57 protein-coding genes and 1 riboswitch (2 of these 58 running past the window's edge) are annotated in these 57,671 nt (G+C 30.6%); of the genes, 17 read left to right on the top strand and 40 right to left on the bottom strand.

The genetic code is table 11. The features are described from left to right. The 5 genes from feoB to B5S50_RS18420 all read right to left on the bottom strand — a co-directional run. Window positions 1-1,287: the 5' portion of a ferrous iron transport protein B gene (gene feoB / locus B5S50_RS18440; RefSeq protein WP_217302486.1), read on the bottom strand. Its footprint begins 759 nt before the window's first position; the window shows 1,287 of its 2,046 coding nt (coding positions 1-1,287); it begins with the start codon at window positions 1,285-1,287; its stop codon lies beyond the left edge, outside the window. A gap of 21 nt (window positions 1,288-1,308) precedes the next feature. Beyond that, the gene (locus B5S50_RS18435; RefSeq protein ID WP_013238062.1) at window positions 1,309-1,542 is read right to left on the bottom strand and encodes a FeoA domain-containing protein; all 234 of its coding nucleotides are present in this window, start codon (window positions 1,540-1,542) and stop codon (window positions 1,309-1,311) included. A 24-nt stretch (window positions 1,543-1,566) separates the two neighbouring features. Beyond that, window positions 1,567-1,803, bottom strand: coding sequence for a ferrous iron transport protein A (locus tag B5S50_RS18430; RefSeq protein WP_065077303.1), 237 nt, complete (start codon window positions 1,801-1,803; stop codon window positions 1,567-1,569). A 201-nt stretch (window positions 1,804-2,004) separates the two neighbouring features. After that, window positions 2,005-2,352 (bottom strand): PqqD family protein, encoded by a 348-nt coding sequence (locus tag B5S50_RS18425; RefSeq protein ID WP_065077302.1) that lies wholly within the window; start codon window positions 2,350-2,352, stop codon window positions 2,005-2,007. Continuing rightward, entirely contained in the window at window positions 2,342-4,261 is a 1,920-nt protein-coding gene (locus tag B5S50_RS18420) for an OPT family oligopeptide transporter (RefSeq protein ID WP_065077301.1), read from the bottom strand. The genes B5S50_RS18425 and B5S50_RS18420 overlap by 11 nt, the downstream gene beginning before the upstream one ends. Window positions 4,262-4,535: 274 nt before the next feature. Between B5S50_RS18420 and B5S50_RS18415 the strand changes: the two genes are divergently transcribed. The 4 genes from B5S50_RS18415 (at window position 4,536) to B5S50_RS18400 (ending at window position 7,417) form a co-directional block, all read left to right on the top strand. Then, complete coding sequence (locus tag B5S50_RS18415) at window positions 4,536-5,102, top strand: DUF6143 family protein (RefSeq protein WP_217302485.1); 567 nt, start codon at window positions 4,536-4,538, stop codon at window positions 5,100-5,102. Between the two features lie 21 nt (window positions 5,103-5,123). After that, on the top strand, window positions 5,124-5,693 hold the full coding sequence (locus B5S50_RS18410) for a DUF6143 family protein (RefSeq protein ID WP_065077299.1): 570 nt from the start codon (window positions 5,124-5,126) through the stop codon (window positions 5,691-5,693). A 189-nt stretch (window positions 5,694-5,882) separates the two neighbouring features. After that, window positions 5,883-6,584, top strand: a complete 702-nt coding sequence (locus B5S50_RS18405; RefSeq protein WP_065077298.1) for a FadR/GntR family transcriptional regulator — start codon at window positions 5,883-5,885, stop codon at window positions 6,582-6,584. 53 nt (window positions 6,585-6,637) lie between these two features. After that, complete coding sequence (locus B5S50_RS18400; RefSeq protein ID WP_065077297.1) at window positions 6,638-7,417, top strand: AraC family transcriptional regulator; 780 nt, start codon at window positions 6,638-6,640, stop codon at window positions 7,415-7,417. Here B5S50_RS18400 and B5S50_RS18395 read toward each other — a convergent pair. From B5S50_RS18395 to B5S50_RS18380, 4 genes are all read right to left on the bottom strand, one after another. Continuing rightward, window positions 7,414-7,794, bottom strand: a complete 381-nt coding sequence (locus B5S50_RS18395) for a hypothetical protein (RefSeq protein WP_065077296.1) — start codon at window positions 7,792-7,794, stop codon at window positions 7,414-7,416. The genes B5S50_RS18400 and B5S50_RS18395 overlap by 4 nt on opposite strands. A gap of 439 nt (window positions 7,795-8,233) precedes the next feature. Beyond that, window positions 8,234-9,619 (bottom strand): FAD-binding oxidoreductase, encoded by a 1,386-nt coding sequence (locus tag B5S50_RS18390; RefSeq protein WP_065077369.1) that lies wholly within the window; start codon window positions 9,617-9,619, stop codon window positions 8,234-8,236. 13 nt (window positions 9,620-9,632) lie between these two features. Next, window positions 9,633-10,610: an electron transfer flavoprotein subunit alpha/FixB family protein gene (locus B5S50_RS18385; RefSeq protein ID WP_065077370.1), complete on the bottom strand. Its 978-nt coding sequence runs from the start codon at window positions 10,608-10,610 to the stop codon at window positions 9,633-9,635. 12 nt (window positions 10,611-10,622) lie between these two features. Continuing rightward, a complete protein-coding gene (locus B5S50_RS18380; RefSeq protein WP_065077371.1) occupies window positions 10,623-11,420 on the bottom strand; it encodes an electron transfer flavoprotein subunit beta/FixA family protein in 798 nt (265 codons plus the stop codon). 335 nt (window positions 11,421-11,755) lie between these two features. On the opposite strand from B5S50_RS18380, the gene B5S50_RS18375 reads away from it, so the two are divergent. Then, window positions 11,756-13,165: a sodium:solute symporter gene (locus B5S50_RS18375; protein ID WP_065077372.1), complete on the top strand. Its 1,410-nt coding sequence runs from the start codon at window positions 11,756-11,758 to the stop codon at window positions 13,163-13,165. A gap of 100 nt (window positions 13,166-13,265) precedes the next feature. Here the strand turns inward: B5S50_RS18375 and B5S50_RS18370 are convergent, their stop codons facing one another. Continuing rightward, window positions 13,266-14,657 (bottom strand): methyl-accepting chemotaxis protein, encoded by a 1,392-nt coding sequence (locus tag B5S50_RS18370; RefSeq protein WP_065077373.1) that lies wholly within the window; start codon window positions 14,655-14,657, stop codon window positions 13,266-13,268. Window positions 14,658-14,936: 279 nt separating this feature from the next. On the opposite strand from B5S50_RS18370, the gene B5S50_RS18365 reads away from it, so the two are divergent. Beyond that, on the top strand, window positions 14,937-15,332 hold the full coding sequence (locus tag B5S50_RS18365; RefSeq protein ID WP_065077374.1) for a pyridoxamine 5'-phosphate oxidase family protein: 396 nt from the start codon (window positions 14,937-14,939) through the stop codon (window positions 15,330-15,332). Between the two features lie 44 nt (window positions 15,333-15,376). On the opposite strand, the gene B5S50_RS18360 is transcribed toward B5S50_RS18365, so the two are convergent. Next, window positions 15,377-16,111, bottom strand: coding sequence for a hypothetical protein (locus B5S50_RS18360; RefSeq protein ID WP_065077375.1), 735 nt, complete (start codon window positions 16,109-16,111; stop codon window positions 15,377-15,379). Window positions 16,112-16,175: 64 nt separating this feature from the next. Next, entirely contained in the window at window positions 16,176-17,981 is a 1,806-nt protein-coding gene (locus B5S50_RS18355) for a methyl-accepting chemotaxis protein (RefSeq protein WP_254306770.1), read from the bottom strand. A gap of 341 nt (window positions 17,982-18,322) precedes the next feature. Here B5S50_RS18355 and B5S50_RS18350 point away from each other — a divergent pair, with 341 nt between their 5' ends. Next, window positions 18,323-19,063: a LytTR family DNA-binding domain-containing protein gene (locus B5S50_RS18350; protein WP_217302484.1), complete on the top strand. Its 741-nt coding sequence runs from the start codon at window positions 18,323-18,325 to the stop codon at window positions 19,061-19,063. A 268-nt stretch (window positions 19,064-19,331) separates the two neighbouring features. On the opposite strand, the gene B5S50_RS18345 is transcribed toward B5S50_RS18350, so the two are convergent. From B5S50_RS18345 to B5S50_RS18335, 3 genes are read right to left on the bottom strand one after another with little or no spacing between them, the layout of a single operon-like run. After that, window positions 19,332-20,063, bottom strand: coding sequence for an ABC transporter permease (locus B5S50_RS18345; RefSeq protein WP_065077377.1), 732 nt, complete (start codon window positions 20,061-20,063; stop codon window positions 19,332-19,334). Window positions 20,064-20,075: 12 nt separating this feature from the next. Then, window positions 20,076-20,837, bottom strand: a complete 762-nt coding sequence (locus tag B5S50_RS18340; protein WP_065077378.1) for an ABC transporter permease — start codon at window positions 20,835-20,837, stop codon at window positions 20,076-20,078. Then, window positions 20,834-21,745 carry an ABC transporter ATP-binding protein gene (locus B5S50_RS18335; protein WP_065077379.1) on the bottom strand — a complete coding sequence of 304 codons (912 nt, stop codon included), beginning with the start codon at window positions 21,743-21,745 and terminating at the stop codon, window positions 20,834-20,836. Before B5S50_RS18335 ends, B5S50_RS18340 begins: the two co-directional genes overlap by 4 nt. Window positions 21,746-21,907: 162 nt before the next feature. Between B5S50_RS18335 and B5S50_RS18330 the strand changes: the two genes are divergently transcribed. Together B5S50_RS18330 and B5S50_RS18325 are read left to right on the top strand one after the other, a co-directional pair. After that, window positions 21,908-22,624, top strand: coding sequence for a response regulator transcription factor (locus B5S50_RS18330; protein ID WP_065077380.1), 717 nt, complete (start codon window positions 21,908-21,910; stop codon window positions 22,622-22,624). A gap of 57 nt (window positions 22,625-22,681) precedes the next feature. After that, a complete protein-coding gene (locus tag B5S50_RS18325) occupies window positions 22,682-24,094 on the top strand; it encodes a sensor histidine kinase KdpD (RefSeq protein ID WP_065077381.1) in 1,413 nt (470 codons plus the stop codon). A gap of 49 nt (window positions 24,095-24,143) precedes the next feature. Here the strand turns inward: B5S50_RS18325 and B5S50_RS18320 are convergent, their stop codons facing one another. The 7 genes from B5S50_RS18320 to B5S50_RS18290 all read right to left on the bottom strand — a co-directional run bounded on the left by B5S50_RS18320 (window position 24,144) and on the right by B5S50_RS18290 (window position 31,109). Then, on the bottom strand, window positions 24,144-26,177 hold the full coding sequence (locus B5S50_RS18320) for a methyl-accepting chemotaxis protein (RefSeq protein ID WP_217302483.1): 2,034 nt from the start codon (window positions 26,175-26,177) through the stop codon (window positions 24,144-24,146). Window positions 26,178-26,384: 207 nt separating this feature from the next. Further along, window positions 26,385-26,570, bottom strand: coding sequence for a hypothetical protein (locus B5S50_RS18315; protein WP_065077383.1), 186 nt, complete (start codon window positions 26,568-26,570; stop codon window positions 26,385-26,387). Window positions 26,571-26,727: 157 nt separating this feature from the next. Then, window positions 26,728-27,894, bottom strand: coding sequence for an AI-2E family transporter (locus B5S50_RS18310; RefSeq protein ID WP_065077384.1), 1,167 nt, complete (start codon window positions 27,892-27,894; stop codon window positions 26,728-26,730). Between the two features lie 110 nt (window positions 27,895-28,004). Beyond that, window positions 28,005-28,343 (bottom strand): arsenate reductase family protein, encoded by a 339-nt coding sequence (locus tag B5S50_RS18305; protein ID WP_065077385.1) that lies wholly within the window; start codon window positions 28,341-28,343, stop codon window positions 28,005-28,007. 276 nt (window positions 28,344-28,619) lie between these two features. Further along, a complete protein-coding gene (locus tag B5S50_RS18300) occupies window positions 28,620-28,964 on the bottom strand; it encodes a phenylpyruvate tautomerase MIF-related protein (RefSeq protein ID WP_065077714.1) in 345 nt (114 codons plus the stop codon). A gap of 352 nt (window positions 28,965-29,316) precedes the next feature. Beyond that, entirely contained in the window at window positions 29,317-30,414 is a 1,098-nt protein-coding gene (locus B5S50_RS18295; protein WP_065077386.1) for a helix-turn-helix domain-containing protein, read from the bottom strand. 143 nt (window positions 30,415-30,557) lie between these two features. Further along, window positions 30,558-31,109: a glutathione peroxidase gene (locus B5S50_RS18290; RefSeq protein WP_065077387.1), complete on the bottom strand. Its 552-nt coding sequence runs from the start codon at window positions 31,107-31,109 to the stop codon at window positions 30,558-30,560. A gap of 162 nt (window positions 31,110-31,271) precedes the next feature. On the opposite strand from B5S50_RS18290, the gene B5S50_RS18285 reads away from it, so the two are divergent. Next, a complete protein-coding gene (locus B5S50_RS18285; RefSeq protein ID WP_065077388.1) occupies window positions 31,272-31,712 on the top strand; it encodes a MarR family winged helix-turn-helix transcriptional regulator in 441 nt (146 codons plus the stop codon). Between the two features lie 34 nt (window positions 31,713-31,746). Here the strand turns inward: B5S50_RS18285 and B5S50_RS18280 are convergent, their stop codons facing one another. The 3 genes from B5S50_RS18280 to B5S50_RS18270 are packed head-to-tail and all read right to left on the bottom strand — an operon-like array spanning window position 31,747 to window position 33,523. Further along, window positions 31,747-32,463: an alanyl-tRNA editing protein gene (locus tag B5S50_RS18280; RefSeq protein WP_217302482.1), complete on the bottom strand. Its 717-nt coding sequence runs from the start codon at window positions 32,461-32,463 to the stop codon at window positions 31,747-31,749. Window positions 32,464-32,501: 38 nt separating this feature from the next. Beyond that, a complete protein-coding gene (locus tag B5S50_RS18275) occupies window positions 32,502-32,816 on the bottom strand; it encodes an AzlD domain-containing protein (RefSeq protein ID WP_065077390.1) in 315 nt (104 codons plus the stop codon). After that, a complete protein-coding gene (locus B5S50_RS18270; RefSeq protein WP_217302481.1) occupies window positions 32,813-33,523 on the bottom strand; it encodes an AzlC family ABC transporter permease in 711 nt (236 codons plus the stop codon). Before B5S50_RS18270 ends, B5S50_RS18275 begins: the two co-directional genes overlap by 4 nt. A 125-nt stretch (window positions 33,524-33,648) precedes the next feature. Between B5S50_RS18270 and B5S50_RS18265 the strand changes: the two genes are divergently transcribed. After that, window positions 33,649-34,221, top strand: a complete 573-nt coding sequence (locus tag B5S50_RS18265; RefSeq protein WP_065077392.1) for a helix-turn-helix domain-containing protein — start codon at window positions 33,649-33,651, stop codon at window positions 34,219-34,221. A 41-nt stretch (window positions 34,222-34,262) separates the two neighbouring features. Here B5S50_RS18265 and amrS read toward each other — a convergent pair whose 3' ends face one another. Both amrS and amrA read right to left on the bottom strand, forming a co-directional pair. Further along, a complete protein-coding gene (gene amrS / locus B5S50_RS18260) occupies window positions 34,263-35,249 on the bottom strand; it encodes an AmmeMemoRadiSam system radical SAM enzyme (protein WP_217302480.1) in 987 nt (328 codons plus the stop codon). Window positions 35,250-35,278: 29 nt separating this feature from the next. Then, window positions 35,279-36,679: an AmmeMemoRadiSam system protein A gene (gene amrA, locus B5S50_RS18255; RefSeq protein WP_217302479.1), complete on the bottom strand. Its 1,401-nt coding sequence runs from the start codon at window positions 36,677-36,679 to the stop codon at window positions 35,279-35,281. A 504-nt stretch (window positions 36,680-37,183) separates the two neighbouring features. On the opposite strand from amrA, the gene B5S50_RS18250 reads away from it, so the two are divergent. Further along, window positions 37,184-37,357, top strand: a complete 174-nt coding sequence (locus B5S50_RS18250) for a hypothetical protein (protein ID WP_154104940.1) — start codon at window positions 37,184-37,186, stop codon at window positions 37,355-37,357. A gap of 191 nt (window positions 37,358-37,548) precedes the next feature. On the opposite strand, the gene def is transcribed toward B5S50_RS18250, so the two are convergent. From def to B5S50_RS18200, 10 genes are all read right to left on the bottom strand, one after another. After that, the gene (gene def / locus B5S50_RS18245; RefSeq protein WP_065077395.1) at window positions 37,549-38,001 is read right to left on the bottom strand and encodes a peptide deformylase; all 453 of its coding nucleotides are present in this window, start codon (window positions 37,999-38,001) and stop codon (window positions 37,549-37,551) included. A 225-nt stretch (window positions 38,002-38,226) separates the two neighbouring features. After that, the gene (locus B5S50_RS18240) at window positions 38,227-38,802 is read right to left on the bottom strand and encodes an AAA family ATPase (protein WP_217302478.1); all 576 of its coding nucleotides are present in this window, start codon (window positions 38,800-38,802) and stop codon (window positions 38,227-38,229) included. Further along, window positions 38,802-40,100 carry an MFS transporter gene (locus B5S50_RS18235; RefSeq protein ID WP_065077397.1) on the bottom strand — a complete coding sequence of 433 codons (1,299 nt, stop codon included), beginning with the start codon at window positions 40,098-40,100 and terminating at the stop codon, window positions 38,802-38,804. Before B5S50_RS18235 ends, B5S50_RS18240 begins: the two co-directional genes overlap by 1 nt. A 159-nt stretch (window positions 40,101-40,259) precedes the next feature. Continuing rightward, window positions 40,260-40,904, bottom strand: coding sequence for a bifunctional 2-keto-4-hydroxyglutarate aldolase/2-keto-3-deoxy-6-phosphogluconate aldolase (locus B5S50_RS18230; RefSeq protein ID WP_065077398.1), 645 nt, complete (start codon window positions 40,902-40,904; stop codon window positions 40,260-40,262). Window positions 40,905-41,211: 307 nt separating this feature from the next. Next, the gene (locus B5S50_RS18225) at window positions 41,212-42,003 is read right to left on the bottom strand and encodes an IclR family transcriptional regulator (RefSeq protein WP_217302477.1); all 792 of its coding nucleotides are present in this window, start codon (window positions 42,001-42,003) and stop codon (window positions 41,212-41,214) included. Between the two features lie 271 nt (window positions 42,004-42,274). Then, entirely contained in the window at window positions 42,275-43,735 is a 1,461-nt protein-coding gene (locus B5S50_RS18220; protein ID WP_065077400.1) for a DUF4179 domain-containing protein, read from the bottom strand. Next, window positions 43,732-44,295, bottom strand: a complete 564-nt coding sequence (locus B5S50_RS18215; RefSeq protein ID WP_065077401.1) for a sigma-70 family RNA polymerase sigma factor — start codon at window positions 44,293-44,295, stop codon at window positions 43,732-43,734. Before B5S50_RS18215 ends, B5S50_RS18220 begins: the two co-directional genes overlap by 4 nt. A 152-nt stretch (window positions 44,296-44,447) precedes the next feature. Next, the gene (locus tag B5S50_RS18210) at window positions 44,448-45,596 is read right to left on the bottom strand and encodes a S8 family serine peptidase (RefSeq protein WP_217302476.1); all 1,149 of its coding nucleotides are present in this window, start codon (window positions 45,594-45,596) and stop codon (window positions 44,448-44,450) included. Between the two features lie 461 nt (window positions 45,597-46,057). Next, on the bottom strand, window positions 46,058-47,545 hold the full coding sequence (locus tag B5S50_RS18205) for a M56 family metallopeptidase (RefSeq protein ID WP_065077403.1): 1,488 nt from the start codon (window positions 47,543-47,545) through the stop codon (window positions 46,058-46,060). Between the two features lie 6 nt (window positions 47,546-47,551). Beyond that, window positions 47,552-47,923 (bottom strand): BlaI/MecI/CopY family transcriptional regulator, encoded by a 372-nt coding sequence (locus tag B5S50_RS18200; RefSeq protein ID WP_065077404.1) that lies wholly within the window; start codon window positions 47,921-47,923, stop codon window positions 47,552-47,554. Window positions 47,924-48,193: 270 nt separating this feature from the next. On the opposite strand from B5S50_RS18200, the gene B5S50_RS18195 reads away from it, so the two are divergent. Then, a complete protein-coding gene (locus B5S50_RS18195; protein ID WP_217302475.1) occupies window positions 48,194-50,194 on the top strand; it encodes a methyl-accepting chemotaxis protein in 2,001 nt (666 codons plus the stop codon). A gap of 289 nt (window positions 50,195-50,483) precedes the next feature. Here B5S50_RS18195 and B5S50_RS18190 read toward each other — a convergent pair whose 3' ends face one another. After that, window positions 50,484-50,861 carry a response regulator gene (locus tag B5S50_RS18190; RefSeq protein WP_063555868.1) on the bottom strand — a complete coding sequence of 126 codons (378 nt, stop codon included), beginning with the start codon at window positions 50,859-50,861 and terminating at the stop codon, window positions 50,484-50,486. A gap of 254 nt (window positions 50,862-51,115) precedes the next feature. Continuing rightward, a riboswitch (TPP riboswitch) is annotated at window positions 51,116-51,215 on the top strand. A 91-nt stretch (window positions 51,216-51,306) separates the two neighbouring features. Here B5S50_RS18190 and B5S50_RS18185 point away from each other — a divergent pair. After that, window positions 51,307-51,909, top strand: coding sequence for a thiamine phosphate synthase (locus B5S50_RS18185; protein ID WP_065077406.1), 603 nt, complete (start codon window positions 51,307-51,309; stop codon window positions 51,907-51,909). Between the two features lie 144 nt (window positions 51,910-52,053). Then, on the top strand, window positions 52,054-53,535 hold the full coding sequence (locus tag B5S50_RS18180; protein WP_065077407.1) for a nicotinate phosphoribosyltransferase: 1,482 nt from the start codon (window positions 52,054-52,056) through the stop codon (window positions 53,533-53,535). Window positions 53,536-53,655: 120 nt separating this feature from the next. Here B5S50_RS18180 and B5S50_RS18175 read toward each other — a convergent pair whose 3' ends face one another. Beyond that, window positions 53,656-54,264, bottom strand: a complete 609-nt coding sequence (locus B5S50_RS18175) for a CoA pyrophosphatase (protein WP_065077408.1) — start codon at window positions 54,262-54,264, stop codon at window positions 53,656-53,658. Window positions 54,265-54,401: 137 nt separating this feature from the next. Here B5S50_RS18175 and B5S50_RS18170 point away from each other — a divergent pair, with 137 nt between their 5' ends. Next, window positions 54,402-55,643 (top strand): D-alanyl-D-alanine carboxypeptidase family protein, encoded by a 1,242-nt coding sequence (locus B5S50_RS18170; RefSeq protein ID WP_217302474.1) that lies wholly within the window; start codon window positions 54,402-54,404, stop codon window positions 55,641-55,643. A gap of 373 nt (window positions 55,644-56,016) precedes the next feature. On the opposite strand, the gene gap is transcribed toward B5S50_RS18170, so the two are convergent. Then, entirely contained in the window at window positions 56,017-57,072 is a 1,056-nt protein-coding gene (gene gap / locus B5S50_RS18165; RefSeq protein WP_065077410.1) for a type I glyceraldehyde-3-phosphate dehydrogenase, read from the bottom strand. A gap of 360 nt (window positions 57,073-57,432) precedes the next feature. Between gap and gltX the strand changes: the two genes are divergently transcribed. Next, on the top strand, window positions 57,433-57,671 hold the start of the coding sequence (gene gltX, locus B5S50_RS18160) for a glutamate--tRNA ligase (protein ID WP_217302473.1). Its footprint extends 1,204 nt past the window's final position; only the first 239 of its 1,443 coding nucleotides appear in the window; it begins with the start codon at window positions 57,433-57,435; the stop codon falls past the right edge of the window.

The raw sequence follows: 57,671 nt of genomic DNA, 5'->3' as shown, positions 1-57,671 counted from the left end.
TCTATCCTTCTTGTTTTCAAGAGTTCTTGCCGACATTATTCCTGCAACATTACAACCTGATCCAATTATAAGTGATACTGCTGTTTTACCGTGAAGCCCAACTGCATGCATGAGCCTGTCCATTACATAAGCAGCTCTTGCCATATATCCGCTGTCTTCCAGAAGGGATATCAAGAAAAACATTATCAAAATCATAGGCATAAATCCAAGTACTGAACCAACACCGCCAAAAATACCATCTCTAACAAAATCGCCCAAAAGTTCAGGTGCCCCTATATGTTGAAGTCCAAAATCCACGCTAGCTCCAAGCTTACCTATCCAGTCATTTACTAAATCCGCAAGTGGTCCATTACCAAGGCCTATTGAAATCTGATAAACCCCAAACATTATAAGTGCAAATATAGGTATTCCAAGCCATTTATTAGTAATTACTTTATCTATTTTATCCGAAACACTTTCTTTAACAACTGTATTTTTCTTTACACTATCTTTAACAACATTGCTTATCTTTTCATACCTTTTGTCAATTATAAAAGCATCTGGCTCATAGCCAATAGACTTAGTAATTTTTTCTATACTATTTTGAACCTGTTTCTTTACTGCATTTGTTTTTACTTTCTCACCCACATATTTATTTATATATTCATCATTTTCTATAAGCTTTAATGCTGTCCAAGAAGATGGATATTCAAGATCTGCAGCTGCTTCTGAAAAAGCAAGTTCTATTTTTCCTGTTTCTCTTTCTACTTCAGCACCATAATCAATTTTATATAAATTATGCTCTTTTAAATCTCCAAGCTTAACAGCTTCACTTACTAATTCATTTATTCCCTGACCTTTAGTTGCTACTGTTGGAACTGCTGATATTCCGATAGCACTGGATAATTTTTTCGCATCGATTTGTATATCTTTATTTTTAGCTTCATCCATCATATTAAGTGCTAAAACTACTTTAGCTCCAGTTTCAAGAATCTGCATTGTAAGATATAAATTTCTTTCAAGATTACAGGAATCTACTACATTAATAACCACATCCGGTTTTTCTTTAAGTATAAAATCACGAGCTACAACTTCATCCTCTGAATATGCCCCTAAACTATACGTTCCTGGCAAATCAACTACTGTTATATCTCTACCTTGAAATTTTAATTTTCCTTCCTTTTTTTCAACTGTAACACCAGGCCAGTTCCCTACATGCTGTTTTGAACCTGTAAGTTCATTAAACAAACTAGTTTTACCACAGTTAGGATTGCCCGCTAAAGCAATAACCAAATTTTTATTCATCATCAAGCCTCCAATATATTAACTTTAAACTTCTCTAACCATAACTTTTTGTGCCATTGAACGTCCAAGTACAAGTCTGGTTTCACCAAGTTTTACTACTAAATGTCCTATGTCATTATTCATTATTTTAATTATAGTTCCCTTACTAAGTCCCATCTCCATAAGCTTCTTGCACATAATTTCACTTCCAACTACATCTTTTATTTCGGCGCTTCTCCCCATTGAAACAGCATTCAACGGCATATTGCTTTCAATCATATGAATCACCTCCTAACAAATTTTTTATATTAGCTCTACTAAAATATCTTTTGCTTCATTTTTTCTTAAACTTAAGCTGTATCCTCTAACCTGAAGTTCTATTGGATCACCCATGGGTGCCTTTCCTGCTACAATAATTTCAGTTCCTCTTACAATACCCATGTCCATAATTTTTTTTCTTACTTTACTTTCAGGTAATATTTGAACTACCTTAACTCTTGATTTAATTTTAACTTCATTAAGTCCTATACTATTGGCCATAATATCACTCTCCTAAAAATAGTAAAATTTCATGTACAGTTTTTATTAATTGATATTGATAATCATAATCAACTATATTATATATATTAGTACTTACTTCTAAATATGTCAATAGCATATTTGCTTATATATTCTATTTGAAGTTGGTAAAAATTCATAAAAATAAAGATGGCAGCTATAACATAGTGCCATCTTTTATAATTAATTTATTTTTTCTATATAGTGACAATTAACATCTATATGATTTAAAAATAACAACAATCTTTCATAAAGTGGGTGAGCTTTATCACCATACTTTGCTTCTAGATTTTCTCCAATAGCTTTTACAGTTTTCTTTCCATCTATCTGTAAAAACACATAACTTGCATATTCATCCAAAGTAATTTTTTTATATTCTGGAATTCTAAATTTAATTTTTCTAAAAAACTTTTGAATCTTATGATCTTGTTTTTCGAGTATAGTCACAATGCCGTCTTCATCTACCTCATATTCTAAATTATCAGAGATTTTAAATATTATATTTAAGACCTCTTCGTTGTTATTTGGCATTTTTTTCCTTACTCTTCATTATAGGTATTATTGAAGCTATTATTAGAGCTGCTAATATTACATATCCCATTCCATTAGAAGCAGCAAATCCACTTGGTTCACCTATTTTTATAACATTAGTTACTTGAAGTATTATACCAACAAGTCCTATTATGGAACCACCAGCAACCAGTCCAGATGATAAACTTACACCATTAGAAACTCTAGCTTCTTTTTGCTTTTCAGTTTTAGAAGTTTTTTCTACAAATAGACGAACAAATGCACCTATTAATATTATGGCATTTGTAGATATTGGCAAATAGAATCCTATGGCAATTGTCATTACAGGAAGTTTTAATAAGAACAAAGTAAATCCCATAACAATACCAACAATTATCATAACCCAAGGTAAACTACCTGACATTATACCGCCAGTTAATGTTGACATTAGATTAGCTTGAGGTAATGCAAATGGCACGTTATCACCAGTCATAGCAAGCTGGCTTGAAAGTAACATTATAACGCCAGTAACTACTGCAGCACCAACTATACCAGCTATAGCAAAGTATTTTTGCATTTCATTTTTGTCACCGCCAACTATAAAAGTGACTTTTTGTGATTGACAGTAACCTCCAGCTGCAGATATAGCAGTAACTATAAACGTACCAAATAAAAGTAAAGACCTGTTATTTCCAGGGTTTTTCCATCCCATTGTAACAAATAATAATGTTACAATAACTATAGAAGCTATAGTCATACCGGATACGGGAAGATTTGAAGTTCCTATAGTACCAGTTAAACGACCAGCAACTATAACAAATAATAATGATAATACTAGTGATAAAATAGAAGCAGTTATTGCCATTAGTATATTACCACCAGATATCATGAAACCACCTATAAAGCCTATTATTATACCACCAAATAATATTAAGTTTTCAGCAGATGAACTTCCAGAACCTTTTGATGACTTGACACCAAGAGTTTCTTTTATGGAAGATACTATAGTTGGTATAAGTTTTATAGCACCTATAAAACCTCCAGAAAGCATCATGCCTGCTCCAATATATTTTACATAGCTGCCTGCTATATGCTTAACTTGCATGGCATTTAAAGCAACATGTGAATTATTCCATACAGTTGCACCGCCTTTTCCAAGAGAAACAAAATAACCTATTAAAGGTGTAACAGCAAAGTTAGATAATATAGAACCCGCAAACATAGTTAAGGAAACATCTATGCCAACTATAAATCCTATACCTAATAATAGTGGATTGGCTTCAACTTCAAATTTCCACTTGTAAAAGGACTCGTTTACATAGCTTATAACATTGTTAGCTACATTTAAAAATGAACTAGTAAAAACAGTTATAATACCGCCTATTCCAAAGCCTATTCCCATGTACTTCACTGATTCTTTAGCACCTTCTGAAGCAACAAGTGTTTCAGATATAGCCATTGACTCAGGGTACATCAATTTACCATGTTCTTCAACTATTAAATAATTGTAAACAAGAGAAGCTACTCCTATACCGAATAAAACACCTCCTACACCAACAACAAAACCTTCAAAGAAAGAAACTTTTGAACCTATTAAAATTATTGCTGGTAAAACAAATATCATACCACTAGCGATAGATTCTCCACCACTTGACATACCTTGAACTAAATTTTTGCCAAGGATACCTTTCTGTTTAGCAAATATAGCTATAAATACAGAACCTATTATAGAACCAGGTATACCAGCAGCAACTGTAAGCCCTGATTTCATACCTGAATAGGCAGTAGATGCTGCAAATAGTACAGCTAGAATAATACCGATTGTTAATACAGCAGCATTTCCACCAGATTTAGAGCCACTGGAAATGTAAGGGACATAGTCTTTACCAGCTATGCCGCCATATGCATCTTTAGATAACTTTTTATTCATAATATGTACCTCCTTTATATTTTACAATCATAATTATAGCATAATTAATGCTAAAAATGCACTTTTAAATTTTTACAAATAATAGAATTGTTTCATTATGTAAATTAAAATAACTTTAAACTTGCAATAATGATGCTATTTGTGATCAACGATAACAAATTATTCATAATGTTTTTATTGGACGTGCTCTCACAAAACTTATACAGTACAAATATTATATGACTAAGAAGTGTATTTTCCATAAGAAAATACCTTAATAGGAGATGTGATAAAAGTGGAAAATTATAAAAATTCAATTTTTTTGCCTAATCCAATAACTCAAGTGGCTGATATGCCTTATGCTTTATATTTATCACTTCAAGGAAAGTACTTTGTAGGATATGCAGATGATATGAAATTTCAAGATAAAAATATAGCATGGGCAGGATTAGTAAATCCAGTTAATTCTAGAGTAAATCTTTATATATATGTTTGGACTGTTACAAATGTCGGAAAGTCGCCATTAGTAGCGCGAATATGGTTTAATGCAGAACCATCTGGTGAGCCTATTAAATCAGAATTAGTAACACCTGCCAACACTGCCCTTAAGCCATTACCAATACCAAGAGTAAATTTACTTCAAGCAAATAATGTGCTTAATGAGCCCTATGATGGAGACAATGTATTTACAAGGAAAGTTACTCCGGAAGTTACAATTGCAAGTGAAGAGGTTGGTAAATTTATATTTCCACCAGGAGGATCATTTATTATTTCCTTGTCAAATTTAGAGGAATCAAATCAAATTGGAGAAGGTCGAGTCGCTTTTGGATGGTTGGAAGAAAAAATTCAAGAAATCAAATAGAGAATAGGAGGATTATCTTAAATGGGAAGCTGCAATAACAACAAAAAATCAGTTTTTTTAGCAAATCCAATAACTCAAGTAGCCAGTATGCCATATGCTTTGTATCTATCACTTCAAGGAAAATATTTTGTTGGGGCTACAGATGAACTAGAATTTGGGAATAGTAAAAGTGCATGGGCAGGTTTATTCAATCCTAATAATTCAGGTGTTAACTTACATGTTTATTTTTGGCAGGTTTCAAATACAGGACAATCACCAATAAGAGCCCAAATATGGTTTAATAGTCAGCCATCAGGAAATGCAATAAGAGTTACAACAGTAATTCCTGGCAATACAGCTCTTTGTCCACCGCCTAAACCCAAAATAGGATTATTTGAGGCAATTAATGTAATTAATGAGCCCCTTGGAGGTAAAAAAGCTTTCGTTAGAAGAGCTCTTCCAGACGTTACAGTTGGTGATGAGGAAGTTGGAAAGTTTATATTTCCTCCTGGAGGATCATTTCTAATTTTCTTATCAAACCCTGAAACCCCTAATCAGTCTGCTGCAGCAACTGTAGGTTATGCATGGTGGGAAGAAAAAATAATATGTTAATAAACAGAGTTCTTAGCATCAGGCGGAGTTTTAAACTCCACCTTATGTTTATTAACAGGATTCTTATTCAATTTCATTTCCAATTGCCCTAACTTTAAACTTCTCATCACATACATCTTTAGCATACACTTCAATTTCTATCCCACTTATGATAACATTATATAGACTTAAATATACAAAGGAGTTACTATGTCTGAAACCACTGAAAATAAAAATGTAGTTCAATCTATTATTGAAAAAATACAAAATATGATATTACATGATGAATTGAAAATTGGCGATAAATTACCGCCTGAAAGACAACTAACAGAAATATGGAAGGTTGGACGTCCGGCTTTAAGAGAAGCTTTAAAAGCTCTCGAGATAATTGGCTTAATCGAAAGGAAACATGGTCAGGGAAACTTTATATCTAACAATATTAATGACAGTTACTATAAGCCGCTGTCCATATCCTTTAAATTGAGCAATGGGAGTATTGAAGACTTATTTGATCTTAGAGAAGTCCTGGAATCTTCCTCTGTAAAAGCTGCTGCCAAAAAGGCCTCAAACCAAGACATAAAAAAATTATATAAAACATATAAAAACATGGTAAATGAAAATGATGAAAGTAAAAAAGCAGAATTTGATAAAGAATTCCACTATGAAATCATCAAATTATCAGGTAATGAATTATTTATCACCACATGGAACAGTCTTTCCTACTTAATGGATATTTTTATTGACAAAACCGTAAATATTTCACTATACGAAGAAAAATCTATACATAATATATACGAAGAACACTTATGCATCCTTAAAGCTATAGAAAACCATGATCCCGATGCTGCCGCAGAGGCTCTTGAACATCATCTTAAGAAAATAGATATAGAATTGCTTAAAAAGCTTAAATAATTAGGTTACACTATATATTAATAGAATTAAATTATAAGTAGGTGATTATTAGTATGTATAGAGAAAAAAATAAAATTAATTTCTATTGTAATAAAAATGTTGAGATAATTAGGGAAAAAAGTTTCCATTCATTTCCAAGACACAGCCATAATGCATTCTGTATTGGAATAGTTACAAATGGAATAATACGATTAAACGTAGAACGACAAGAATACTTGTTGGAAAAAGGTGATGTATACTTTATTCCCCCACACATTGAACATACAATTTCTGCAATTAATAAAACTCAATATGAATATATAGTGCTATGTATGAATTCTAATGTAAAAAAATATAATAATAATTCCTTATGCAGGTATGTTTTTAAAGATAGAATAGTGGAAATGGCAATTTTAAACATGATACAAAATTATAATCATAGTAATAATACTGTTTGTTTTGAAAATATACTATTGTATTTTCTGAAACAATATATAAAAATAGATCATAATTGTAAAAAGCACACGAACATCAAAATAATATCATTAACTTCAGATTTCATAAAGGATAATTTGAATGAAACTTTTAATTTGCAAAAATTATCAAATTATGCCAATATATCAAAATATCATTTGTTAAGATTATTTAAAAATCAGATGGGCGTTACCCCATATCAATTTTATATTCAGGAAAAAATAAAGCAGATCCGAAAAGGGCTGCTAAAACAGCAGCCCATTTCTGACTTAGTATTTAATTTCAATTTTTCAGATGAAAGCCACCTGTGCAATACTTTTAAAAAGCATATTGGTATAACACCAATGCAATTTAAAAGCAGCTGCAGAAATTTTGATTAAAGAGCAGGTGTAAATTTGGCAAGAATATATATTCCGTTTTTTCCTGCTTCTACTTTATGAGAAACATTTTCAGGAATAACGCCAACAGTACCTACTGTATAATTAATTTTATTTTCACCAATATAGCAAGTTGCATCACCAGAAATAACTTCATGTATTTCTAAACTATTTTCATGTATATGAGTATCTAATGTGCAAAATGGCTCAACCCTAACTAAAACGCAGCTAATTTTATTATTTGTCATGTCTCCTGTTACAAGATTTTTTAGACAAACTCCTTTAAACTTTGGATGAGGATTAAAAGTCTTATCTTTTGATTTAATAATTTCAGATATAGTACCAATTTGTCCATTTTCAAAACAATTACCAATATTCATATTCATTACCTCCAATAATTTTATACGACTATAATATCAAATTGTTATATTTATGTATTGTAAGATATTGCGGTATTTGTAATAAACCTTTAGTAATTCGTTTTATGAACTATCTCCAAAATTATTAACATATATTATATATTAGAAATAATTTAATATATATTTAACTATATAGAGTTTCTAACTTAAAAATCAACTTATACGCAGGCATATTTTTACAATAATGAAGTTCTTTTAAATATTTTGTATATAAGTCTTAGTGGAAAATTTGTTAAAAAACTAAGGACTTTTGAATTGTTTGAGGTACGAGTTTTTAAAAGTCCTTAAGTTTTTACAAATTTTCTACTTAGACTTATCAAAATATTTGATGAACTGAAGGTTGTAAAAATATCCGGAAGTATAAGTTGATTTTTTGCTTAGAAACTCTATAATTTTACAGTTACATTTCCAGTACTGTACCTGGATTGAGAATATTATTCGGGTCAAATGCCCTTTTTATGCTTTTCATAAGCTCAATTTCCGCTTTCGACTTCTGAAGAGTTAAATCCTTTATTCTCAGCTTTCCTATGCCGTGCTCCCCAGTTAAAGTACCGCCATATTTAAAGCAGAGCTTGTACATTTTCATTTTAAGTTCTTCCAGATATTCAGGATTTTTGCCATCCACCATATAAATATCATTATGTACATTTCCATCAGCCAAATGTGCTGTTATATAAGAATTTGTACCATAAGAATCCACAAGCTTCCACAAATCATTTAAAAAGTCAGGCATATATCCTGCCGGAACTGCCATATCAAAAGAATAAGCAATATTCTCCTTTATTACTTCATAACTGCCGCTTCTTATAGCAAGCATTTCAGCCTGCTCTTTTTTAGTACCTGCAAATACAGCTTTACTTGCATTATATTTCTTGCATACATTATTAATTATTTGGCAGGAGGCATATAGTGCTTCCTCACTTTTCTCTGATAAAATAATAAGAAGATCCGCCATGCCCTTATCAAGAGGCCAGTGAAGTCCAAGTATTTCAGCAGATTTTACATTTAAATATCTGTCCTGATATTCTACTGCAAGTGGAGCAACTCCATTTTTCATAATTTCGAGAACTGCATTTGAGGCATCACTTATATTTTCAAAAGCCAATACTATCGAAGCCGTAAATTTATCTTCAGGATATAATCTAAATGTGATCTTTGTTATAATGGCAAGAGTTCCTTCACTTCCCATAATCAATTGTAAAAGGTTATATCCTGTATTATCCTTAAGCAATTTCCCTCCAAGGTTTAGTATTTCACCATTTGGAAGAACTACTTCAATACCTTTTATGTGATTTCTCATAATACCGTGTTTTACAGCTCTTGCTCCGCCTGCATTGGTTGCAACCATACCTCCCATTTGCGCTCCCTCGTCTCCAGGGTGCACAGGGAAGCATATTCCGCTGTGATTTTCCAATTCTTCAATCAGCTGAGCCAGTGTAACGCCTGCTTCAGCTACTGCCATCATATTTTTCTCATCTATTTCAATGATTTTATTCATTCTTTCCATTGAAATTACAATACTTTTTTTTATTGGACTAGCGCCTCCACAGAGCCCTGTCCCACCACCGTGTACTACAATAGGAATTTTGTTTTCACCTGCATATTTTACAATTTCAGATATTTCCTTTGAATTAAGTGGCTTTACAACTACCGATTCCATATTTACCTTAGGTCTTACATTGTGTTCTATTTCATCATACATATAAGATAACTTTTGCTCAGGATCTGTTATTACAAAATCGCTGCCAACAGTATTTATTAAATAATCAATTGTTCCTTGTTCCATCATCAAGCCTCCATTATTTAGTTGAGTTTATTTCTTCAATCATTTTCGGAATAACTTCATATAAATCTCCTACATATCCGTAGTCTGCAATATTAAATATAGGTGCAGAAGGATCACTGTTAATAGCAACAATAACTTCCGATTCCTTCATACCTGCTATATGCTGGGGAGCACCCGATATACCACAGGCAATGTATATCTTTGGTTTTACCCTGTTTCCGCTATAGCCTATTTGGTGGGCACTTCCAATCATTCCTGCATCTACAAGAGCTCTTGATGCTCCAATTTTGCCGCCAAGTAATGAAGCAAGTTCTTCAAGCATATGTAAATCTTCTGCTTTTTTAATTCCCCTGCCAGCAGCAACTACAACTTCTGCTTCTGTAATATCAAAATTTTCTTTCTTAAACTCCTGTATCCAGCTTATTTTGTCATATGACCTAACATAAGGTTCTATTACTGAAACATTTATATCCCTTTTTTCATTTCTCTCTGCCTCATTAAATTCTTTGTACCTCACTGTAGCCATTTGGGGAAAACCTTTGGATTTTATATGAGCAAAGATATTATTACTAAAAGCTGGCCTAACCTGTATAAGTTTTCCATCTCCATCCACTTTCAAATCTGTGCAATCTGCCGTAAGCCCTATTTTCAAAGCCGCTGCAATTCTAGGTGCAAGAGAACGTCCAAAATTAGTAGCGCCTATCAATATGGTTTCTGGTTTGTATTCTTTCACAAATTTAACTATGTTCTCCTTAAACAGATATTCTTCTGGATTTTCAAAACATCTATCTTTCATATAAAATACTTTATCTGCTCCACAGTAATTCAGCCCTTTAACATCTATGCCTTCATCTCCAAGGACTAGACAGCATAGTGGTGCATTACTCTGTTTGCAGAGCTCCTTTGCTTTATTAATGAGTTCATAACTTACTTTGTGTATAGTACCTTCATGTTGTTCCACATAAATGAGAATACCCTTATAATCTTTCATGTTGTCACCACCTCATATTATATTTTTGTCTTTCATCATATGAATTACATCTTTCATGTAGCAATTTAAATTACCTTTATAAATTTTACTTTCCCGCTTTACTTCCTTTGGCACCACTATTTTAACAACTTTAGTCTTAGAACCGTTAAAACCTGCTTCTTCTCCTTTTATATACCCATTAAGGTTTTCTAAAGAACATTTTTCTATTTCAATTTTTAATGATTCAAGCTTTCTTTCTAACAAAGGCAACTCAGGATAATTGACGTTCTTAGTTACACTTATTAGTGCTGGCATTTTCATTTTTCTATTTTGTTTCTTTCCGCAAATATTTTCAATGGTTACTTCAATTTCATTTCTGGAAACAGCATTAACTTTTTCAACATAATAAGCATGGGGTATATTTAAAAATTCAGCTACTTCTGCTCCAACTTGAGCTGTATCCCCATCAACAGACTTTTCACCACAAATAATAAGATCATAATCCTTTATCTTTTTTATTTCAGCTGCAATGGTATTGGCTGTTGCCCATGTATCAGCTCCACCAAATTTTCTATCCGTTAAAAGGATTCCTCTATCTGCACCTCTAGCATAGGCATCCTTTAGTGATTTTTCTGATCTTGGAAGCCCCATACTAATAACAGTTACCTCTCCTCCAAATTCGTTTTTTAAATTAACTGCCTCCTGCAGGGCATTTAGATCAAAGGGGTTGATTTCAGCTTCAGCAGATGACCTGTCCACAACACCTTTTTCACTATCAAATCTTACTTTTTCCATATCTGGAACTTCTTTTATAAGTACAATTATCTTCATAAATACTCCTCCTAGTGGTCTTACCACGTAGAATATCATTAAGACAGCACTAAGTCAATATAAAATATGAATTATTATGCAAAGAAAATAATAAAAATTTGCATATTTGTATTGATTTTAATTTTATAAGTGATAATATTATATCAAGAAACGTCGTTTCAAGTAATATAATTTTATATTTGTAATAGCGGCATATTCCCATTTACCATTAATATCAAATGATTATATGCATGAAAAATTTAATACTAACAGATTATGAATTTTTTTAATAAATATTCAAAAAAATTATATTTAAAAATCTATCAAGTATAGACAAATTTAAAGGAGGCTATTAAATGTTAACTACATTTGATTACGGTATTATTATTTTATACTTTATTGTAATGATAAGTATTGGTATTTTCTCAACAAAATTTACAAAAACAAAGGAAGATTATCTAGTAGCTGGTAGAAGACTAGGATTTCCAATGTTTTTTGGATGCATGGCTGCCCTTGCAATAGGCGGTGCAGCAACAGTAGGTGGTGCAAAATTAGGATATACATTTGGTATATCTGGTATTTGGCTAGCAGGAAGTTTAGGCTTAGGCTTAATAGCCCTTGGATTTTTAGTTTCCTCCAAGCTTTCAAAAATGAAAGCACTTAGTATTAATGAAGTTATAGAAAATAACTACGGTAAATCTGCAAGAATATTTAGTTCATTACTTACATTCGTATATACAATGATGATGAGTGTTGTACAAGTTGTATCTGTTGGAGCAATAATAAGCGGTATAATGGGCTGGAATACACAAGTTTCTATGCTAGTTGGCGGTGGAATTGTAATATTTTATACTTTTATAGGAGGAATGTGGTCTGTTTCCATGACAGATATTATACAATTTGTCATAAAAACTCTTGGTATTGTTATATTAATTCCTATATTTGCTATAGTAAAAATGGGCGGTATTCACCACATCTTAACATCAGTACCTCAATCACACCTTAGTATAACAGGTATAGGATATGATAGTATTGTAATGTATCTTCTAATGTATATCCCTGGTTTGATAATTGGACAGGATATATGGCAGCGTATTTTTACGGCAAGAAATGGAAAGATTGCTAAAAGAGGAACTATTTTAGCGGGGTTCTACAGCATGATATATGGAGCTGCTGCTATTTTACTAGGTATGTGTGTATACATAGCTTTGCCATCATTAAAAGATCCTCAAAATGCCTTTGTTTCAGGAGTTTCTTTATTCCTGCCAATTGGAGTTAAAGGTTTTGTTATAGCTGCTGCTATGGCTGCTACAATGTCAGTTGCTAGCGGTTCTATCCTTGCATCTTCTACTATACTTTACAATGATGTGTATACTCGTTTTATCAATAAGAATCCTGATGAAAAGAAATCAATTGCCATTAATAGACTATTTGCTTGTTTAATTGGAATTGGAGTTATGATAATAGCATTTTTGATTCAAGATGTACTTACAGCACTGGATATGGCCTATGCTTATCTGTCAGGATGTGTATTCGTACCTGTACTTGCTGCATTTGTACTTAAAAAATTCAGTCCAAAAGCAGGCCTTGTATCATTATTTTTAAGTACTATAGTAGTTTCTGGAACATTTTTTAAATATGGAGTTGATTCTAATTATCCAATAATCTTTGGTATAATTGTAGGATTACTTTCATATATAATTGTTAATTCAATAGATAAAAATAAAGTTGAATCTGCTATCGACAAAGAAGAAAACATTGCTTAATAAATATTGACTTTTTATCTATAGTGATTCTAAACGAAAAATCAACTTATACTCCGTATAAGTTGATTTTTTAGTTAGAATCACTATAAATGTAATGTCACTAGTTTAGTTTGGCGTTTTTTATCTCATCCATTAGAGCAAATACCTTTTTTGAACACATATCCATTCTTTCAAGGCATTCTTCTGACAGCTTTATATCATTTTTCTCATATGCAAGAGCAGCTTCTTTTGCAACTTCATGTAATTCTATATGTGATTTTTCTAACTCTACAAAGGCCTTGCTATTTCTAAACTTATCACTATCTATATTATAATACCACTTTCCAAGTCTGCATCCCTTATAATCTTCTACAGCACTAATATTTACTTTTTCGTTACCAAGAAGCATATTATATATTCTCCATCTCCAAAGTAAATGGTCAGTTTTATAGATTTCTACCATATCAGAATCTGTGAGACATTCTTTATTTTTAAGCATTTCAACTCTCATAGAGTCTATTCTTTTACTTAAATCATATATAAATTTTCCAATACCTTTACAATTACTGTCTATATGATCAGCATGCTGGGATAGCTCCATAATACTACTAGCAAAAGACTGGGTTGCTGCAGTTTGTTCCTCTGTATCTGCTGCAACTTGATTAATTGTTTCGTTAACACTGTCTATTGAATTACCAATTATATTGATTGAATCCAGTGAGCTGTTAACTAGATCTTTACCTGACTCTAATTGCTTAGCTGTCTGGTTGATTTTATCAACTGATGAGTCAATATCTTTTTGCAAATTCGAAACATTTTTTTGTATATCTAAAACTGAACTTGTAGTATTTTCAGCAAGTTTTCTTACTTCATCTGCAACAACGGCAAATCCTTTACCTTGCTCTCCTGCTCTTGCTGCCTCAATTGAAGCATTTAGTGACAGTAAACTTGTTTGATCTGCAATACCTTTTACAATATCAACTATTTCATTTATTTTATGAGTTTTTTCCTTAACACCTTTCATTTGCTTGTCTATTATGTCAATATCATCAAATGATTTTTTTACAAATTCAACTGAATCATACACATTTTTTATTCCTGTTTCAGATACTTTTTTTACATCACTTGAACTCTTTGACATTTTTTGTGATATATTAGAAACATCCTCAATAGATGCCTCTAGCTCTTCACTATTTTGAGACATGGAATGTAAATGCTCTGTTTGTATATCCACACTTTTGATAATATCTCTAATTGAATCCATCCTAATTACCATTTGTAATACATCATTTGTTTCAAGAATGCTTTTTTTTCTGGATTCACACATCACGTCTATAACTTCATTCCATTTTTCTACCACATCACTGCACTTTACATCTCTTAAACTTAGTTTTGTCATTTTACCTTGTGCTGCATCAGAAAAAAGTTTTACAAGTATGTCCTTATGTATATAATCTGAACTCACATATTGATCTTCTTTTGTATCTGTTTTTTTTAATAACTTATCAAACAAAAATGATTCCTCCCAATTATCATATACTAATTATTTTAATTTGAATAATTTTATTCATTTGTTACATGGCAATTATATCATTGTGGTCTAATTAATGCCATACACTTACCATAATTCTTCATAAAAAAACATGTTTTGCAAACAAAATTTTTGATTTTTTAAGTAAGCTTCAACAATCAATAGAAAAATTCACCATATAATTTATCTATTCTAATTTTTGTGTTAAAATGTAATTAGTTACATTTTAAAAATATTTTATAGTAAAAGGAGATACTAATTATGGATGAAGTTTTAAAGTTCTTAACTGACAACAAAGTTTTTTATCTTGCTACTGTAAATGGAGATGCACCTGCATTACGTCCTTTTGGATTTGCAATGAAATACGACAACAAATTATATTTCTGCACTGCCAATACAAAAAATGTATATAAGCAATTAAAAGCTAATTCTACAATGCAAATCAGTGCAACTTCTCCAGAAGGGAAATGGCTCAGGTTAAATGGAAAGGCAGTTTTTAATACCTCTAAAGAATCACAAGAAGCTGTTTTGAATACTATGCCTATGCTTAAAAATATGTATAAAGTAGGCGATCCTACTTTCGAGACATTCTACATAGACCAGGCTGATGCAACATTCTATGATATGCAGGGTAATTCTCACAACGTTAAATTTTAAAGAGTATAAAAGCTAAAGTGCAGATACACTTTAGCTTTTATAATTTACATTGATACTACTAGTCTAACTTCTATAGTCATAAACTTATCTTTGTCCCATCTTAAAATGGATTCCACATATCCCAAAGTATCTGAATTATAAAGTCCTATTATCCTCTGACCTGCTAAAAGATCAAAAATCCCAGACCCATTTATGCTTAAAGGTGAAAGATTGGAAAGTGACAGCACTCCTGCTGCTTCAGGTTTTTTAAGGGTCCCATCTTTATTGTAAATCTTTGATAAATATTCTTCATCTCTTATAGATTTAAGATCTATTACACCCTTCAAATTTCTATTTTGTGATTTTACACTTACCCTATAGAAATTTTCATATACAGCATCATACATATTTTCATCATTAAATTTATCATAATCAAAAACAAGGTTTGTCACATTGTTTTTAAAAGAATAAATATAATCAAAATAATATCTACCACTGCCACCTGAATCTATAGATAAAAATGCAAAAGGTATACTGCTCTTTTTATCAAATTTTCCTATAAATAATTTAGGATCATAACCAGAATTTTCTTTTGGTTTTACCTTTATATTTAACCCTGTCTTTTTATTTCTTACAACAAGAGCTATGTCATCTATAAAACCATTTTCTCCATAAGGTTTCTTTCCCGTAATAATTAAAGTTTCAACACGTCCATCCCCATTTACATCTGCAAATTTTTTGTCTATAATGTATACCTTATCTTTGTTTTTCATAAACTCATCAGGAAATCTAAAAAACATATATATCCTCTCTCAATTATTAATATACTATCATTCTATTAATAATTGAAAAAAGTGCTCTTTCCTAGTTGATTTTAAACTTAAAAATTTCTCCTGATAATGCTGTTGAAAGTTCATCTAAATGTTCTGATGCTCCTTTAAGATTTAAAAATATATCTTCCTGCTTACTTACCATATCTTGAAAAGACAATGCACTTGCAACTGCTTCTTCACTCATGGCAGACGTATTTGAAACTGACTCAAATATTTTGCTATTATTCTGTAATACTATTTTTGCTATTTCAGATACATTGAAACTCATAGTTTTAATTCTATCAATTTCTTTTTCAATTTCTGAGAATATAACTAATATATTATCTGTAGATTTAATCCCTAGTCCTACATAATTAATACTTTCACCCATTGATACTACAGCATTTGTTATTTTGCCTTGAATTTCTTGTATTTCCTTTGAAATTTCTTGTGCAGCCACTTCAGACTGTTCAGCTAACTTTCTAACTTCTTCTGCAACAACCTCAAATCCTTTACCCTGTTCCCCTGCTCTAGCTGCTTCAATACTAGCGTTCAAAGCTAATAGATTTGTCTGTTCAGCTATATCCGTTATAGTAGTTGTTACATTTGCTATAGTCTTAGACTTCTCTGAAAGTTCTGTTACAACATCTGATGAAATATTTACTTTTTGTTCCATTTTGCTTAATAATTCTACTGTGGTATGCAAATTTTTAGAGCCGTCTGAAGTTTTATCTTTTGCTTCAGCTATCATTTCATCAATTCTAGTACTTATTTCCGCAAGTTCTCTGGATTTATCTTCAACATCATTTACCGATACAGTAATGTTTTGTATTTCCTCCGCTATATTTTTTGATCCTGAAGTTAAATTATCTATTGATTGCTTAATGTTTTTTCCTTCTTGTACCACTTCTAAACTAACCTCTTTATAACTATTTGAAGATTCAACAACAACTTCTGAAACACTTCTTATTTTGATTATTATATTCTTTAAGTTATTTATCATTTTATTAAAAGTTATATTAATTTTACCAAGTTCATCTGAAGATTCCGGCAAAAAATTCATTAAATCTCCTTCTGCTACCTTATCTGCAAGTAAAGATATCTTTAAAAGCCTATTAAAAAACTTTTTCAGTAAAATAATCAACACTACTATTAAAAATATTATTGCAAGAACACTAACTGCTAATATTAAATATAATAATGAATTTAAGCTAGAAGTATACTCTTTTGTAGGAACCTGAAGAAGCATATACCAATTTGTTCCGTCTACATGAGCAGAAAACAGCATCTTCGTTCCATCCTTGTCTTTAAACTGTCCTAAAAAACTATCTTTAGACAGTGCCTCTTTAACTAACCCATTAAGCTCACTATTAGAACTCTTCAATAAATTAGTTTCATTAAGTCCATCATTACTTTGCTTATATAAAACATCACCTTTATTACTCAATATATACACTTTATCAGTTTGTCCTATATGAAAATTGGTATTTTCCTTGAAAACTGTAGAAACAAGGCAAGCACCACTCACAAGTCCAATTGCTTTTCCACTTTTTATGTCTTTTACAGGACATTCCATAGAGATTATTAAATTTGAAGGATTTTGCTTATCTTTAAATGGATCTGATATAATTTGTTTTCCTTGAATAACCTTTGGAAATGTATCTTCCGAGCTTATATCAATCGTAACATCATTTTGCATAACCAACTTTCCAGATGTATCAGATATTCCAATGCTATTAAAAACTCCGTTATAATTTTTTTGTTCTCTTTTAAAATAAGGTATTATTTCATTATAATTCATGCTCGATACCAATTCAGTATTTGCAATTACCTCCACCTGTGATAATCTAGCTTTAATCCATGAAGATAAATTTTGAGCATGAATTGTAACTGTTTGATGACTACCTGCTCTAATACCCCCACTTCCCCAAGTGGCAGTAAAAGAGCAGCTACGTCCCTGGATAACGATTTCTAAGCATCATGTGAAGTCAAAACTCCATCTGATGCCAAGAACTCTGTTTATAAACTATATATAAATCCTTATAGAAAATCAAGTAACATTTCGCAAAATAACATTTTATTTCGTAAGTTCTTCCTAAAAGCAAAACTTGATGATAAAATTATACTTAAGAATTTAAAGTTTTCATTGGAATCAATAAATTTTATTCATAACATTATATAAATTGGGGGAATTAAATTTTGAATGTTGCAATATGTGATAGCTTAGAATCTGATATGCAAGTTTTAATTCATATGATTAAAAAATATTGTAATAATTATAATTTTCAAATTGAAATTTTCACTTATAAAAGTGGAAATAAATTACTCTCAGATTTTACACTAGTAAATTTTCAACTGATATTTTTAGATATTTATATAGACGATAAAATTTACTCTAACGGTATTGAAATTGCAAAACAAATTAGAATTCATGATGAAAAGTGCATAATAGTTTTTGTTACCAGCAGTAAAAGTCACGCTCTTGATGCCTTCGAAGTAGACGCAATGCAATACCTTATAAAACCAGTTAGTTATGATAAGATTAAACGTTTACTGGACAAATGTCAAAATGAGTTTTCAAACAATATGCGATTTATTGAAGTTTACAGTAAAGGTATTTCTATGAAAATCCTCCTAAAGGATATATATTATATCGAAGTATATGATAAAACTTGTCTTATTCACACAAGTACTCACATTATAAAAACCTGTTCTTCTTTAAAAAAATTATGGGATCTCCTAAGTGGGTCATCCTTTTTAAGATGTCATAGAAGCTATATCATAAATATGTTTTATATATCTTCTATGCTAGAAATTGACTTCCTTTTAAAAAATGGTGCTAAAGTTCCTATTCGTAAGGATAAAGCTAGTATTATTAAACAAATTTATTCTGATTATTGCTTTGAACAAATAAAAAGCGGGAAAGTTGATGTTGATTAACTTTCCCAGTTTAAAAATACTGCAAAGCAAAGCAAAGCTTTACAAGTTAAGAATTAATAATGAAAAATTAATAGTGAAGGATGATTTTTAGCTGTCGCAAAAAATCTTTAAATTTATATAACTCATCAATGTTTCGCTTTAGCAAAACGAGTGATGAAAAGCTTAATCAAAGATTTTTTGTAGTGTAACGGAAAAAAATCCACATTAACTATTAATTCTTCATTCTTAACTATTAATTAAAAATTTGTATATACAAAAGCTGAGTAAGTTAAACATCTCTATTGTTAAATTCACACACTCCAACTAATGTAACTACTATAAATAAAATAACAGATACTACATACATATATGGTGGAAAATTAAAACTCATATTTGAACCACCCAGTAATACCCTTCCTGGATAATCCCAGGGAAAAAGCATCCAATACTTAGTATTGTCAATAAGAACTGAGGGAAAAGAAAAGGCTAGTCCTACTCCCAGCGGTACTGCAATATTTTTGAATTTCATACTCAGATAATATTGAACTGCTATAACAGGCAGTGAAGCTATAATTGCAAGCAGCGGAGCATATATCATTTCCCTTGGCATACTTTGACTATGTGGTGCTATAACTGCACCTGCTAAGATCGTAAGAAGCATAAATAATATAAGATTTAAAAATACTATACCGCAGCCTATAACAAGCTTTGCTATATATAATTCACTTCTTTTCACAGGCAGCGTCAGCATTCTTTTAAAATTATCTTCACTATTTTCTATTCTAACCAAAACAGCAATTGCAATTGTAATAAATAATCCTATGATAAACAATCCATAAAATATTGAACTTTGAGTATATACTTGACTCCATACATTTTGTCCTTTTTCCGTAAAAAGCTTTTTGTATCTTAAGAAATTTGTAAAACCAAGTATTACAAAAAACAGTGGAAGAAACATCACTATGTTAAGTATTTTTGAATGTCTTAATTTTAGTAATTCTACTTTATATATGTTTTTCATACTGCTCACTCCCTACTTAATATCTCTTTTATTAAATTCTAAAATTCCAATTGCAAGCCATAAGATTCCAGACACTATTCCAAAGAAAGCTACAGTATATACATCTTTACTGCCTCCTGAAGGCAGTGCCAGTAGAACATTAGCATATGGTACTATATATGAAAGTAATTTGCTCTGTGCAAACATATAGGCTCCTATACTTCCTGCAAATCCTACAGCTGCTGATGCTAGAGAATTTTTCATATAACAGCTTATAAATTGCTGAAAGCTTACTACACCTAAAACTGTACACAGTTCTAGCCCCGCATATTTAAAAATCACTGCACAGCTGCCATCTATATGAAACAAACTTTTTATAATCATTAAAAATACTCCATTTAACATCACTAATATAACTGCAGCTATAAGTACTACAATCCATTTGGATAAATAAACTTTTTTTCTTTCAACAGGCCTTGCTATTATTTGCTTCCAGGTATTTTCGCTGTATTCCGTATAATTTACGATAACTGCCACTACAACAATGGACAAATTTAAAAGTATGCACCATAACGTAGCAAGATGACTTTCATAGAGCAGAGCACCTACCTTACCGTAAATTCCAATTTCAGCTAAATACTTTATATGACTATCTGACATTAAAAAGCTGCATCTAAAATGCAAATCCATAAATAAAAGTACAAATGAAAGAATCGGAATAAAAAATACACCTTTCCACAACACTGATCTTTTGTATTTTATTAGTTCAGATTTTAAAATTGACATAAATCTCATATATTTTCTCCTCCCTCAGTAAGGTCAAGAAATATTTCCTCAAGAGATTTTTGTACTTCTACAAATTTAAATATTCTATTGCCGTTTAATATAAGTTGTTTTAAAATCTCATCCGGCTCTCTTCCTTCAGGTTTTAAGAAAATCTCTTTTTCCCTTACTTTATACTTATATCCACCACTATTTAACGTATCTTCTATCTTCTTTAAATCCTTAGATTCTATGCAAATTTGTCCTTTACTCTTTGAATGAAGTTCTTCAAGTGTTCCTTGAAACAACATCTTTCCTCTATTTATAATTCCAATATCATCTGCTATGAGTTCAATTTCACTTAAATTGTGACTTGATATAATAACTGTCATGTTATAGAGTTTGGGCAGTTCTTTAATGAGTCCTCTTATTTCATGAATTCCAGATGGGTCAAGTCCATTAGTAGGTTCATCCAATATTAAAAGTTCTGGTTTTGATATAAGTGCCTGGGCAATACCAAGTCTTTGTTTCATACCAAGTGAAAACTTACTGGCCTGTCTATTTTTCCATTCAGTGAGTTTTACAACTTCCAAAACCTCATCAATATACTTATTGTCAAGCTCTAAAAGTTCTGCTGTTACCTGTAAATTCTCATAAGCTGTTAGATTTCCATAATAGGATGGTGCTTCAACCATAGATCCTATTTTTTTCAAAATGCTCATTCTATTTTTTCTTAAGTCTTTACCAAAGACTTTAACTTGTCCCCTCGTTGGCTTTATAAGTCCCAGGAGCATTCTTATAGTTGTGGATTTTCCGGCACCATTGGGACCTAAAAATCCATATACCCTACCTTTCTTTATTGATAAATCTATTCCTTTTACTGCCTTAAAGTCCTTAAAATTTTTTGCTAAATTTTTTGTTTGTAAAATTTCTTGTGACATACGATTTCCTCCCTCAATTAACTTATGACCCTATAATAAAGCTGCAAGCTTAAATTTCATTTACCTAAACCTTAACGGAACCTTAAAATTTTTCTACTTAATTAAACAATATGTAAATAATGTTATAATAAAATTGACAATTGATAGTTAAAGGAGATAACCATGTACGATAACATTTTAGATAGGAAGATACTTTTAATAGACGATGAAGTGGAGCTGTTAAAGCTCCTGGAAACAGTGCTTAAAAAAGAAGGTTTTAGAAGAATATTTAAGGCTAAAAATGGCACAGAGGGTATAAAATTGTGCAAAACCGAAAAACCTGACATAGTAGTTTTGGACATAATGATGCCAGATATGGACGGCTTTGAGGTATGCAAAAATATAAGAACCTTTTCTTTTGTTCCAGTCATATTCTTATCTGCAAAATCTGATGATGTAGATAAAATACTTGCCCTTGGACTAGGTGCAGATGACTATGTAACTAAACCTTTTAGCCCTAAAGAAGTTGCCTTTAGAATTAAAGCTCATTTGAGAAGAAACATATATATTAAAAATGAAATGTCCATGAAAAAGGAAAAGATAAGTTTTGGAGATATAGTAATTGATCTTGAAAAAGGTGAAGTATCAAAATCCGATAAAAATGTAGTGCTTACTCCAAAGGAATACCACCTTTTATGCTATATGGCTCAAAACGCCAATCAAATACTAACCAAGCAAATGATATGTGATGAAGTTTGGAATGATGACTATGAAGGATATGACAATACAATAATGGTTCATATTAGAAAGCTAAGACAAAAGTTAGAAGATAACCCTTCCAATCCAAAATACATAGTCACTGCTAAGGGACTAGGATATAAATTGAAAATTTCTAAATAACAAATATTTGTTTTTGATATTTAGACTTTTATAATCTTAATTTTGAGGTAACTACAAATGAAATTTATAAGTAAAATTAAAACCAACTGGACCCTGACTACAAAATTTCTTGTAACACTAATATTTATAGTCATAATTGAATTATTCATAAATTTAATTGTTTGGAATGAGGTAATTGTATATACTAATGAAAATTTAACTAGTTTATCCCCCGAAAGGATTACCTTAAACTTTTCTGAATACATAGACTTTAAAAATGGAGTACCATTTGTAAAAGAAGATGGTAAAAATAAAATTTTAAAAAATAACGCGTGGGTTCAAATAATAGATGAAAATTTTAAAGAAGCATATTCTTTTAATAAGCCAAAAGCAGTCCCTACTAAATATACACCAATAGAATATACCCATATTTACAAATATGACATAGCAAATTCCTCTGTGTTTGTAAGCGAGAGGAAATACCATAATAGGAGTTTTGCCTATATAATAGGTTTTCCACTTAATCGTGTGGCAAAACATACTCTTACCTTTAATCCTTCTGCCTTAAAAAGTTTCTTTTGGAATGGTGTTATTCTATTACTGTGCATAAATATACTGGCAGCCATAATTATAGCTTATTTCCTATTTGGAAAGAGAATGGCTAAACCGCTTCAAAACATAATAAGCGGCATAAATAATCTTGCAAAAGGCAATTATGAAATAAATTATCCAGAAAAAAGTGTTTATAAAAGCGTCTTTTCTAACTTAAATAATTTAAGCAAAACACTTAGGGAAAACAAAACAAAAAGAGAAGAACTTGAAAAAATGAGAAACACCTGGATTTCATCCATATCCCATGATGTTAAGACGCCGCTATCTTCTATAAAAGGATATGCTGAAATAATGAAGGACCCGGATTATACTTTTTCTGAAAACGAAATTCACGAGTATTCAGAAATAATCTACAATAAATCCTCCTATATTCAGTCATTAGTGGAAGATTTAAATTTGACCTACAAGTTAAAAAATAAAGCTGTTCCTCTAAAAAAAGAAGAGGTAAATATAACCTCTCTTTTGCAAAATATAATTATAGGAATTTTAAATCATCCAATGTACTCAAATAGAAATGTAAATTTTTATCCCGAAAATGAAAAAATAAAAGCCTTTATTGATAAAAAATTTTTTAAAAGAGCCCTGAGTAATTTAATTTTTAATGCTATAACTCACAATAAGGAGGATGTCCAAGTTGATATTTCAATTTATGAAAAAGATAAGGTCTACATCATAATAAAGGATAACGGTAAAGGCATACCTAAAAAAGATTTAAGCTACATTTTCGAGAGATATTATAGGGGGACAAATACCAGTGCTTCAACAGAAGGCTCGGGCCTTGGTATGGCAATATCCAAGCAGATAATAGATGCCCACGGAGGAAGTATACATATAGAAAGCACTTTAGGAGAAGGTACAATCATAACCATAATCTTTTAATTTAATATCAAAAAAGCTGAACTTTTAAGTCCAGCTTTTTTGATAAAATTTAAAGTTTAAATTGAGATATAATTTCTTGCAGTTTATCAGCATTTTGTTTATTGTTTTCAGTAGTCGTCTTTACCGTACCCAACTTTTCATCTATATTAGTTATTTTACTAGCAATTTCAGTAATACCTTTTGCACCGTCAGTCACAGTATTTGCCACTTCACCCATAGCATTGTTTATTTCATTAATTGATGAACTCAATTTTTCTGCTAAACTGCTAAAATCGTTCATAAAATTGTTCACTGTTTCAGCATCTTGACTATACTCTTTACCTGTCTCAACTAACTTATTGTAGTCTTTTAAAACAATTTGATTTATAAATTCAAGAAGCTTTACTGAATTACTTGATAAATTCTTTACTGTTTCTGTAACCTCATTAACTACATTTTGAATGTTTCCAGCTGTCTTTGCAGATTCCTCTGACAATTGTCTGACTTCATCAGCTACAACAGAAAATCCCTTTCCTGCTTCACCAGCTCTAGCTGCTTCTGTTGAAGCATTGAGAGCAAGCAAACCTGTTTGATCAGTAATAGAAATTATATCCGTAGACAACAACTTTATTTTTTCAATAGCCTTAGAATTTTCAATAGCTTTTTCAAGATTATCTTTCACAGAGGAATATATTTCATTGGCCTTTTCATTTGACTCAACTGCATCTCTTTTTAATTCTTCTGCTCTCTTTTCAATACCGTTAGCTTTATTTAAACCCTCTACAGATTTTTGGGCCATGGAATTCACAGCATTTCCAATTTCATCAGATGAAGCTGAGACTTCCTCTACCGAAGCTGCATTTTGTTCCATACCAGCTGAAAGATTTTGACTTTCTGCTGATGCACCTTCTAAATTGAGCTTTAACTCACCAGTTAATTTTTCCACTAACACAGCATTTGAATTTATTGTATCCGAAGACATTTTCATATCTTTAACCATTGTTTTTAATGCTTTTCTCATATTTTCTATAGAATTAGCCATTGTCCCTATTTCATCATTATATTTACACAGTTTGTCAAAATCTTTTTCATGGTTCAAATCTAAATTTGCTGTTTTATTTATAAGATTAACTATTTGAGTAATAGGGGTGGTAATCCTCGTTGAAAACATATATCCTGCTGCTATAGCTAAAATTGATGCTATTATTGCTATAAGTATTATAATATTTCTCATAGATTTAACATCTTTTAGCACTTCTAATTTATCAGAAGTTACTACTATAATCCAATTTGTTTCAGGGATAACCTTATATCCTGCTATTTTATCTACATTTTTAAAATTGTATTCAAGGACATCCTCTCTTACATTTCCACCCTTATTTAATTTATCAGCTACATCCTTTATCTGAGGCGTTTCAACAGGTTTACCTATTTTACTCTTAGTTGGATGGTAAATGGTATTGCCTTTATAATCTAATAAAAATCCATAACTAGATGAAAAATTACTTACTTTAGAACCAGCTAGATACTTTGAAAAGCTACTTCCATATACTGCTGTACCCACATATCCTAAAATTTCACCATTTCCTACTACAGGATTCGTAAACACTATTATTGGATTTTTAGTTACTTTTGACATCATAACTTCACTTACTGAAGCTTTACCTTCCAAACTAGGTTTATTATAGGATCTATCATTTACGTTTTTACCAAGAGAGTTCTTATCACTGTCTGCAATTATATTTCCATTTGTGTCAACCAAAAATATGTGCTCAAGATTTTTGTTCTCTTTAACATAGTTTTGTAAAGTTAAATTCATATCTTGTTTTTGCTTATTTAAATCCTCAATGTTACTAGAATCTTTATTTGTCTTAAGTAAATTTACAACCACATTTTTTTCTGAAAATATTCTAACCCCCAACTTTTCTTTTTCAATTATTGCACTTATAGTTTGAGACGAATGATTACATATTTCTTCTATTTCACTTTCCGTTTTAGTTTCTATTAAGTTGCTGGATCTATTATCAATAAATATGGTAGTTAAAGTCATTAAAATGATAACAATTATTGCTACTAAAAGTGGAATTTTTCTTTTTATAGACATATAAGCATCTCCTCCATATACTGCATAAAATACATTATTTTATTTAACCTTATTTTCGTATATTTTGTCAAAATATTTAATAAAATATTAATTTACAAAACGTTGTGTTATGTTTAAGCACATCTACATCCCACGACTTTCTGTTTCCCCAACTAAATAAGATTCATTGATGCTTTTAGCAGCAATAAGAGTTTTTAAATATACAGATTATTTCCAATTAAATTCCACCTCATAATAATATTTTTTTATAAATGATATTTTATTCTTATGTTCAGCATATTTTAAGGCCTCACCATATACTTTACCTTTAGACTGTTTATCAAACTCAAATGACTTTATTGTGCTAATGTACATACCAGTTTTAGTTTGCCTTTTTACTACCTCCCATTTCATTTATATACCTCCAATTTAATTTTTTTACACACAAAGAATTCCACTAACTAAAAATTCTCTATACAATTATAATTGTATAGAGAAAAACTTTTTTTGAAAATACTCTATATGGAGTATTTTTTATGAACTTTTAAAAAACAATATTAACAATTATTTTTTAAGATGCAGACTTCTCCATATGAGAAGCATACCATTTACCCAATAGTATTTTTAGTGAAGCAGCAGTAGGTACAGCTACAAGCATTCCTATAAGCCCTCCTAAATTTCCACCTACAAGTATTGCAATCATAGTAAATACAGGATGCAGTCCTACACTATTTCCTACAATTTTAGGTGCCAATAAGCTATCATCTACCTGCCGAACTGCAAGCATTCCAATAATTGCCCATACTGCTGTAATAGGTTGTCCACCTAGTAGTGCCATAATTACTGCCAAAACAGTTCCAACAACAGCTCCTATATATGGTATCATATTACAAATACCTGCAATAACTCCTATAACTAAAGCATAATCTATGCCAATAAAATACAGTACAATAGCTGATAGAACTCCCACTATAGATGCCTCTAGCAATTGTCCTCTTATATATTTATAAAATGTAACATCCATAACATGTAATACTTCTTTTAATTTGCTTCCTGTTTTACTTTTTCCAAATACAAGGCTAAAAACTTTATTCCATAACCCTACAAAATACTCGGAATCTTGTATTAAATAAATACTTAATATTATAGCTATAAAAAATAAAGCTATATTGCTTACTATAGCTACAATAGAATTTGTCATTGCTCCTATACTTGCTGAAAAATAAGATTGTACATAACTTACTATTTGAGCAATCTTATCATTTAAACTTGTAGGTATTGAAATATTTAAACTTTTTAATTTTTCACTAACAGAACTAACTGACAATGTTGGGTTATTTAAATATTCATTTAAATACGACGCCATATTTGCTATATTTGTATTGTGAGAGAGTTTTCCACCAATCATAATATATATTCCACTTACAACGGCTGCAAAAATAGCTGCTACTAATGTATACACCCCTATAATTCCTATTACTCTTCTGTGTGATGCTTTTTTTAGTATCTTTTTCTTTTCTAAGAACTTTTCAATATTTCCCACTCCTGGTTTCAATAAGTACACAATTACTAGTGCCATAAAAAAAGGTTTTGCAAGGTTAATGATTCTTTTTAACAGATTCCACAGCAGAGCAAATATATTACCTATATTATTTAAAAATGCTATACCAATATAAATTAGAATCACTGTTGCTCCTGCATATATACAGTATTTTAGTAATTTTTTATCTATTTTCATTTTCCCCTCTCTCTCTTAAGCTAACCTTATGTTTCTTATCTCACCATTTACTTTATCATATTTCTGCATTTTTAGCTAATATATTTATTTTACTTAACATTTTTATCCGATCACTCCCATTTACTCCAAATTGAAGGCTCATATCCCACTGTAGCCTGTTTCCCATTTCTAACAATTGGAGTTTTATAAAGCTTTGGATTCTTTAAAAGTATCTCTTCTTTTATATCACTGCTCCTTATTAGTCCAATATTTAATTTATCATATTCTTTTACCTTACTATTTATCAAATTATCAATACCTACTGCTGCCTTCAAGCTCTGTAATTCCCTTTTACTTATTTCCTTAATATTTAAATCTATAAACTGATATTTAATTCTTCTTTCCTTAAAGTAACGTTCAGCTTTCTTTGTATCAAAACACTTTTTCACTCCAAATATTTGAATATTCATTTCCAACTCCCCTTAAAATTATTGCTCAACATAAATAATTCCGAATATATACTATTTGTCTGATGGCTACCTACTGTAACACTCCCACTTCTATCAAAGTGGGAGATAACAGTAGCTACGCCCCTAGATAATTCATCTAAACTTAGTGGGAGAAACAAAACTCTAAAGAGAAAGCGACTATCACCAAATCAAAGATTTGGGATATCTGCTTTTCCCACTAAGTAAGATTCATTGATAAAAAATAGACCTGCCTGGCGCAAGCCTATAATTAAATATCTAGAATAAATTTCCATTAAATCCCCAATCGCTAACTTCACTAAAGATTACATATATACTATCCTTTGGTATATTAAACTCTGATTCATAAAAAGAACATATTAAATCAGTAACCTTATTTTTATAAGCCCTTTCAGCCGTTCCACATATTTTTACTTCAACAAGGGCAGCCTTTTCCATTTTATTTCCTCTAAAATAAATTGTTTTATCATCATCAAAACTTACCATAAGCCACTCTTCGGATTTTCCAGGAATCTCTGAAATTATTTTTCCCATTTCACTTTTTATACGTTTTTTTTGCTCATATGAAAGCTTTACTGTTAATCTTGAATTTATATATGGCATAAACATTCTTCCCTTCTTTTGTTTACAATGGATCAATATTATTATACAGTAACTTTTCATTTTTTCATAATACTTTATTGTATTACTTCAGCACCATCAAAACCTATAGTAAGTGTTAATGGTGCTAACTTGTAATCACATATTTGCTTTTCTCAAGACTCACCTTTATTAGTCTCTCAGCATAAGCAAAATATTGTCAAGTGTAATTAAATGTAATATAATTGAAGATAAAAAAATTTCTCCATACAACTACAATTGTATAGAGAAAAAAATTTTTTAATATACTCCATATGGAGTATTTTTTTGTACAGTTTTAAAAAGCAATATTTACAATTATGGAATCAAGCGTAATCTATCTAAGTTTTCTAATTTCCTTCAAATCTTTTAAAATAGCCTCAAAATTATTACTTTTCCTAATAGGATCAAATACTGGATCTTCTAACACCTTCATCATGTTTTCATACAAATCCAAAGTAAAGGCACGTTCTCCTTCTGAAAGTTCATTGAAACACCAGGTAGATGAAAAATCCTTAGGTGCATTTATATCATTATTTTTAATGCATTGTATCCACTTATACAACATTTCTATTGCCTTTTTATTTTCGTCAAGCCTAAGATAAATTTGTGCAAAATTCATATATTCTACATGCATACCAATAACTTTATCACATTCTGGAGAAAATAACTTTTTAACACTTACAGCCAAATTGCAATATTTATCTATAACATCTGAGTTTTTATCTTTAATATAAGATTTAGCCAATGCTAAACAGGTAAAACTAATTCCAAATATATTTTTCCACAACTGACTTTGAAGTATTTTTCTCGCTTCTTTAATCTTATTTTTACTTAGGTATATATTTGCAAGCATAAAATCAACATTAAATTGATTTTTATGAATTTTATTTAATGCTTCTATTCCCTTATCATTTTCTCCAATGGAAGAATAAATACCACCAAGCTGAAATAGTGATTGCTCAACTAATTTTATATCATTACAATTTTCCACTACATTTTCAAGCAATTCAACAGAATTTTTAAGCATTATATTTTCTATTTTTTCTTCTCCCTTTTTCCACGAATACATGTTAAACAGGCATCCTATCATATATTTCAAATAATAACTTGATTTATATTTTGATATATATTCCATGGATTTATTAATTCCTTCATCAACTTTATCACTACTAAACAATACTTCACATTTCTTAAATATCTCCATAACTTCTTTTTCAGAGAGTTCAATTTTATAATTCAAAAGTTTATCTATAGAAACATTAAAATATAATGCAAGTACAGGAAGAAGAGTTATATCTGGATAGGAATTACCACTTTCCCACTTTGACACTGCTGCTGTGGATACTCCAATAAATCCTCCTAATTGATCCTGTGTAATTCCCCTTTCTTTTCTAAGTTTAAATATTACTTCACCTATCTGCAATTTATCCATATCATATTCACTCCATAATTTGATTATAAGGCCTTACAACACTTAGTATACCTTATTAGAGCTCTTATACCAATGGATGTATAGTTGAATTTATATAAAAAACTTAACCGCTAGTTAAAAAATCAAAATATCACTAATAATGCTTATTTGGAAATAAGCTGTAAAATTTCATTTTCTATTTGCATAGGTTCAACTGGTGATTCAAATCTTTTAACTACGTTTCCATTTTTGTCTATTAAAAACTTTGTAAAATTCCACTTTATTGAGTTTCCAATAAGCATATCAGGAAATTTTTCATTTAAAAATGTACTTAAAAGTTTGCCACTTGAACTACTTTCATCAAATCCTTTAAAAGGAGCTTTTTCTTTTAGATATTTATAGAGGGGATGTTCATCACATCCATTAACATTTATTTTAGCGAATACAGGAAATGTAACTCCATAATTTATTTTACAAAACTGTTTTATATCCTTATTTGTTCCTGGTTCTTGATTTGCAAACTGGTTACATGGAAAGCCTAGGATTTCAAACTTTTCATTTTCAATCTTCTTGTAAAGAGATTCAAGTTCTTCATATTGCGGTGTAAATCCACATTTACTTGCAGTATTTACAATAAGGAGCACTTTCCCTTTATATTTTTGCAGGCATATTTCATTATCATCTATAGTTTTAACTTTAAAATCATATATTAACATAAAATTTTTCCTCCAATCATATTCTTTTTATGTTTAAATTATATCACCAATTTAATTTTATGCAATTAAATTTTGCACAATTAATTTAATTGCTGTTAACAAAAAACTTATTTTCATTTATAATATATATTTAAAATAGATTTGAAAAAGGAGTTCATTTTAATGCAAAATAACGATCAACTTAAACTTAAAAATCAATTGTGTTTTTCTATATACGCATGTTCAAGAGCTATTACTAAAATATATAAGCCTTTTTTAAATAAACTTGGTATAACATATCCTCAGTACTTAGTAATGCTCGTACTTTGGGAAGAAAATTCTATAACGCTAAAAGATCTTGAATCTAAATTACACCTTGATTCAGGAACACTTACTCCCTTGCTAAAGAGAATGGAAAATATAAATTTAATCCATAGGCAAAGATCTTCCAAAGATGAGAGATTTCTTTTTATTACTATTTCTAAAAAAGGACAAAATTTAAAAAATCAAGCATTAACTATTCCCGAGTGCATTTTAAAATCTACAAATACAGATATAGAAACATTAAAAAAAATAAAGAAAGACGTGGATTTACTTCTTAAAAATGTAGTTAGTAATAAGTAGATTTATTATAATAAATCTACTTATTACTACGTTACTATTCTTCTATTTCAACATATATTCTTTTATTGATTTTTCCCTTGCTCTTAAACTTTACTATCTTAATCTTTCCAACTTCTGAAGTATTTCTTACATGTGTTCCTCCATCTGCTTGAAGATCAAGTCCTTCAATTTCAACTGTTCTTATTTCATTAATTCCTTCTGGAAGAAGATTTATTTTTGTTCTTATCAAATCTGGTATTTTAAATGCTTCTTCTCTTTTAAGAATATTTACCTTAATGTTTCTCTTAGCTTCTACTTCCTTATTGATTTTCTCTTGAATTTCATCTATTAACTCCTTATCAAAGTTTTCAAATTCAAAGTCCATTCTTGCACTGAGGCAATCCATATCTCCACCAGTAACCTGTGCTTTATAATCTCTCCACACCACACCGCACAAAATATGCATTGCAGTATGAGTTCTCATTAATTTATACCTATGCTCCCAATCTATTTTCCCAATACAACCTTCATTAACTTCAGGAAGCTTTCCATCAATATAATGATATATATTATTGCCTATCTTTTTAACTTTCTTCACAGTATAAAAGCTTTGGCCATTCTCAAGTATTCCAGTATCACAAGGTTGGCCACCTCCTCCTATGTAAAAAGCCGTTTTATCCAAAATTACAGCATTTTGCTCCTCATCTACACTAACAATGTTACATTTAAATTCCTTTAAATAACTATCTTTTTGAAACAACAATTCAGTCATTTTTAAATCCTCCTCATAAATATTTATTAATTTTTGAATTAAAATATCATCCTTAACACTGCTATAGATATTACTCCTACTATTACAGTTAAAAGCAGATTATTCTTTTTAACAGCTACTGCTACAGTTATAATTGATGCAAGTACAGTAGCTATATCTATAGAAAATTTATTATTTAAAATAAACAGTGATGACACTACAAGGGCTGTCAAAATAGAAATGGGAATATATTTTAAAAATTCCGCTGTTCTATCATTTATATTAATTCTCGAAATCAACATTACAGGAAGTGTCCTAGGAAGTATTGTTACTATACAGCCGCCTATAATTATGTACCAGATATACATATTCATTTTCTTATTACCCCCCCTATAATTACTCCAAGTATGGCTGCGATCATAATTCCCGTATTTGCAGATAAAAATTTAATAGAAATAAGCAATATTACAGCAGAGCAAATTATAATTACACAGGATTTTCTTAAATTAGAATTTTCCTTCACACTTGAAATCAATAAACCTATAAACATAGCTGGAAGTGCAAAATCAAGTCCAAACTTTTTATAGTCATATATCAAGCTGCTAAAACATGCCCCGATAAAAGTTGCAAATATCCAATTTATATAGGCTGTCAGATTTATTCCCATCATCCATTTGTAGTCTATTTTGTCTTCACTATTTGCCTTTGATGAAGCAAGTGCAAAAGTTTCATCCGTTAAAAGTGCCCCTACTGTAAAATTTTTTAAAAGTGAATTTTTACTAAAATAAGGTGCTATAGATGCACTCATCAAAAGATGTCTTAAATTCACTAAAAATACAGTCAAGACTACACCTGGAACTGATACTGATGACAGTATCATTCCTGCAGCAGCAAATTGAGATGAACCTGCATATATGAAAGTACTCATAGCCACTGTTTCTAAGATAGTCATACCACAGGATTTACTCACTACCCCACAGGCAAATCCTATGCTTAAATATCCAAACAAAGTTGGAATGCAATCTATTGCCCCACTTATAAAAGAATTCTTGTTTGAGTAAGTTGTATCTTGTTCAGCCATTTTTGCCCCCTAATATTTAATAGTTTCATTTCGTATGTTATAATATAAATATTGTACGTTATAGTTTAATTTGGTATACTATATTTATACAACCGTACGTTATATTTGTCAAGAGGTGAAATAAAATGAATTTAAATAATATAATTGCTTCAAATCTCAAGAAACTTAGAAGTGATAAAAAGCTAAGCTTAAGCAATCTTTCTGAACTCTCAGGTGTTAGCAAGGTTATGATAGGTCAAATAGAAAGAGGTCAATCAAACCCAACTATAAATACAATATGGAAACTGGCAAATGGGCTCAAAGTTCCCTATACAGCACTTATAGATGAACCTAAAAGTAAAACTACTTTAGTAAAAAAAGAAGATACTATAAATCAATGCAGTGAAGATGGAAAGTACAGAGTTTATTGCCACTTTTCTACTCAAAACGAGAGAAATTTTGAATTGTTTAGGGTTGAATTAGATACAGCAAGTTCATATACTTCAAATTCTCACGGTGAGGATGAGTATGAGTACATTCTGGTTTTTGATGGAGAGCTTACTCTTGAAACAGACAATAAAACATATGTTTTAAGTCCAGGAGATTCGATTTCATTTGATGCCTCTAAAACCCATACATATATAAATAATTCAAATGAAATGATTAGAATGACCATTTTAAATTATTATCCAATGAATCTTAAATACTATTTGCCATAATTTAAAGCAGGTAACCTTAACAAAGTCACCTGCTTTAAATTTTAAAATACTATATTTATAGGGTATCCACACTTAGGGCATTTATTGCTATCCATACGAACCTCAGTGAAATATCCCGCTCTCTCTACTAAAAGCTCTCCGCACTTAGGACAATATGTATAACTGTCAACACCTTGAACATTTCCAAGGTAGACGTAATTTAAATATTTTTTTGCAATTTTTTTTGATTCTACCATTACATCTATATCTGTAGCTGGTCTATCCATCTTATAAGTTGGAAAATATCTTGACAGATGAAGTGGAATGTCTCTATCTAAATTTCCAAGATAGGAAGCAATACTTTCCACCTCCGAAGCAGAATCATTTAGATCATTTACAAGCAGCGTGGTTACCTCTACATGAGTCTTCTTGGCTGATTCACTTATAATTTTAAGTACGGATTCAACATCTCCTCCACATACTTTTTCATAGTATTTTGGATTAAATGCCTTTAAGTCTATATTCATGGCATCTACATAGGGTAAAAGTTTTTGAAGTGGCTCCACTTCAATATATCCATTTGTAACAAGTACTACACTAAATTCCGGATAACTTTCTTTCAGCTTTTTCGAGGTTTCATATACATATTCATACCATATGCTGGGCTCATTATAAGTAAAAGCTATACCAATATTATCTTTTATATCCAAGCATGCTTCTATTAATTTTTCAGGAGATACATACTCACTTTTAGGTCTATACTGGGCTATGGCATAATTTTGACAAAAACTGCAGGAAAAATTGCATCCAAAACTTCCTACGGACAGAATGTTTCTGCCAGGTTTAAAATGATAAAGAGGTTTTTTTTCTACTGGATCAACTGCCATAGATGTTATTTCACCATAATTTGTAGATTGAAGTACACCATTTTCATTAATTCTAACAGAACATCTTCCCTGCTTTTTATCACCTATAATGCAGTTATGGGGACATAACATACATTTTACCCTATCATTCTGTTTTTGATAAAACAGTCCTTCGTGTAACAAAAGTTATCTTCCTCCAATACTCAAAAACTTTACTTATGCCTTATAACCTCAAACTTTTCAATAGTATAGTCTTCATTAGGAGATATGTTTCCCTTTTCAAGTGCAATTTGAAGCTGCTTATCTACAGTATCAACTCCTTCCAAATCTGGAAGTAAGAGACCACATCTAGAACCTTTTTGAACTATTACACCATATTTTTCAGGGTCAAGTTCCCCTTTTGAAGCTTCTTCTGGCTTTGTAAGCACATCTACGGAAAAATCTATATCTTCAAGTTCATCTTTTCTAACTGGCATAAACCTAGGATCATTTATTCCTGATGAAACGGCATTTTTGATAATTTCTTCAGCTGTATTCTTTGTTGTTGGAAAAATAGTTCCAATACATCCCCTCAGTTGGCCTTCCTTCTTCATTGATACAAAAACTCCCCTTTTACTATTTTTCATTTCGTCAGTTATATAATCAGGATTTTCTAAATATTTATGATAAACCAAATAAGAAGTTAAACTTTCACGAGCAAGCCTTACATAAGGATCTTCAGTTTTTCTTTTTACTGCAATTATTTTCTGTCTCTCTTCTATTAATTTACTATAAGTGTCCCTACCATCATCTTTAAGTGAAAAACTCATTACACCATATCCAACACCAAAGGGTCCTTCATAAGAGAGAATTTTACCTTTGATGTCACATCCATCCATAGCTCCTAACATTATATAGTAAGATCTAAGTCCGCATTCTCCTGCTTCACTTACAATTTCTTTATCCATGTTAAATATTTTGAAAACATCGCCTTTTTCAAGTAATGACGTTATTTCCCTATCAAACTTTTCCCCATAAGGGCTGTATTCATAAGGTCCATCTTTTATAAGCCTATGAGATAAATCTCCACTTGCAATGAATACTGCTTTGGTATTGACCTCATTTACAGCTTTTTTAATACACATTCCAAATTTATAGAGTTCCATTTTAGAAAGCATTCCATAAGTTATATGAACTAGCTTGTAATTTGGATACTTTTTATTTACAAAGTACAATGGCACTAAGGCACCATGATCTAATTCATATTCCATCCTATATTCCTGGGCAGACCTTGTTGTTATCTTTCCTATTAAAATATTTTGTTCTTTTGAATATTCTATTATCTTTTCTGTTAAAGGCAGATTTATATTTGAACTCTGACTTACCTCAGGAACCCCAAATTTTCCTAAATCACCATGTATATTATTCTCATAAGACACTGCAATTGCATCACTAAACATTGGGCCGTGGGGAGTAATTATTATTATTGTATCTGGTTTTATAGATGCTATATCTTCCCCAACTTTATAACAGGCATCTAATGTACTTTTTATTTTTGCCTCCTGACCGCGTCCTATTTCAGGAACTGCAATGGGCGGATGCGGCATTGTATAAAATCCATATATTTTTCCCATAATATCACCTTACTTTAATAATTTAATATTTTACGTTTATTATCTGCTATTTTTATCTAAAATATAATCTAGCAGATCTCTTTATTTTAGATTATCTTTACTATTTAGTTAATTATAACATCTTCTTTTAATTATTTGTAATCAATTTACAGTATGTGGATTTTTTAACTTAAAAATGAACTTATTTGCAGGCATATTTTTACAACAATGAAGCTCTTTTAAATATTTTGTATATAAGACTTAGAAAAAAATTTTTAAAAAATCTAGAACTTTTCAATTGTTTGAGGCACGAGTTTTCAAAAGTTCTCAGTATTTTTTTAAATTTTTTTCTTAGCCTTATCAAAATATTTAACGAGCTGAAGGTTGTAAAAAATATCCGAAGTATAATTTCATTTTTCGTTTAGAAATTCTATACATTATAATATAATCTTATGGAAATAGAACCTTAAGATACATATCATAAAAAAACATCTTGGAGTAAAACTATAAAAGGAGGTGTTTTCTATGACAAAAAAACTAGAAGATAAAATTGATAATAAAAAGGTAGAAAAATCAAAAAATGATGAAGAGCCTATAAATATAAATAACAATGACTTTGGTGCAAAAACACAGTGGAAGATTTACAGCAGTGAAAAAGGTTACCAAGTTTGTGGAAAAGACACCCACAGCAGATATTAACTTGTACACTTAAAAATAACAAAAGTGGTTTCTCCAAATAAAGTTGGAGAAGCCACTTTCATGTCTTTTCAAATTTATAAGATGCATAATTGCAATCAATTACTGTGATTTTTTGTACATATATGGCTTAGGTTTTACAGGTAAAAAAATAAGTCTGCCTTACAGCAGACTCACATAAATAAATATTATCCTTATTCTATAAATTCTGTTACTTTATCTATAAAGAGTATTCCATCTAAATGTTCTATTTCATGACATAAACACTTAGCTAAATCTCCTTCTCCTGTTATTGTAAATTCCTCACCTTTTTCATTTAATGCTTTTACTTTTACCTTTGCAGGTCTAATTAACTTTCCCCACTTATTAGGAATACTTAAACATCCTTCTATAACTTCCTGGCTTCCTTCTTCTTCAATTATTTCTGGATTTACTAGGCATATTATACCTTCACCCATATCTATAACAACTGCCCTTCTTAGGACACCAACTTGTGGTGCTGCTATTGCTGCGCCATTTTCTGTGTTATGCAGCGTATCTACCATATCCTTAAGTAAAGTTAAAATTCTATCGTCAACTTTTTCTACAGCCCGGCACTTCTTCCTCAATATTTCATCACCTAAAGTACGTATATTTCTTAATGCCATTTCAAAAACCTCCGTCACAAAATATTTTTTCACTATATATTATGCAATTTTTTTTGTCAATAAACAATACTTCACCATCTATAATTAAATAAGGTAAATTTTTACACATACCGTAAGAATTTTAAACTTGATACATTTTAGGATAACTAGATAATAAAATAATGGGTATAGATTTGTTTTTCAAAAAATTCTATACCCATTTCTAACTTTGTTAATAAAACACTATTAACAATTTTCTTCTATTATTTTAAATAAATTATTTGTGTCAATCTCTTCGTTACTATTATCAAATTCCTTTATCTTAACGTTTTTCCATAGACACTGTTTGGATTTTAAACTATCTATAAAAATATCCCAGTTTTTAAGTTTCCACTCATCCCTTTTAAAATTACGCTCTCTAATTCTCTTAAGTAATACTTCAGCTGATACTGCTACTCTTAAAACCAAGGGAACATAGTTTTCAAGGCTATATTTTTCTTTTAACTTATTTATATAGTTTTCATCTGTAAAATATCCTACAAATGGAGCATCCAATACTACTGATATACCACTTTTTATATTGTCTGCCGCTATTTGAAGCAAAGTCTCGTATTCTATCGGCATAATCCGCTTTTGATAAAATTCACAACCATCACGAGCATCAGGAGAAATTCCTTGAGTTTCTAGCAATTTACCCGTAAATTTATTACACACTACATCTTTATCTAAATATGCAAATTGAAAATGTGATGCAATAAGTTTTCCAACTGTTGATTTTCCGGAACCAGCAGGTCCAACTAAAAATACAACTCTCGGAGTCATTAATTTGCGCCTCCCCTATTTACTGGCTTTAAGAATATTCCATATGAAATAGCTCCAAGGATAAGGAGTCCTGCCCCTATTAAGAATACGCCGCCTATAGTTCCTGTTTTGTCAAGTATAATTCCTGTTGCTATTGGTGCTATCGCCGCTCCTAAAAATCCACCAAAATTTTGGATTGCTCCTAGCGATGCAACTTGATTACTTGGTGCAACATCAGCTGCAAGAGTCCATATAACTCCTGAAGGCAATTGTGATGCAAAGTATCCAACACAAAGAAGTACAATAATTACACTAGTACTCTTTATAAATGGAAGTGGAGCTGTAGATATTGCTGCAATAAGTGCTCCTCCAACTATAGGAAATTTACGTGAAGTTATAGCCTGAACACCTTTTTTAATTAAATAATCTGATATAGTTCCACCTAAAAGTACCCCTATAATACCACATATATATGGAAGGGAAGCTATAAAACCACTTTGAGTTAAACTAAAACCTCGCTCCTTTTGTAAATAAGATGGAAGCCATGTTAGGTATACCCATATAGTAAACATTATTCCGAAATTTCCTATTATCATAAACCATGTGTTTCTATGTTTAAATAATTCTCCCCATGAAGCTTGTTTCCCTGATTTTCTAACCTCTTGAGCAGCTTCTAGAGAACCTTTTATTGCAATTGTTTCTTCAGATGTAGGATCTCTATATAGTTTTTGCCATACTAACAGAACCAAAATACCAAGTACACCTATTATAACAAACATACTTCTCCATCCAAAAGCAACTAGCAAAAGTGTTAAAATTGGTGGAGCAATTGCATTAGAAATTTGTGAGCCTGTATTTATAATTGCAACCGGCAATCCCCTTTCTTCATCTGAAAACCACCTCTGATTTACTTTAAGTCCAGCTGTAAAAAATGGTGACTCAGCTACTCCCAAAATCATACGCATTAAATAAAATAGTGGATATGAACTTATAAAAGAACATATAATAGTTGCTGTAGACCAAAATCCTGATGCAAATGAAAACATCTTCTTAGGTCCAAATTTATCTACTAACCATCCAGATGGCAAATTTGCAATAGCATAGGGCCATAAAAATGCAGATAACAAAAGCCCCATTTGAGTTGATGATAAATGAAATTCCCTTGCAATAGTTGTATTGGCAACACTAAGATTTGCCCTATCTAAATAATTGACAATTGCCCCAATTAGTAGTAAAATGACAAAAGCCCAGCGAATGTTTAATTTACTTTTAGAATTATCCATAGATTGTGTATTAGACATGTTTTCTTCTTGTTTCATTATTAATCCTCCAATCATACTTAATTAACCGTTTTCATAATTTGCAATCGTTCTTTATGTGTGATTTCAGGTACTGCACTTACTTTTGCAAAGTTACACCGTCAAATGCCTTTGCAAAGGTGTCCATGCAATACGAGACAAATTGAATTTTTAATTACTTTAGCGGCTTTCTTTAACTACTTTTAAAAATAGTTCAGCTGCTTTAGTTACTTTTGTGTAATCGCCATCTTTTTGAGCTGCTTTAGTTATACCACTGCCAACTCCAAGGCATGTTGCCCCTGCTTGAAGCCATTCTCCGGCATTTTCTAGGGTTACTCCGCCGCTTGGCATAATAGCTGCTTGAACCAATGGACCTTTAACTGTTTTAACATAAGCTGGGCCAATGAAGTCAGTTGGAAATAATTTTACAATATCTGCACCTGCTTCTATGGTATTCACAATTTCCGTTGGTGTAAATGCACCACTAATAATAACTGTTTGATAGCGTTTTCCCATCTTAATCATTTCAGGATTTAAATTAGGACTTACAAGCATATTTGCACCTGCAAGAATAGCTGCCCGTGCGGTTTCTGCATCAAGAACAGTTCCTACTCCAATAACAAGTCCCTCTTCTTTATATTTTTCAGATAGTTTTTTAACAATTCCAAGTGCATTCGGTACACTCATAGTAATTTCTAGTGCCAAAATTCCACCCTTTATAGCTGCTTCAGCTACATTCATAGCTTCATCTTCACTATCTAAACGAATCATCAAAAGAATTCCAGTTTCTTCAATCTTTTTTAAGCTTTCTAGTTTTTCCCACATCTAAAAACTCCTCCTTTTTAATAAATTAAGTACTCCATAACATTTTATCCGATGGCTACCAGCCGTAATACCCCCTCGCACACAGCGAAAGCGACTATCTCCAAATCAAAGATTTGGGATATCTGCTTTTCTCATAAAGTGGGGAATATTAGAACTCTTGAGCTTCAGCGATTTAGAGTTCTTATGCTGTGCATAACGGCTGCTATGCCCCTAGATAACGATTTCTAAGTTTCAGATGGAGAAAAAAAACTCCACCTGAAACCAAGAACTCTGTTTATTAAAATAAATTTATACACATGGCATAATCTTATTTGTCCATGTATAATTTATTGCCCATATAACCAAGCCTTTTAGAAATCTGCATAGCAGTATCTGTTACTGCATTAGAAACAAATAGCTTTTTTTCATCATTCATTGAATTGTATAAGCTTGCAACACTTATAGAAGCAACTGCTTTGCCAAACTGATCATAAATTGCAGCACCCATACAATACATCTCTATGTTGTCTTCACGGTCATCTATTGAATATCCACGTTTTTTTATTTCATGCATATCTCTTAGTATCTCATCTACTGACGTATGTGAAAATTTAGTTTTGCCTAACAAAGGTTTCTTCTGAAGTATTTCTACAATTTTATCATCAGTATATGCAGCAAGTAATGCTTTACCAACCCCTGTTGTATATATAAGGCGCCTTGATCCCAATTTTGCTGTAGGTTTCATAATAGAGTGATTCTCAGCTTTATCAAGATATACAATATCTCCATTATCTTCTATTCCTAGAAATACTGTACTACCTGTCTTTTTATTAAGTTCTTGGATATATGCTCTTGCTACATCAGTAACACCTAAATTTGAAAGATATGCACTTCCTATTTCAAATGCTAGTAAACTTAATCTATAGGTTTTAAGTCTCTTGTCATCCATTTCAAGAATACCTTTACCTACTAGAGTTTGAACCAATTCAAAGGTACTGCTTTTAGGCCAATCCTTACTACTACAAATTTCATTTAATGTTAAAGCCTTCCCACTATGAGCCAATAGTACCAATATATCTACTACTCGTGCTGCTGATTTATTTTCTTTATAATTAGACATACTATCACCTTAGTTAATTATTGTTCGCATGTGTGAACCGCGTTCACAAACACTACAATTGTACTATAAACACTTTTTCATGACTTGTCAATATCTTTTTCAAAGTCTCTTTTTTTTAAAAATAGTCATATTTTTTTATAAATTGTAGGTTTAACTTAACTGACCCAACAAACAATAGCCTTTGGATAAACTACTTGGTTAAAGAAAAACTTTATGACTTATAAATATAAAAATTCCAGATAATTTAATTAAATCACCTGGAATTTTTATATTATTTACTTAAATTAATTGTAAATTTCAAGTCCTCTCTGAACTCCACGTTGCTAAAATCATTAGTAAATATAGTATATTTCTTGTTTGGGCCGAGTTTCTTAAATTGCCTTACAAATTCATTTGGCTTGCTGTCGTCTTTTCTTATATCATAGCTTTTGTAATCAACTTCTTTTCCACTAGAATCTTTTATCCAAAGATCTTGTGCCTGAAAGTATGGTGCTTTACCATCTACTCTGTATTTAACTGTAGTACCATCCTTATCCGTTTCTATACTTTCTATTGTAATCTTTCCCATTTTACCTTGAGAAAGTTCTATAGGATACACTCCATCAATTGTCTTACTTATTTCTACCGGCTTTTTAGCTTTAACAGTGTAATGTACTTCTTTGCCATTCTTATCCATACTCACACCACCCCCACCTGAAGGAGTAATTTTACATGGAACAATAGTTAAATATTTTGGGATCTTACTAAGTTTGTTATACTGCATTTCAATATTGAATATTCCTGTATTAGAATCACCGCTTCCACCACCTATTCCTTTAGGTATAAGTTCAACTCCCTTGTCATCATAAGCAGCCCAATAATCATAATCCATTAAGCTATCATCATGATTTACCTCCATATTCTTTTTAACCTTTTCCTTATCTTTATAATTTCCACTTACAAAGATAGAAGTATCTATAGGAGAAAAAACAATCTTATCTACCTTTGCAATGCTATTTGGAAAATCCAGCTTAATGTTCGGTTTAAATACAACACTATTTTTAACTAACTGGTCCTTGGATGCACTAAAGGCAAAATTCCACTTTCCTTTTATATTTGATATTTCATCTACATTTAAAGTTATATTGATCTTATTTGAAGCCTTCTTTAATAAGTCAGTATGAATTTCTTCACTTTTAACATAGGTGCAATCATCAATATAATTTCCTGCAGAACTTCCAGTAGAACCAGATGTTTTTCCATCAACTTTCAAAAACATACTCAAACTAAATGTTTCTAAATTTTCAATCTTTTTATTACTTTTTATCGTATAGCCTATCACAAGCTTTGAATCATCTGCTATTACTTCATTTATAGTAAGAGTTATCCCATTGCTCGTAACAGGTTTATTTACAATTTGAGAATACTCAGCATAAGATCCATGAGAACCAAATTCATCATTTAGTTTTTGTGTTATAGAATTTAAAATTGGAATATTTTCTGCAAAGGCTGGAGAAATAGTACCTATACCTATAGTACATATCAAACCTAATGCTGCTGCTATAGAAGAATATTTTAATGCTTTAAATTTTCTCTGACCTTTTATTCTTTTCTTTAAATTTTTGTTTATCTTCTGCTTTTCTATATCAGTAACTTCTTCATCCATAGGATCAAACTCGCTTTCTTCAATCTTTACATCGTTAAACAATTTATATATATCTTTTTCTTCCATATTAAAATCATTCATATTCATAATATTTCTCCCTTCAAGACTATAAGTTTTTCTTTCAAAAATTTACGTCCCCTTGAAAGTCTCTTGTCAATTAAGCTCCTATCAACTCCAAAGCTCTTTGCTATGTTTTCTATTCCTTCATATAGAAAATACCTTCTCACAAATATCTCCTTGTCCTGAGGTTTCATAATATCTAAAGCCTTTAAAAGTTCCTCCTTATTTTCCCTTGATATCAATTCATTTTCTACATTAAGTTCATCCTCAAGTCTGTAATCATCTATACTTTTATCTGTACCTTTGCTAAAAAGTTTTCTTTTACAATCTATGGATTTATACTTTGCTATAGCAGTAATCCAATATTTAAAGTTTCCCTTTTCGCTGTCAAAGCTTTCAATATTGTTCCACACAGCCCAAAACACATCATTTACACATTCTTCCGAATGCTGTGCTTCAAACTTAGAATTCAACACTGTGCGCACTACTTTAAATACCAAATTACTATATTTATCCACTACAAATTCAATAGCTTTTGGATTTTTCTTTTTTATGTGTTCTATAAAATTATTTTCATCTATCTTCACATTTTTCCTCCTTAAGAAGCTTCTCACATATTAATACGAAGATACAATATATTTTCTGACATCAATTTTTCTTAAATTTATGCTGAATTTAAGAACTATTATAACTTAAAAAAATGATTTCTATAAATATAGAAATCATCTTTTAATACAATTTATTTAGCTATAGAATTTATAAATTTTTCTGGATTAATTATATATCTACCTTCTGATGTAGTAGTCTTTGTTTCTATAAGCTTATCTAATATTTGATCAAACGTTAAATTTGGATTCACCTGCCATGCTAAAGCTGCAAGTCCTGTAACATAAGGAATGGCCCAGCTAAATCCTCCTTCGCCCCAGTAAACATAAGTATTATCAGAACTATTACCAGCAGTAGTTCTAAAATCTCCTGGGACAATTATATTGGACTTACTTACTTTTCTTTCATTTAAGTATTTACTAAGTTCATAATTTAGGGGATTATTTCTATCCTTTGAAGGATTACATCCTCCCCATGTAAATTTTCTATCATAAAGTAAGTTAGAATATACTACCGTAAGGCCACTAGAATTTGCTCTTTTTATAGTTTGCTGCCATTTATCATAGTATTTGGCCCGTTTACTTACACCATCTGATATGGATACAATTCGTATTTTTTCATTTTTGGAAAGTGATTTATTGACATCAATAATTTTATCTATAGCCTCCATATAATATTCCTGTCTATCTTTTGAATCTGGAGTTGCAAAGTAATATAATTTTGATCCACTTGCTACTCCACAAGTTTTACCTGCTAAAATAGAGGCACAAGCTAGTCCATGAAAATGAGGACTTGTTTGATGATCACCAACTTTATAATAATTCATCTTGCCCTTAAATTCATCGTGAGTTGACCTTATTGGCTTATCTATAACTGCTACACTAATTCCTTTACCTGTAATTCCCTTTTCATGAATTTTACTTAAATTGAGTCCTGGATCTTTACCAGTATCGAACCACTTATTAGGATCATATCCACCTGGAAGTTTGTTTTTTTCGGGCCACTTTGTAGACTTATCAAAGCTTATATTTGAAATAGCATCTAAAGAGACCTGTGACAAATCCTTTTTAGACATATCTTTATCTTGAAATCCATATATTCTCTCAAGATCTGAGTTGCATTTTTGCAAAACCCTGTCTGTTACTATGTCTGAAATTTTTGAAGGATTTATTCCCCAATTTTTAGGGTCACCTTCTTCCATAACATTTTTTACAAAAATGCCCCCTCCAATTGCAATCAAAATTACGATTGTAATCGTAATGATTAAAATTTTTTTCTTCATTTTTCATTCTCCTTCTATCTATAATTAATTTTTATTTCACTTTAACAAATTTTTCTTAACTATTACTTGAGATAATTGCATAATTCATTTTTTAATCAATTTTCATCCGCATATTGTATAGTTAACACTATTTAAGTACAATATGTTGTGATGATATTCTTGGATTCTCAATTATGCAATTTACTGACCTATTAAACTTTATAGACTTTCTAACTTAAGAATAAATTTATATGCAGGCATATTTTTACAATAATGAAGCTCATTTAGATATTTTGCATATAAGTCTTAGTAAAAAATTCGTAAAAACTTAGAACTTTTGAATTGTTTGAGGTACGAGTTTTCAAAAGTTCTTAGCTTTTTTAGAATTTTTTACTTAGGCTTATCAAAATATTTAACCGAGCTGAAGGTTGTAAAAATATCCGGAGTATAAATTTATTCTTTGCTTAGAAACTATAATGCATTTAAACCTTTTTCAAAACGTAGTAAACTGGTTTTCTACAGCCAAAAGCATAGTCGCCATTTTTCCACCTAAAAAACATATAACTTTCTCCATCTATATTTTTTATTACATATTCACTAGAAAGTTTATCACTTTTATTGATTGCAATTCCTTTTGTCCACGTTAACCAGCTTTTATCTGTAGTACCTCCATTAAAAAATTTAATTTCTTTTATATACATGTTATCCTTCCACTGTCTCTTATCTTTTTTGAAATCAGATATATTATCAACAATATCTACAGATTTCCAGTTTCCCAAAGCCTCAGGATCACATTCATAAGGATAACTTGTGTTATCCTCTATTCTATTTATTCCAAGTTCATCTACTACATATTTGGACGTTATCTGTCTATTTAACGCATCTTGTGAAAATACATTGTTTATTTTTGCTTCAGTAAGCATAATTAATATACAAAAGCAGAATACAATTATAGAGCTTATAATAGCCTTAGGTGAAATTCTTTCAAACTTCTTTATCATGCTAATTCTTTTGGCCATATATTTAGCATCTACAGATATGCCAACTGCCATACTTACTCTAGATTTTTTAACAAACTTTGAGTATTTTATGAGGTCTATCATAGTATATCCATATTCCTTGGTCTTCTCAGATTCTATATAATTAAGAGCTATAGAATCACAGGATAATTCCATATCCTTTTTCATTTCATTTGCGAAATACCATATAATGGGATTAAACCAATAAATTACTCTAGTTATTCTGATAACATAATTTACTAAAATATCTTTTTTCTTATAGTGCGAAAGTTCATGTAAAAATATATTTTTAATATCATTGTCATTCATATCTTTAATCACAGTTAAAGGCATCAATATCTTAGGTGCGATTATGCCAAAAATTGCTGGACTTTTTATATCTATGCCTTGTACAACATTTATATTCTTCTTTATATTCATATTGTTTTTGCACTTTTGCAAAATATCAATAATTCTTTTATCCCTTATTGATTCATATTTACTTACTTTTCTCAAACATGTCACATATGATATAAGTATATAAATCATGCCTAAAATAAAACCTGCATACCATATTTCAAATGTGACTTGCATATATGATTCGGGTATGTTAAATGTATCCCTAATAATACTTGGATTTAAGTAAGCATAATCAGTATCACCTTTAGCACTACCTACACTTTCCTCACTTACACTCTCAGTAAGATACTGATCATAATCAAATTTATCTATTGCCGATGTAACAGGCGGTCTATTAAAGTAAAACGGAATTATGTTGAATATGCTAAGTGAACTCTTAGGTAAAGCCGGCACAATAAGTCTTACCAAAATCAGAATTCCAATAATATATTGAACTTCTATTCTCAATCTCTGTTTTAAAACTTTTTTAGCAGCTAGAAAAAATATTATTAAAAAACTAGCTAGAAGTGATAAATATAACACCCATTTATATAAAATAATAAATTTAAACATAAGCTCCTAATCCCTATCATTTAATATTTTTTTTAAATCGTCTAAATCCTCTTCTGTCAATTTATTGTCTTCTATAAAATTCAATAACATATTTTTAGCAGCACCATTGTATACTCTTTTAATAAAAGAACTACTTTCCTGCCTTGCACATTCTTTTTCATCAAATAGAGGATAATAATAATAAGTTCTACCTTCTTCATTAAATCCAATCACATTTTTCTTTAAGAGTCTGCTTATAAGTGATTTAACTGTCTTAGGTTTCCAACTTGTACTATCTTCCAACTTCTTTACTATTTCATTTGCTGAACATGGATTTTTGTCCCATATGACTTTCATTACTTCCCACTCTGATTCAGATATTTTTGGTATATTCGTCATGATAACTCCTCCTGAAAGTATAATTACGTTTGTAATCTATGATATATATCATATCCCCTTTTTCAATAATTATCAATAGTATTTTATATAGTGCCTATCTTAAGATAGTATCATTTTTCTATATTTTCTAAATTATTTTTATTTAAAAAATTTATTAAATTATGTTGATTTTTGTTAATATGTACTTTATTATTTTATTATATTACATATTAACTAGAGTTAGCACTAAATTTTTAAGTGATTGGTATAAAATAATAAAGGGGGATTAAAATGACTTTTAAGGATTTCAAACTAAACAGTATTAGAACTAAATTAATTATTAGCTTAGTAGCAATTTGTGTAATTCCACTAGCTATAGGAGGCCTTGGTTCCTATATGCAATCAAAGTCAATTCTCACAAATAAGTTAATGCTTACAAGTACTCAAACTCTCACAGAAATAGACAGCGGATTAACTAATTACTTTAATGGATTTTCAGATATAATTGATCTTACTGCAAATAATCCCGGTATTATAAATATTGATACAGACAATAATACTCCAATGATATCAGATATGCTAAAAGGTATAAAAGAAAGCGATAAGGACATATTTGATGTATATTACGGAACTGCCTCCAAAAAGTTTACTATATATCCTATTTCAACAATGCCTGAAGGATATGATCCAACTACAAGGCCCTGGTATAAACAAGCTTTAACAAATAGGAGTAAAGTGGTAATAACTCCTCCTTATAAAGACGCTGTAACTGGTAAAACTCTTGTTGGAGTTGTACAAACAGTAGAAAAAAATGGTCAAATAGTTGGTGTTATTGGATTGGATTGTTCTCTAGCTACACTTACAGAAAGAATATCTACAAAGAAAGTGGGTACTACAGGATATGTGTTTGTTTCTGATGCATCAGGTAATACCTTAGCACATCCCCAAAAAGAACTTATCAATACAAATGCAGCCACTAAGCTATCTTTTTGGGATAAAGCAAAATCAGGAAACAGTGGATTTGTTAATTATACCTATAATGGTACCAGTAAATTTGCGGTATATCAGACAAATAAATTAACAGATTGGAAGCTAGTGGCGGCTTTAGATAAAAGTGAACTCACCAAGGATACAAACTCTATACTAGTTACAACTTTTTTAATAATAATAATAATGGGAATAATTGCAATATTTCTTTCATTGTTTTTAAGCAAAGGAATATCTAATAATATCAAAAAATTGGAGGAAGTATTTTCCAAAGCCTCAAATGGAGATTTAACGGTGTGTATAACTGCTTCCACAAAGGATGAATTTAAAGATTTGGCTGAATCATTTAACTTAATGATGAAAAATATATCCAAGCTCATGAATAATGTTCTAAAATCATCTAAAACAGTTCTAGAAACGTCAACAAGTCTTGCAAGTATGTCTGAAGAAGTAACCGCTTCTGTAGGCGAAGTAGCAAAAGCTGTTGAAGAAGTTTCCTTAGGTGCAACCGAACAAGCTAAAGGTGCTCAAAATGGCGCTTCTGAAATGGAGGATTTATCAAATAGGTTAAAAGAAGTTAGTATTACTTCTGATGAAATGGATAAGATTTCAAATGCCACTAAAAGATTAGGTACAAAAGGACTCTCTGTAGTAGATACTTTAACTGAAAAATCAAATAAAGCTAAAACAGTTACTACCTCTGTCAATGATATAGTTCGTGACATGAACGAAAGTGCTAAACAGATAAATAGTATATCTGAAACAATATCTGAAATAACAGACCAAACTAATCTTTTAGCATTAAATGCAAGTATAGAATCTGCACGTGCAGGCGAAGCTGGCAAAGGATTTGCAGTAGTAGCAGAAGAGATAAGGATACTCGCTGAAGAATCTCAAAATTCAACCAATGAGATAAAGAAAATTATAGAAAGTATACAAAATAAATCAGAGACAGCAGTAAGTGCTATTAAATCCGCTGAAAATGCAGTAGATGACCAATATTTAGCCGTAGATCAAACTCATAAAATATTTAAAGTAATTCTAAAATCAATTGAATCAATGATTGCTAAAGTTGATGAGGTAAAAACATCTATTTCCGATATAAATGAGAAAAAACAATCTACAATATCTGAAATTGATAATATTTCATCTATATCACAGGAAACAGCTGCAGCTTCACAAGAAACTACAGCTTCAACAGAAGAGATATCAGCCACTATGGAAGAACTTACAAAACATTCAAGTAATCTTCAAATATTGGCAGAACAATTAGCAGCTGAAATAAATAAATTTAAAATTAACTAATTGACAAAATTAAGCTGCTATATCTTATATAGTAGCTTAATCTTAAATTAATTACTCAACTCTCACAAATTAAGAATTAATAATGAAGAATTAATAGTGAAGGATGATTTTTAGCTATTGCAAAAAATCTCTAAATTTATACAAGTCAGTGATTAGTAATGTTTTGCTTTAGCAAAACGAGCCTTAAAAAATTTAATTAAAGATTTTTTGTAGTGTAACGGAAAAAAATCCACATTAACTATTAATTCTTCACTCTTAACTATTAACTAAAAAAGTTGCTTCATAAAAATCACTTGATAAATATCCTATTTACTAATTCTATAAGTTCATCCTTTACCCAATTCTTTTTAAAAAAGTAAGTGGCTCCAAGATCTTCACATATTCCATTTTCATCTGAAAAGTCTTTTTCCCCTCCATCCGAAAGAATAATTATTTTTAAATCTTTATACTCTTTTTTTAATTCTATAAGAACTTCTATTCCGCTTTTTTTAGGCATATATATATCCGTGATTACTAGATCAATATTACCGCTTTCTTTAAATACTTTAATTCCTTCTTCACCATCCCCTGCTTCATATACTTTATAATTTGCTTCCTCTAGAATTTTTCTTATAAATTGTCTCACACTTAAAGAATCATCAATTATTAATATATTTTTTTTACCCATAATTCTTTAAAACTCCCCTCATAAAGTTTATCTAATTTAATACTTTTTATCCGATCGCTACCATCTGTAACACTCCCATTAATTTTGTAAATCAACCATAAAGTTACCTAAGCATACAAATAATCACAAATTCATATTTTAATTATACAAAATATTAAAATAATTTTCTATAGTTTATGCCATTTTATTACAAACAATATTCTAAATCATTTACATATATAAAACTAAGTAGTATTATATACCTATAAATTAATAAATTGTTGCGGGGGTACCAGTTTGGTTGAGAAGGTAAAACCTGACCCTTTGAACTTGATGTAGTTAACACTACCGTAGGGAGGCAAATTAATAAAGATATATTTCAAGGAGTGTTTACAATATAAACACTCTTTTTTATTTTTAAAAACAAATTTATCCAGAAAATGAAAAATTGGGAGTCCATGATACTATGAACAAAAAATTATATGTAGTAACAAACAGAAAGCTTGTAAAAAATAAGAACATGATTGATATACTAAAGGGTTCCATATTAGGTGGTGCAGATGCCATAATCTTGCGTGAAAAAGATCTTACTTACAGGCAATTAGTTCCAATTGCTGAGGAAATAGAAAAAATTACAGGACCTAACAATATACCCTTAATAATAAACAGCAATATAGAAACAGCCTTAAAAGTAAATGCCAAAGGATTTCACACAAGTTATCAAAATTATATGAATAGCAATTTTAAATTAAAATGTACTGTAGGCGTATCTGTACACAATACTTTGGAAGCTATAAATGCACAAAAAAAAGGTGCAGATTATCTCCTTGCAGGACATATTTTTGAAACAGACTGTAAAAAAGGACTAAAAGGCAGGGGTATTTCATTTTTAAAAGAAATCCTAAATAACGTTTCAATTCCAGTTATTGCAATAGGTGGAATAACTGAGACCAATATAGATATAGTATTAGGAACCAAAGTTCGTGGTGCAGCTGTAATGTCTCTTGTAATGACTTCAGATGACCCTTTTACTACAACTTATAATCTAAAAAAACATTTTAAAAGATGAAGGTATCCATGCCTTACATTCTTCAATAAAGTTCAGAATTCCATAAATGTACAACCTTGTAATATGTTAATTTAAGTATTACAATGTATACATATGTATATTTTTTTATCATAATCAAAACATAGATAAGAGGAGATTTTCATTATGGAAAGCACAAAGAACTTTAATGTGAGAAACGAAAGAAACCTCACAATGCTAGTAGATTTCTATGAATTTACTATGGGTAACGGGTATTTGAAAACCAATATGGGTAATAGAATAGCCTATTTTGATATGTTTTTCAGAAAGATTCCAGATGAAGGTGGTTATTGCATAATGGCAGGTGTTCAACAAGTTATAGAATACCTGTCAAATTTAAGTTTTACAGATGAAGATATAGAGTATCTCAGGGATAAGGAACAATTTTCAGAAGACTTTTTAAATTACCTAAAAGATTTTAGATTTTGCTGTGATGTATGGGCAGTACCCGAAGGAACTCCTATATTTCCAAATGAACCGCTAATAACTGTAAGAGGTCCCGCTATTCAAGCTCAGTTTGTTGAAACCATGATACTTCTAACTATAAATCACCAGACCCTAATTGCAACAAAAGCAAGTAGGATTTGTAGAGCAGCAGGCACTAGACCTGTAATGGAATTTGGTTCTAGGCGTGCTCAAGCTCCTGATGCAGCTATATATGGTGCTAGGGCTGCGGTTATAGGTGGATGTAATTCCACTGCTTGTACTATATCTGAGCAAATGTTCGGTATGCCTGCAGTTGGTACAATGGCCCATAGTTGGATACAACTTTTCCCATCAGAATATGAATCTTTTAAGGCCTGGGCTGAAGTATATCCTGATAATTGTGTACTACTTATTGATACATACAATGTACTGAAATCTGGTCTCCCCAATGCTATAAAGGTTTTCAAAGAAATTTTAATTCCAAATGGTCATAAACCTAAGGGAGTAAGAATTGATAGTGGAGACATAACTTACTTAACAAAAGAATGTAGAAAAATACTTGATAGGGCCGATCTTGAAGATGTTAACATAGTTATTTCAAACTCATTAGATGAATTTATCATAACTGATGTACTTAGAGAAGGTGCCTGCATTGATTCTTTTGGTGTAGGAGAGAGACTCATAACTGCAAGATCAGAACCAGTATTTGGTGGAGTATATAAGCTATCTGCCATAGAGGATAAGGAAGGTAAAATAATACCTAAAATAAAAATAAGTGAAAATGAAGAGAAAATAACTAACCCTGGATTTAAAAAAGTATATAGAATTTATAGTAAAAAAGGAAATAAAGCAATGGCAGATTTAATAACTTTAGAAGATGAAGAAATAAATAAGGATGAGCCTATAGAAATATTTGATCCAGTTTTTACGTGGAAAAGAAAAAAAATAAGAGATTATTATATAAAAGATTTAAGAGTAAAAATATTTGATAAGGGGAAACTTGTATACACCTGCCCTGATGTGCTAGACATAAGAGATAGAGCAAAAGAAGAATTGTCCAGATTATGGCCTGAAGTGCTGAGATTTGAAAATCCTCATCACTACTATGTAGATTTATCTGAAAAACTTTGGGATTTAAAACATCAACTTCTCAGTAAATATTCTTCAACTTATGTAGAATAATATCAATACAATTTGTAGAGGAACAGGTAATAAACTTATTACCTGTTCCTCTGTTCTATGGCTGAAGCCTCTAGACAATGCTTTCTAAATGCTAAAAACATTAAGAATACTGTTAATAAGTTATATCTCATTTTTAATTATATTCGTAAATTTCTTTATTATTAATGCCGTAAACCCCCATATAGTATAATCTTTATATGTATAAAAATATGTTGGCATTTTCCCCCTCCTAAATTTGTAGTTTTCTCCACCTATTATCAGATTATAGGGAAAGTCATCTTTTGGGTGTGGAACTATCTCAATTTCATGTAATACAGGTTCTTTATCCATAAAAAAATTTAGAGGTACCGTAAATACATGATCTACTTCCTCCTTACTTGGACTTATATCTTCCCTATTTAACTTGCATACAAAAGGATACATTACAAAATTATAGGGAGTAACAATGTAATCCATATCTCCTATAAATTCTATATCCTTCCTATTTAAATTCAGCTCTTCCATAGTCTCTCTAATAGCTGTATCTTTTGGAGCCTCCCCCTTTTCCATTTTTCCTCCAGGCAAACATACATCACCAGGCTGATGTTTTAAATTTAAAGACCTTACTTCAAATAACAAATTTAATTCTCCATCCCTGCTGCATAAGGGAATCATCACTGAATTTTTATTATAATGTCCAATCATATTTGCTTTTCTAGATTTAAATATATCATTTATTTTATCTATCATTGTTTACCTCCTAAAATCAAATAATCCTCAATTGTAAAATGAATTTTATAATGTTATACTTTAAAATGTCATGATTAATTATATAATGTTTTTAATAAAACATATACATAAATATTAAATAAGTGGAGTGATGTACTTTGAAATGTAAAAATACTAGTTTATTACTTACATTTATTTTCATATTTTGTTTATCTTTTAATGTACTTGCTGATAATTCAACTGCTCTACCTGAAATATACGGTAAAGCAGCCATAACAGTGGACATGCAGACAAATGAAATAATATATGAAAAGAATGCAGATATTAAAATGTACCCTGCTAGCACTACAAAACTTTTAACAGCTATTCTTCTTGAAAAAAATAAAAAACCAGGGGATATGCTAACATACACAGCTGATGCTAAAGCTCAACCACCATCCTCTTTAAATAGAGATCTACACGCTATAGATGTAGGTGATACCATGTCTGCTGAAGATGTAATGGATGGGCTTTTAATGTATTCTGCCAATGACTTAGCATACGTCATAGCAGAAAATGTATCTAAGGATGCACCTACGTTTTCTGACAAGATGAATGAAGAAGTAAAAAAACTAAATTTAAAAAACACTCACTTTGTAACACCAAATGGTCTCCATAATCCAAATCACTATACTACACCCTACGATATGAGTGTTATAGCAAGACAAGCCTTTAAAATTCCACGTATACAAAAGGCTATGGAGAGACCTGCAAATACTATAAAAACTACAAAAGGACTTGCTTTTCCCATTAAAAACACAAATAAACTTTTAGGCAAAGATGGTTGCATTGCAGGTAAAACTGGATATACCGATCCAGCTGGAAGATGTCTAGTTGCAGTTTATAGCAGAAACGGAAAAGAAATGGTAGGAGTCGTAATGGGTTCAGTTTATGATCCTGCAGACAGTTATGTATTTAATGATATGGAAAAAATAATAAATTGGAGTTATTCAAAACAACCTGTTGTTTTACATAAAAAGGATTCTATAATAGGAAGAAAAGAAGTTAGCTACAATCCTATTTCTTTTATAGGTATTAAAAAAAGCTTAGAAGTACCTATTAAAATTAAAGATGATGTAACATATTATGATAATGATTTGAATAAAAAAGACTTGAAAGAAACGATAAGCATTAAAAATACTTCTGTGGAAGCTCTAAAAGGTGAAGTTCCCCTGGGAACACTTACTGTAAGCCAACGTGAGTTCTCCAAGGATTATAATATTTATTCGGATCTGCCAAAACAGACCTTAGATAAAAATGTTATTTCCTTTTACGCTGCAATTTTTATATTGGTATTGATATTTATTTTTATCCTGGCACGTATAAAGAGAAGACGTAATAAAAGGCGTCGTTATTTATAATAGTTTAGGCATTTTCAAAGAAATAACTAGTCAGTATGCTAGCCTATTTTTTATCATACTGCGTCGGTAGAACCCTTAGATAGGATTCACTATCTGCGGAACCTGCCTCCTTGTCTGATAAACAAAGTTCTTGGCACATGATGCTTAGAAATTATTATCCAGGGACATAGCCGCTCTTTACTCACACTTGGGAAAGTGTGAGTATTAGAGCGGGTTAGTCATCGGATAAAAAATATTCGTCGCACCTTTGACTTGTTATTTTCTTTCAAATGCCTTATGTAAAAAACTAACCAAGCTAATTTAAGATAAAAAATTGTTCCTATGAAATTTCATAGGAACAATTTTTTTATTGGATTTCAACTTGATTGATATTTTAAACTCCTTCTGCAACCATATCCATAGGTTTTTCACTAGCCTTCTCCATCTCACCTGCAACATAATTTGCCAGATCTACAGTTCTACAAGAATAAGCCCATTCATTATCATACCAAGATACTACTTTAATCATATTATCCTTTAATACCATAGTTGAAAGACCATCTACTATAGAAGACCTGTCGTCTCCTTTATAATCTATAGATACCAATGGTTCTTCAGAATATCCCAGTATTCCTTTCATAGATCCCTCAGAAGCTCTTTTAAAAGCTTCATTTACTTCTTCTACCGTAACAGATTTTGAAAGTTCACAGACCAAGTCTGTAATGGAAACTGTAGGTGTAGGTATTCTAAGTGCAAAACCACTTAATTTTCCTTTTAAATTAGGCAATACTTTTGCCACTGCCTTAGCTGCTCCAGTAGTAGTTGGAATTATAGATTCTCCTGCAGCTCTAGCTCTTCTCAAATCCTTGTGAGTTTTGTCAAGTAATTGTTGGTCATTTGTATAAGAGTGAACGGTAGTCATAAGGCCTCTTATAATTCCAAAATTGTTATCTAATACTTTAGCAAAAGGTGCTAAACAATTAGTTGTACAGGATGCATTTGAAATAATATTGTGAGACTCAACATCAAATTTTTCTTGATTTACTCCCATAACTATAGTTATATCTTCGTCCTTTGCAGGAGCTGTAATTATAACCTTTTTTGCTCCAGCTTTTATATGCTTGTATAAACTTTCTCTATCTTTAAACTTCCCTGTGGATTCTATAACTATATCTACATCCAATTTACCCCAAGGTAAATTTTCAGGATCATTTTCCCTAAACACTTTTATTTTAGAACCATTTACAATAATTGAATCTTCTGCTGCCTTTACATTTCCATTAAATCTTCCGTAGCAGGAGTCGTATTTTAGAAGATGTGCCAGAGTTTCGTTATCTGCTCTTGCGTTAATTGCTACAATTTCAATATTGTCCTTCAGTCTTTCTTGGGCAATTCTCAAAACCAACCTTCCTATTCTTCCAAAACCATTAATTCCAACTTTTATGGACATTATCTTTTCCCCCTATAAAAAATTTATGTACTTTTACTTTATTATTACATAACATTTATCTTTATATTTTTAAATATATGCTGTATAAATAATATATGTGCTATATTATTTATATCAATAGATAGCATATATGTCAAATTTATTTTCCTGCCCATTTATTATGATATACTTATTTTCCTTTCATATATTAATATTATCTACATTTAATATGCATTTTCTCTATTTTACAAATAAGTTCATAATAAACCTGCTTGACACAAAATCTCTATTATTATATTATTTAAGGGTAGTAGAAAACTTACAACCTTTCGTCTAAAATAGATGAAAGGTTTTTACTTTAAAATAATGGGAGTGAAAAAAATGGCTAAAGTTAGAACGAGATTTGCGCCAAGTCCAACAGGATATATGCACGTTGGGAACTTAAGAACTGCGCTGTATACATATTTAATTGCAAAACATGCAGGTGGAGATTTCATACTCCGAATTGAAGATACAGATCAAGAAAGGTTTGTAGAAGGCGCTCTAGATATAATTTACGATACTTTAAAAGCTACAGGTCTTAAACATGATGAAGGACCTGATATAGGAGGTCCTGTTGG

Origin of the sequence: Clostridium sp. 001, from assembly GCF_019056555.1 — a bacterium.
Lineage (GTDB): Bacteria > Bacillota > Clostridia > Clostridiales > Clostridiaceae > Clostridium_B > Clostridium_B ragsdalei.
Note: the sequence above shows the minus strand (reverse complement) of the source record. Positions and strands in the feature narration are given on the sequence as shown.

What these genes read in the sequence shown, in the direction of transcription:
- B5S50_RS18180 (WP_065077407.1), top strand. Translation starts at nt 52,054, where the DNA reads ATGGAAAGCACAAAGAACTTTAATGTGAGAAACGAAAGAAACCTCACA.
- B5S50_RS18385 (WP_065077370.1), bottom strand. Translation starts at nt 10,610, where the DNA reads ATGAAAGATTATAAGGGTATTCTCATTTATGTGGAACAACATGAAGGT.
- B5S50_RS18270 (WP_217302481.1), bottom strand. Translation starts at nt 33,523, where the DNA reads ATGGCTGAACAAGATACAACTTACTCAAACAAGAATTCTTTTATAAGT.
- B5S50_RS18285 (WP_065077388.1), top strand. Translation starts at nt 31,272, where the DNA reads ATGCAAAATAACGATCAACTTAAACTTAAAAATCAATTGTGTTTTTCT.
- B5S50_RS18240 (WP_217302478.1), bottom strand. Translation starts at nt 38,802, where the DNA reads ATGACTCCGAGAGTTGTATTTTTAGTTGGACCTGCTGGTTCCGGAAAA.
- B5S50_RS18325 (WP_065077381.1), top strand. Translation starts at nt 22,682, where the DNA reads ATGAAATTTATAAGTAAAATTAAAACCAACTGGACCCTGACTACAAAA.
- B5S50_RS18380 (WP_065077371.1), bottom strand. Translation starts at nt 11,420, where the DNA reads ATGAAGATAATTGTACTTATAAAAGAAGTTCCAGATATGGAAAAAGTA.
- B5S50_RS18340 (WP_065077378.1), bottom strand. Translation starts at nt 20,837, where the DNA reads ATGAGATTTATGTCAATTTTAAAATCTGAACTAATAAAATACAAAAGA.
- B5S50_RS18230 (WP_065077398.1), bottom strand. Translation starts at nt 40,904, where the DNA reads ATGTGGGAAAAACTAGAAAGCTTAAAAAAGATTGAAGAAACTGGAATT.
- B5S50_RS18185 (WP_065077406.1), top strand. Translation starts at nt 51,307, where the DNA reads ATGAACAAAAAATTATATGTAGTAACAAACAGAAAGCTTGTAAAAAAT.
- B5S50_RS18190 (WP_063555868.1), bottom strand. Translation starts at nt 50,861, where the DNA reads ATGGGTAAAAAAAATATATTAATAATTGATGATTCTTTAAGTGTGAGA.
- B5S50_RS18375 (WP_065077372.1), top strand. Translation starts at nt 11,756, where the DNA reads ATGTTAACTACATTTGATTACGGTATTATTATTTTATACTTTATTGTA.
- B5S50_RS18195 (WP_217302475.1), top strand. Translation starts at nt 48,194, where the DNA reads ATGACTTTTAAGGATTTCAAACTAAACAGTATTAGAACTAAATTAATT.
- B5S50_RS18295 (WP_065077386.1), bottom strand. Translation starts at nt 30,414, where the DNA reads ATGGATAAATTGCAGATAGGTGAAGTAATATTTAAACTTAGAAAAGAA.
- B5S50_RS18430 (WP_065077303.1), bottom strand. Translation starts at nt 1,803, where the DNA reads ATGGCCAATAGTATAGGACTTAATGAAGTTAAAATTAAATCAAGAGTT.
- B5S50_RS18280 (WP_217302482.1), bottom strand. Translation starts at nt 32,463, where the DNA reads ATGACTGAATTGTTGTTTCAAAAAGATAGTTATTTAAAGGAATTTAAA.
- B5S50_RS18345 (WP_065077377.1), bottom strand. Translation starts at nt 20,063, where the DNA reads ATGAAAAACATATATAAAGTAGAATTACTAAAATTAAGACATTCAAAA.
- B5S50_RS18335 (WP_065077379.1), bottom strand. Translation starts at nt 21,745, where the DNA reads ATGTCACAAGAAATTTTACAAACAAAAAATTTAGCAAAAAATTTTAAG.
- B5S50_RS18320 (WP_217302483.1), bottom strand. Translation starts at nt 26,177, where the DNA reads ATGTCTATAAAAAGAAAAATTCCACTTTTAGTAGCAATAATTGTTATC.
- B5S50_RS18360 (WP_065077375.1), bottom strand. Translation starts at nt 16,111, where the DNA reads ATGTTTTTTAGATTTCCTGATGAGTTTATGAAAAACAAAGATAAGGTA.
- B5S50_RS18205 (WP_065077403.1), bottom strand. Translation starts at nt 47,545, where the DNA reads ATGTTTAAATTTATTATTTTATATAAATGGGTGTTATATTTATCACTT.
- B5S50_RS18425 (WP_065077302.1), bottom strand. Translation starts at nt 2,352, where the DNA reads ATGCCAAATAACAACGAAGAGGTCTTAAATATAATATTTAAAATCTCT.
- B5S50_RS18410 (WP_065077299.1), top strand. Translation starts at nt 5,124, where the DNA reads ATGGGAAGCTGCAATAACAACAAAAAATCAGTTTTTTTAGCAAATCCA.
- B5S50_RS18305 (WP_065077385.1), bottom strand. Translation starts at nt 28,343, where the DNA reads ATGAATATTCAAATATTTGGAGTGAAAAAGTGTTTTGATACAAAGAAA.
- B5S50_RS18290 (WP_065077387.1), bottom strand. Translation starts at nt 31,109, where the DNA reads ATGTTAATATATGATTTTAAAGTTAAAACTATAGATGATAATGAAATA.
- B5S50_RS18210 (WP_217302476.1), bottom strand. Translation starts at nt 45,596, where the DNA reads ATGAAGAAAAAAATTTTAATCATTACGATTACAATCGTAATTTTGATT.
- B5S50_RS18395 (WP_065077296.1), bottom strand. Translation starts at nt 7,794, where the DNA reads ATGAATATTGGTAATTGTTTTGAAAATGGACAAATTGGTACTATATCT.
- B5S50_RS18225 (WP_217302477.1), bottom strand. Translation starts at nt 42,003, where the DNA reads ATGTCTAATTATAAAGAAAATAAATCAGCAGCACGAGTAGTAGATATA.
- B5S50_RS18220 (WP_065077400.1), bottom strand. Translation starts at nt 43,735, where the DNA reads ATGAATATGAATGATTTTAATATGGAAGAAAAAGATATATATAAATTG.
- B5S50_RS18365 (WP_065077374.1), top strand. Translation starts at nt 14,937, where the DNA reads ATGGATGAAGTTTTAAAGTTCTTAACTGACAACAAAGTTTTTTATCTT.
- B5S50_RS18300 (WP_065077714.1), bottom strand. Translation starts at nt 28,964, where the DNA reads ATGCCATATATAAATTCAAGATTAACAGTAAAGCTTTCATATGAGCAA.
- B5S50_RS18330 (WP_065077380.1), top strand. Translation starts at nt 21,908, where the DNA reads ATGTACGATAACATTTTAGATAGGAAGATACTTTTAATAGACGATGAA.
- B5S50_RS18235 (WP_065077397.1), bottom strand. Translation starts at nt 40,100, where the DNA reads ATGAAACAAGAAGAAAACATGTCTAATACACAATCTATGGATAATTCT.
- B5S50_RS18250 (WP_154104940.1), top strand. Translation starts at nt 37,184, where the DNA reads ATGACAAAAAAACTAGAAGATAAAATTGATAATAAAAAGGTAGAAAAA.
- B5S50_RS18390 (WP_065077369.1), bottom strand. Translation starts at nt 9,619, where the DNA reads ATGGAACAAGGAACAATTGATTATTTAATAAATACTGTTGGCAGCGAT.
- B5S50_RS18265 (WP_065077392.1), top strand. Translation starts at nt 33,649, where the DNA reads ATGAATTTAAATAATATAATTGCTTCAAATCTCAAGAAACTTAGAAGT.
- B5S50_RS18275 (WP_065077390.1), bottom strand. Translation starts at nt 32,816, where the DNA reads ATGAATATGTATATCTGGTACATAATTATAGGCGGCTGTATAGTAACA.
- B5S50_RS18175 (WP_065077408.1), bottom strand. Translation starts at nt 54,264, where the DNA reads ATGATAGATAAAATAAATGATATATTTAAATCTAGAAAAGCAAATATG.
- B5S50_RS18420 (WP_065077301.1), bottom strand. Translation starts at nt 4,261, where the DNA reads ATGAATAAAAAGTTATCTAAAGATGCATATGGCGGCATAGCTGGTAAA.
- def (WP_065077395.1), bottom strand. Translation starts at nt 38,001, where the DNA reads ATGGCATTAAGAAATATACGTACTTTAGGTGATGAAATATTGAGGAAG.
- gap (WP_065077410.1), bottom strand. Translation starts at nt 57,072, where the DNA reads ATGTCCATAAAAGTTGGAATTAATGGTTTTGGAAGAATAGGAAGGTTG.
- B5S50_RS18315 (WP_065077383.1), bottom strand. Translation starts at nt 26,570, where the DNA reads ATGAAATGGGAGGTAGTAAAAAGGCAAACTAAAACTGGTATGTACATT.
- B5S50_RS18310 (WP_065077384.1), bottom strand. Translation starts at nt 27,894, where the DNA reads ATGAAAATAGATAAAAAATTACTAAAATACTGTATATATGCAGGAGCA.
- B5S50_RS18400 (WP_065077297.1), top strand. Translation starts at nt 6,638, where the DNA reads ATGTATAGAGAAAAAAATAAAATTAATTTCTATTGTAATAAAAATGTT.
- amrA (WP_217302479.1), bottom strand. Translation starts at nt 36,679, where the DNA reads ATGGGAAAAATATATGGATTTTATACAATGCCGCATCCGCCCATTGCA.
- B5S50_RS18405 (WP_065077298.1), top strand. Translation starts at nt 5,883, where the DNA reads ATGTCTGAAACCACTGAAAATAAAAATGTAGTTCAATCTATTATTGAA.
- B5S50_RS18435 (WP_013238062.1), bottom strand. Translation starts at nt 1,542, where the DNA reads ATGATTGAAAGCAATATGCCGTTGAATGCTGTTTCAATGGGGAGAAGC.
- B5S50_RS18200 (WP_065077404.1), bottom strand. Translation starts at nt 47,923, where the DNA reads ATGACGAATATACCAAAAATATCTGAATCAGAGTGGGAAGTAATGAAA.